The following is a 55,014-nucleotide window of genomic DNA, read 5'->3' on the forward strand; positions in this document are numbered from 1 at the left end:
AGGTGCTCCCGTACCTCCTCCAGCTGGGGGAGCCAGCCCGGGTCGAGGGTGCCGGGCCGCGGCAGCGGGAGGGTGCCCGCCCGCCAGAACTCCGTCATCAGGCCGACGACAACGCCGCCGAAGCGCCAGCTGGCCGTGTGGCAGGGGTCGCCCGGTGCACAGCCGGCATCGGGTATCGGCTTGCTGAAGATGAGCGCGAACTCCGGCTTGTGGCTCAGCGCCCAGGCCCGCAGTGCTCGTGCGGTGGCGGTGAAGCGGCCTCGCGGGGACTGCTCGGGCGCCTGGTCGCGGGCGTGTTCCAGGGCGGCGGCCAGTTCGTCGTAGAGGGAGGCGGTCAGGGCCTGGACCAGCTCGCGGTGGTCGGCGTAGTAGCGGTACAGGCCCGGGGCGGTCATCCCCATCTCGCGCGCGATGGCGCGCAGGGAGACGGCGGCCGGTCCCTCGTCCACCAGCAACCCGCGGGCATGACGAAGGATCTCGGACTTCGTCTCGGCGCGCTGACGCTCCCGCGCTTCTTCGCGGTGCCGCGCCCGTTGCGTCGACGCCGGCGCGAACTCGCTGCTCACGGCTGTCTCTCCTGCCCTCTCGCGGTACCGCCGACCGGACCGCGCTTGACAATGTTAACGCCTGTCACGTCTAGTAAACGCCGTAAGCAAACGCCGTTTACTCCACTCTGCCTTTCGGAAACGGGGGATCCTGTCGTGAAAACCACGATCATCCTGACCTACACCTTCACCCCGGCCTGGCTGGCGCTCTCCCGGCAGGAGCGGAACGCGATGGCGGGGGCCCATATCCACCCCGTGTTCGCCAAGTACGCCGACCGCGTCTCGGCTCGCTTCTTCGACGCGGAGGCGTTCACCACCGCCTTCTCCGACTTCGCCCTGCTGGAGACCGAGGACCTCAAGGCGTACTACTTCCTCATCGAGGAACTGCGCGACTCGCCGCTCATCGCGCAGGGCTACCTGGTCATGAACGACGTCTTCCTGGGTATTGAGGCGGGGTTCCAGGCGTTCGAGGCGCAGGCGTGACCGAGGTGTCGCCCTCGTCCGTCCCCTCCGCCGCGTCCGTGGAAGGGGCTCGTGCCCGGCCCCTCACCCTGCTGCGCACCACCTCGCTGCTGTTCCTCCTCGACACCCTCCTCCAGGCCGCCCTGGCCGGTCTGTTCATCACCGGTGACGTGCGCTTCCTCTCGGCTGGATCTACGCCCGGGGAGAGGTCTCCCGCGCCTCCCAGAGCGTCGAACGCGACGCCTCGATGCTCGCCGAGGTCACCGAGGAGAACATCGAGAAGGGCGACCTCGGCCAACTGTCCGATGTCGTCGGCGACTACGCCACCCGCACCGGCGGCCGTGTCGTCGTCACCGACCGGCAGGGCCTCGTCCTGGCCGACTCCGACCCGGCCAGCCGTACGGGCATCAGCATCGCCGCCCAGCCGGACATCGCCCGCGCCCTGCGCAACCGGCCGACCGTGGCCCACGGGGAAGAGGCACTGTCGGCCACCATGCCGGGCTCCTCGGGTACGACGGTCCGGGGCACGCTCCGCCTGACCTACCCCATGGCCGAGGTCAACGCCCGGGTCCACCGCATCTGGGGCGCGCTCGCCCTGGCCGGAGCCTGCGTCCTGGCCGCGGTCGCGCTGGCCGCCTTCACCCTCGCCCGTTGGATCACCCGCCCCCTGCGCACCCTGGAGGCCGCCACTGCCCAGCTGGCCGAGGGACACCTGGCCAACCCGCCCGACGCCACCACGGGCCCGCCCGAACTCCGCAGCCTCGCCGCCTCCTTCACCCAGACGGCCACCCGGCTGCAGCAACTCCTCAAGGCCCAGCGGGCGTTCGCCTCCGAAGCCTCCCACCAGCTGAAGACCCCGCTGACCGCACTGCGGCTGCGGCTGGAGAACTTCGAGCCCTACCTCGACCCCCGCGCGCACGGCAGTCTGGAGGAGGCGGTCGGCGAGGTGGAGCGCCTCGGCTGTATGGTGCAGGGCCTGCTCGCCCTGGCCCGCCGGGAGAACAGCGCCACCACACCCGAACCGGTCGACCTGGACACCGTCATCGCCGACCGCGTCGCGATGTGGGAGCCGCTGGCCGCCGAACAGTACGTCGCCCTCGCCGTCACCGGCCGCCCAGCCGGCCGTGTCTGGGCGATCCCCGGAGCGTTGGACCAGATCATCGACAACCTGATCGCGAACGCCCTGCGCGTCTCCCCGCCCGGCACCACCATCACCCTGCACCGCGTACCCGGGGCCGAACTCCACGTCATCGACCAGGGCCCGGGCATGACCGAGTCCGACCGCGCCCGCGCCTTCGACCGCTTCTGGCGCGCCTCCGACTCCCACCACGGCGGCACCGACCTCGGCCTGCCCATCGTCCGCCACCTGGTCCACGCCTCCGGCGGCGCCATCACCCTCCACCCGGCCCCGGGCACGGGCCTGGATGCCGCGGTACGCCTGCGGCCGGTGACCGACGCCTGTTCACGCGCCGGCACCGCCCGCCCCCGACCGAGACCGGCCACGGCGCCGACGCCATGACGAGATGCCCATGGATACCCTGGTTGTCGTTGACGTCTGGCACCACAGGCCCCGGACCAGGGGGGACCCCATCGTGGGCAGGGAGAAGAAGGCGGACGCGCTGTGGGGATGAAGCCGCCGGTGTCCGAGGAGCGGAGGCCGGATCGCCCGTCGGCTCGGATGGGGCCGTGGCGGTTCGTGGTCTGGTTCGGCACGGTCAGCCTGCTCGCGGACGTCGTGTATGAGGGCGCCCGCTCGATCACCGGGCCCCTGTTGGCCTCACTGGGCGCATCCTCCCTGGTCGTCGGGGTGGTGACCGGGGCCGGGGAGGCGGCGGCGCTGGGGCTGCGGCTGGTCTCGGGCCCGATGGCGGACCGGACCCGCCGCTTCTGGGGCCTGGCGATCGGCGGGTACGCCCTGACGGTCGTCTCGGTGCCGCTGCTGGGCGTGGCCGGCGTGCTGTGGGCCACGTGTGTGCTGGTGATCGCCGAGCGCGTCGGCAAGGCGGTGCGCTCGCCCGCCAAGGACACCCTGCTCTCGCACGCCACCGCCGCGACCGGGCGGGGCCGCGGCTTCGCCGTCCATGAGGCCATGGACCAGATCGGCGCCCTGGCCGGCCCGCTGCTGGTGGCGGGCGTACTCGCGCTCACCGGCGACGACTACGGCCCCGCGCTCGGCGTCCTCGCCGCCCCCGGCATCGCCGTCCTGCTGCTGCTCTTCTGGCTGCGGGCGCGAGTGCCGGACCCGGAAGCCTACGAACGCGAGGTGACAGCCGCGACGCCAGGGGGACCGGCTGGGCAGGACGGGCGTCTGCCGAGGGCGTTCTGGACCTACGCGGCCTTCACCGCGGCCACCACGACCGGGTTCGCGACGTTCGGCGTGCTCTCCTACCACCTGGTCGAGCGCCACCTGCTGACTGCCACGTGGGTGCCGGTGCTGTACGCGGCGGCGATGGCCGTGGACGCCGTCGCGGCGCTGGCCACGGGGTGGTTGTACGACCGGCACGGCCCGCGTGTGCTGGTCGTTCTGCCCGTGCTCACGGCGGGCGTGGTGATGCTGGCCTTCACCGACACGGTCGCGATCGCCGTGGCCGGGTCGCTGGTGTGGGGCGCGGCCATGGGCATCCAGGAGTCCACCCTGCGCGCGACGGTCGCGGACCTGGTGCCCAGCGGGCGGCGGGCCACCGCCTACGGCCTCTTCGCCGGCGTGGTCGGCGCGGCGAGTCTGGCCGGCGGCGCGCTGATCGGTGGGCTCTACGGCTACTCGATCCCCGTACTGATCACGGTGGTTGCCGCCATCCAGGTGCTGGCTGTGGTGTTGCTGGCCGTCACACGCGGGAGCAGGTGACGTCGCCGGCCGGTGGGCGCCCGGTCGTGAGATAGGCGTTGACCGTGGCGTCCACGCAGGAGCTGCCGAAGACGCCGTACACCGCGTGCTGGTCGGCCCCGCGCAGGGTCACCAGGCGGGAGCTGGGCCAGTTGCGGTGGACGGTTTCGGCGCCGCGGTAGGTGGTGCGCGGGTCACCGGTGGCGTTCACGAGCAGGGCCGGCAGGTCGCCGCGGATCGTCGTGGGGCGTTCGCGCGGAGGCTCCCAGAACGCGCACGGGTTGATGTCGTCGGCGACGGGAGCGAACAGCCTGTCGCGCGACCCGGCACGCCGCAGATCGCGCCAGTAGGTCTCCGGATCGCGTGGCGCGGCCACGTCGCCGCAGAGGATCGCCGTCTGAGCGCTGCCGTAGGTGGAGTCGTGCCCGGTCAGCAGGAAGTCCAGCGAGCCGGCCAGCCACGGCGACGGGGTGACGGCCCGCCCGCCTGCGGCGCGCCGCAGGTCTGCCACGGCCCGGGCGAGATCACCGTAGGCCGAGGGATTGTCCTGGGAGAGGCCGTTGAAGACGACGACGGGCAGGGCGTGCTCGTCCACCCGGTGGCCGCCGAGCCGCAGCGGCTGTCGTGCGGCGGCCGACCGAACCGCGTTCACCGTCGCCAGCACCGCGCTCCGGGTGCGACCGAGACCGTACGTCGTATCGTGCGCGGCGGCCCACTCGGCCCAGTCGCGCAGGGCGTTCCGGTTGGCCTCCTCCGTGCTCCGCAGCAGCCTCGGACCGTACCGGCCGGGATCCACCACGCCGTCCAGGACCACCCGGTCGGTGCGGCCTGGGAACATCGTCGCGTACACCTGGCCGAGGTAGGTGCCGTACGAGTAGCCGAGGTAGGAGATCCGGCGCTCGCCCAGGGCGGCGCGGATCACGTCCATGTCGCGGGCGGTGTTCCGGGTGGTGGCGTACGGCAGCAGGTCGCCCGCGTGGGTACGGCAACGGTGGGCGAGGTCCGCGGAGAAGGCCACCATGCGGTCGAAGCCGGCGCGGCCGGTGCCAGCCCCGCGGATCATGCTGCCGGTGGGCCACCGGCAGTCCAGCTCGGTGCTGCGGCCGACGAAGCGCGGGTCCACGCCCACCACGTCGTAGCGGGCGGCGGCCTCCTTCATCGCCGTACGCACCCACGGTGGATCGCCGATGGTCTGCCCGCCGGGGCCGCCGCTGTTCAGCAGCAGCGCGCCGATGCGGTGCGCGGTGTCCGTGGCCCGGATCCGGGAGATCGCGACGGTGATCGTACGGCCGTCGGGGCGCGCGTAGTCCAACGGCACGGTGACGTCGGCGCAGCGGGCGCCGGCCTGCTCCAGTTCCTTGCCGGTGGTGTCGTCGGGGCCGAGCCGGCAGCTCTTCCAGTGCAGGTGCTGGTGGTGGTAGCGGGCGAGGGGGTCGCCGGCCCCGGTGGTGGCTCGAGCGGCGGGGGCGGTGCCCAGGGTCAGCGTGCCGGCCAGACACAGGGCGGCGGCCGCGCCGATCCGCGCTGCCCAGTGGCGCGAACGGTGCCTGGCGCTGTGGGAGGTGGCGGCGGTCATGCGGGTTTCCTTTCGGACGTGTGTGCCTCGCAGAGGGCCTTGTCGACGACGTCGAGGAAGTCCCGTTCGGCCTGGAGCGTGGCCGGTACCTCGTTCAGGGCCACGGCGACGCTGCGGCCGCCGGGGCCGACGGCGACCAGTGCCCGGTGGCCGCCGGGCACGGTTCCTCCGTGGCCCCACCACGTGCCGCCGCAGGACAGGGGAGAGGAGATCAGCCCGAGCCCGTAACGGGCGCCGGGCCAGAGCCGGTCGGGGTCGGCCGCCACGGTCCGCCGCATCTGGGCGAGTTGGGCTCCGGGCAGCAGGCGGCCGCCCAAGAGGGCGGTGGCGAACCGGGTCAGGTCGGCCGGTGTGGACACCAGGGCCCCGCCGACCCCGCCGAAGGTCATGTTCCAGCTCGTGCCGTCGGTACGGCGGCCGTCGTCCCCGGTGAAGTAGCTGTGGGAATGGGGCCCGTGGAGGCGGGGGTCGTCTCCGGGCCAGTACGTGTCGCGCAGCCTGAGCGGCGCGATGACACGGCGGGTGATCTCCGACTCGGGGGAGTGGCCGGTGACCGCGTGCACGATCAGCCCGGCGACGAGGTAGTTGGTGGTCGCGTAGTGCCAGGTCTGCCGCGGACGGGGCAACCGCAGGGCGCGGGCGACGAGTTCACGCGGGTCGAAGTGGCGGTACCGCAGCCGCTCGGGGTGCTCCCATCCGGGTGCGTCGAGGTGGTCGGGGAGTCCGCTGGTGTGCTGCAGGAGCTGCCGGACGGTGATCCGACGGCCGTCGTACCCGGGACCGCGGATCAGACCGGGCAGGTAACGCTCGACGGGCGCGTCCAGGGACACCCGCCGCTCGGCCACGAGTTGGAGGATGACCGTCGCCGTGAAGGTCTTGGTGACGCTGCCGACGCGCAGCCGGTCGCTGGTGTTCATCGGGCGACCAGTGCACAGATCGGCCACTCCGCCCGTTACGGCCCAGCGCGCACAGGTGACGTCCGCACCGGTGCCGTTGACGAGGACGGCGGCCCCGGCGATCCGGTCGTGCGTGACGAGATGGTGGACGGACCGGCGTAAGGCGTCATGCGTGCCGCATGGGCGGGGCACATGGGGTGGTGTCCGTGCGGACGACACGGGCGCGGCGCCCCACACGACGGCCGTCGCCATTGCCGCGAGGGCGGTACGCCTGCGGAGTACGGAACTCAGGAGGGTGCTGACCATGGAACAGCACGCTAGGCACCGCCCGGGCCCCGATCACTCCGGCAGGCAGGCGACTCGGTGCTGGGGACAGCACCCGTGCGCCGGTGGGGTCAGCAGGGTCTGGTCGTACCTGGCACGGTCACGTTGCTCGCGCGCGCGAACGGATCGTTCTCGGACTCGGCCAGCGGACTCCAGGAGCCGGCGAGGCTGCTCGCGGTCCAGGATCGACGTGTACGTCCCGTCGCCCAGCTTTCCGGCGGCCACCGCGGTGCCGAAGTACCGTCCGTACTCGCCCACTGCGGCCCGTACGAGCCGTTCGGCGGCAGCCCGGCCTCGGCCAGGTTCTCGGCGACGATCGCACGGTAATCCGCGTCGTCCGCGCTGCCGTCCGCTGTCCTCGACGTCATGGGGTTCCCTTCACGTGTGGCAGTGCGTGCGGGGTGTCCGGGGCCGCGGCCTCCAACTCGGCGATGCTGCCCGACATGATCGTCCGCACGTGCTGGGTGATGTGCTCCGCCGGCCAGTCCCACCAGGCCACCGCCAGCAGCCGGGCGATGTCCTCGTCGCTGTAGCGGGTACGGATGAGGCGGGCCGGGCTGCCGCCGACGATTCGGCGGGTACAGGCATGGGACGTGATTCCTCATCAGTTACGGGGCCCGTTGTCCAGTCCATGATCGCGGAACCGTGCCACGCCAGGACACCGACTTACCACCCCTGCCAACACGGGTCGGGCGGTGGCCTGGCTAACGCCACTCGCCCTTTGCCAGCGGTTCTGTCGGGTGCTTATCGCGCGGCATGTGCAGGCGGCGGAAGATCTCGGCCGAGTCGGCGTCCTCGGCCTCCGCGTCGAGCCGGACGTTCAGTTCCTCCTGGACGGCGCCCGGCTCGGACGGCAGCTCGAGTTCGTATGTGAGATGCGTGTGGTCGCCGTGCCGGACCATCGCATAGCGGCCCTCTCCGGCCGGCCGCGCCTCGGGCTGCGTCCGCTTGCCACGCGTCTGCGTGTCGTACGTCCGCCGCTCCAGTTCCTCTTCGACGGCCTCCGGCCGGGGATCACGTAGAGGCGCTGGATGTCCTCGATGTCGCGGACCTGCTCCTGCTCGACTCGGGGTCGGTACGCGAAGTAGATGCCGCCTCGCTGGATGACGTCGTTCGCCATGGTCACTCGCCGCCCAAGTATGCCCGGTCCACGGGTGGTCGCCGGTCAAGTCGCCACGGCGGGGTGCGCGCGTGCCGCCTGCTCGCCGGACGTGCGGTCCATCAGTCCCAGGAGCCGGCCTTCCGGATCGGTGACGACGATGGTGTCCACTCCCGCCTTCGCCATGCGCCCCAGGAGCGGACCGAGCGGCTCGTGGGCCCGTACGGTCGCCGGTCCTGGGCGCATCACCTGCGCCACGTCGCCACCCGGATGGGCCTCGGCCTCGCGGCGCTGCAGCAGGCCGGTGACCACCTGGCTGTCGTCCACCACGACCCCTACCGGCTGCCCCGCCTCACGCATGCGGTCCAGCACCAGGCCGACCGGTGCATCGGCACGGCACGTGACGACCTCGCGCCGTGCCACGTCCCCCGCCGACGGCATCCCGGCCGCCGAGCCCTCGGCGGGCAGGCCGGCGGCCAGCCAGTCCGCCTTGCCCGGTACGTAGTCGTACACCTGGCGGAAGCCGAGCTGCTCCAAGGCCGCCGCGGCCCGTGGGCTCAGGTCGCACAGCCAGTCCCAGCAGTACACGACCACCGGCCGGCCCGGATCAAGCCGACGGGTTGCCTCACGGTCAAGATCCCGCAGCCACAGGTGCACGGCGCCGGGCAGATGCGCCTGGTCGTATTCCTCGCGCGGCAGCACCTCGACCAGCTGCGCCTGCTCCTCCTCGACGAGCCGGCGCACCTCCCGGCGGTCCATCACTCGTGTCGGCATCGCCGCCACCTCCTCGGTTCCACGGCTCCTGCCTCCGGGTTCCACCCGAGCGGCCTGCCATACCGGCACGCCTCAGGACGCCGATACCTCGCCGTCCTTCTCATGGCTGAAGCGCAGGGAGTACGTACGGCCTTCCACACCCCATTCTCCGGCGGGCGGCTTCAGCCCGGCGTCGATCGCGCGCAGGCTGGGGCGCCCGATGTGGGCATAGACCAGGCGCCGTACTCCGTGCTGCGCGGCCTGCTCACTCACGGCGAGGACGGTGGCGTGACCGCCCACACCGCGCCGAAAGCGTATGGGCCGGTTCCAGGCGGCTGCCTCGGCGAACATCAGGTCGGCCCCCGCGGCCCAGGCCGGAAACTCCCAGAACTCCGGCGCCCAGACCACCACCACGTCTCCGGCTTCGATCCGATACCCGTACGCGGGGTGTGAGGTGTGAACCACCGGACGGCAGCGCACCGCGACCTCGCCGACCTGCAGGTCGCCCGCGCACACGTGGACATCCCGCGTGGCCGCCCGCCGCCGGAGTACCGACCGCAGCTCGGAACGTTCGTCGGTGACCAGCCATGCGTCCAGCCGCCCGGGTGGCGGTTCGGCCCCGGGGCCACCGTCGAAGGCGACCCTGTGCCCCGTGCAGCGCAGCAGCAGGCCTGCCGGGGCGAATCGGGGCGAGTTCATCGCTCCCACACCGAGGAGCGTCAGCCGCAGCCAACGGAATGAGCCACCTGTAGTCACGGCATTCACTCGAGTCCCCTCCGTCTCTGTCGTCACTGCGGTGCGGGAGCACAATGGGAAGGGGATGGGATGAGGCTCATGCACGACAATCCGCTGGCGTTGGAGAACGCCGCGGCTGCTGTGGACGCGCGGGGCGTCGTAGCGGCGTGGAGCCGGGGTGCCCGACTGCTGCTCGGATATGAGGCCGCTGACGTCATCGGTCGGCCGGCGTCGGATCTTCTCGCCGTTCACCTCCCGGAGTCGGCCTGGCGGAACCTCTCGCGGCAGGAGGCGTGGACCGGACGGGTCGCCCTGCGTGACCGGGACGGGCACCGGGTGGAGACCGACGTGAGGGCTTACCCGTTGGTGGGTGCCGATGAGCACGTCGAGTGGTTCATTCACGCCACCCGGCAGGAGACCGACGGTGCGGACCTGGCCCTGCAGCGCCGCTTGTTGCAGTATCACCGGCCCGCACAGCCGGCCGTGGAGACCGCGATGCGCTATCTGCCCGCCGATCCTCAGGCCGGCGTGGGCGGCGACTGGTTCGACGTCGTTCCGCTCTCCGGCGCCCGCGTGGCTCTGGTCGTCGGCGATGTCGTCGGCCACGGCATCAACGCCTCCGCCACCATGGGCCAGCTGCGCACCGCGATGCGCACCCTGGCCGATGTCGATCTTCCGCCCGATGAACTCCTGACCCAGCTCGACGACCTCATCCTCGAAGAGATCGAAGAGGGCATCGAATCCTCCGGAGAGGTCGGCGCGACCTGCCTGTACGCGGTCTACGACCCGGTGTCCCGCCACTGCACCCTGGCCAGCGCCGGCCACCCCGCCCCGGCCGCCGTCATGCCGGACGGTTCCGTGGACTTCATCCCCGTACTCCCCGGCCCCCCTCTGGGTGTGGGCGGACTTCCCTTCGAGGCCACCGATCTCCGCCTGCCCGAAGGCAGTCTCCTCGTCCTGTACACGGACGGACTGATCGAAACCCACGACCGCGACATCGACACCGGCATGCGGGAACTCGCGCACGTCCTGGGTGAGCCCGGCCCGTCGCTGGACGACACCTGCGACAAACTCATCACGGCACTCCTGCCCGAGCGACCGGACGACGACGTCGCCCTGCTCGTGGCCCGCACCCACGCCCTGGGCCCCTCGAACGTGGCCGCCTGGGACCTGCCCGCGGTGCCCGTCATCGTCGCCGACGCGCGCCGACGGGCCGCCGACCAGCTCACGACCTGGGGCCTGCAGGACGCCGCCCCGACCACCGAGCTGATCGTCAGCGAGCTTGTCACCAACGCCATCCGGCACGCTCAACCCCCCATCCAGCTGCGCCTCATCCGCAACACCACGCTGATCTGCGAGGTCTCCGACGCCAGCAGTACCGCTCCGCACCCGCGTCGCGCCCGCGCCCTGGACGAGGGCGGCCGTGGCCTCTTCCTGGTCGGCCAGCTCGCCGAGCGCTGGGGTACCCGGCACACACCGACAGGAAAGACCATCTGGGCGGAGCAGCCCCGCCCGCACTCTCACCCGCGGTCCCGGCGTGTCCCCGACGAAAGGCCCCACACAGCGGATCACGTGGTGGAGCCACGGAAAATCGACGATGAGCGCGCCGCGCGGCCGACTGCCGGGTGCGGCCCCGCCTGCCAGGCATGCTGCGAGGAGCCGATCGTCGCGGAGCCGTGACCGCATCGCCCCACGTTGTTCAACTCTCCGCGTTCCCAGGGCCGTCAGGAGCCCTGGGACGCCGCTCACCGCCGTGGGACACCGCGCCTACAGGCCCTGGGAGAGCAGGAGTTCGTGGGCGAGTCGTGCGCCGCGTTCTGCTTCCTCCGGAGGGACGTCCTTCGACGGGATGTTCTCCAGCCCACGGGCGAGTACCCGAACCGCCTCGGCGAGGGTTGCCACCTGTGCTTCCAGTCGGCCCAGTCGGGCCTCCGGCCCGGTCGTGGCGTCGGGTTCAGGGGAACGGTTCTGCGTCATGTCGTGCTCCCATGCGTCTGTCCCGGTCAGGCAGCCGGCTGGAGGAGGAGATCTCGGATGTCGTGCGGCAGTTGGTCCAGTGCCCCCTCCAGTTGCCCGGGCGAGACGTGGTCGCGTACGACGGCCGTGACGGTGGAGGCGATCCGGGGCACGTCCTCGGCGGCGACCTTCGCTTCCTGGACGAAGCGGTTCACGTAGGCTTCACGGTCGTACTTGACAGGTACGGCACTGGGGTTCCAGCCGTCGTAGTAGGCGCCTCGCAGCAGGTCGGGGAGCTGCGCGGCGAAATGGGCGGCCACGTCGACGGTGACCCGGTCGCGGAGCGTGTGCAGCCAGGTGCGCAGCACCCGGTGGGCGAGGTGGCGGTCCTCGGTTCCCAGCGCTTCGGCCACCGCTTTCAGCCAGATGTTGGCGGTGTGGATGGCGTGCTCGAAGTCGGGTGGATGGGTGGTCGGCATCGGTTTTGCCCTTCCGGTCTTCCGTCGCGCCCTGCGCTTCCGGGACGGCCGCGCCACCGGGCGGGCGGTGTTCGGTACGGGGAACGGTCGGCTCCGTCAGGAGCGGCACGGGCGCGGACGGCACCCGCTTCTTGACCTCGGCTTCCATGCTAGGTGGGACGGAACTGATGGGCAGTGGCGCGACGATCGTGCCTTGCCGCCGTGCACGGGTACCCCAGCGGCGCCAGGCGTATCCGAGCACCTGTAGAACCTCACGGTCAGCCGCGCCCACCCCGTGCCGCCGGGCCCGCAGGATGTCCTCGTCTCCAGCGGCGCCGGCCCGTCGGTCCGTAGACCTCCTTTTCGGGCGTAGGTGCAGCGACGGCAGCCGGTCACGTGGGACAGTTCCGCGACGGTGTCGTCGGCGAGGTCCATGGCGAGGTCGAGCAGAACACGGTCGCCGGAGGACCGCAGGAGTTCGGCGACCTTCTCCGCGATCGACTTGCCTACCCCGGAGATCTCCTGGAGCCCCTTGGAGCCTTCTCGTAGGCGCGCGCCTTGTACGCGTCTCCACCGGCCACACCGGTACGGACCTGACTCGCCCGGTTCTGCGGGGACGCGCACCATGGAGAGTGACCCGTATGGCCCACTCTCGCGGAGGTGAACCGCGATGACGCTGCCTGTACGACACCGGCCCGGCAGCTTACTGGAACCGATCGCCGCGGAGTTCGAGGAACTGTTCGAGCGCATGAACCGGCTGCTGCCAGGGCAGGCCGCCGAGCCGCGGCACATCGAGATCACCGAGTCCTGACCGGCGCGGAGAGGTGCGTACACAGATGCTGATGCCCCATGTCAGGACCGTCGCCGCTGCCCTTCGCTCCTATCGGTCCGCATGGGCCGGTCTGCGGCGCGATCCGGTGAGTCCGCTCAGCTACCGCCGGCTCGACGACGCCGCCTACACACTCTGCGTCCTCATGGGACGACGCAACGCCGCCGACGCCGTGGCAGCGGCGGAGGCCCTGCTCGCCCGGGCCTCGGCCGAGCACGGCAGGCGCCGGGCCGGGCACGCGCGCACCGCCGTGCGCTGACGGTGCTGGGCGGGCGCCGCGATCGCCGCGCAGGCGCGATCGGTGCTGTGGATCTACGGTGGTCGCAGTGTCGCCGACGAGTCGAACCGACGTAACGGAGGAGGCCGCGATGGAGGATCACTTCGTCTGGGTGACGACACGCCGCATACGGCCGGACACCCAGGATGACTTCGAGCAGGCGTGGCGGCCGGCCAGCCATCCGCAGGGTATGCGCCGCGCCTTCGCGTACTGGTCCGAGGACGGACAGGAGATCACGGGCGTGTCGTTCTGGGAGTCCAAGGAGGCGTGCGACTCCTGGCGGGCCTCCGAGCCGGAGGCGGAGCGGCGTGCCGGCATGGCCCCGTTCGTCGTGGAGGAGCGGGAAGGATTCTACCGCGGCCGCGAACTCGCCATCCCCGAGGGCAGCCCCGGGTGACCGGGGCCCTGGGGAGCCGTCCCGGTCAGTGACCGTCCGCCCGGCATGAGCGGCTCGGTAAGGGGGGACTCGGGGACCATGGAAAGCGCGGCAGTGATTGTGCAGCCGCCGGCCCCTGACGGTGGCCGGCGGGTCGTGATCCATGGTGAATTCGTCGGCACCGCGTATCACCTGCTCGACGTGGTGGAGTTTCTGCGCCAGAAGGGCCTGCCCGAGACGGATACGACGGTCGACGACCCGGACCTGATCGAGTGGCGCGGCGGTGGGCCGCAAGCCTGGTCGGCGGGTGAGTGATCCCGGGTGCGCCGGCCACCGTCGCGATCCCGGCGGGGCCGGGCCAGGTCTCCAGCAGGTTGGTGAGGTCGTCGGCGTGTTCCTCTTCCTCCTCCGCGCGCGGCGGCGGCGTGTAGTCGGTGTGCGCCCGCGCGGCCAGCGTCGCCGGGTCGAAGTCCTGCCGGGTCACGTCCAGGACGAAGTCGTCGGATACGTCGGTCATGGTCAGGACTTCCTTTGTGCTCGGCCGTACCCGGCATGGGCCTTCCCAGTCGGCGTCACACGCCCGCGGGCCAGGTCTGCTCCTCCAGGTTCTCCGCGGGCAAGGGGTGCAGCGGAGTGAGCGCGTGGGTGTGATCGATGTAGCAGAAGGCGTCGTAGCGCTGGGCCAGGACGGTGGGGACGTAGTTGCCCACGGGTTCGTACTGCGGCCGGTAGACGACACCGATCGCGCGGTGACCGTGCTCCTGGTGGAACCACTCGCCCCGGCCGCTGGTCGGCGGCCGCTGCAACTGCACGTGCGGAAAGACGAACAGGGCCCGCTCGCCGGACAGCACCCGGTGCAGCAGATCCTCCAGGCTTCCGGAATGCGCGGGCGGAACCCCCATGATCCGAGGTGTCTCACCCCACTCCTCCGCGGCGACGACGGTGCCGGAGTGCGAACCGAAACCGACCAGCACCACGCCCTTGCCCATGTGCCGTTCGCGCACCAGCTGGCCGATGTTGACCTCGCCGATGTCGGCCATGTCCGTGGCGCGGGCGTCCCCGATGTGGGTGTTGTGCGCCCACACCACGGCCTTCGCGTCCGGTCCGTGGTGCTCCATCAGCCGGTCCAGGGTGTCGGCCATGTGGTGGTCGCGGATGTTCCACGACTCCGGTCCGCTGTCGAGCATGGCCCGGTAGTAGCGCTCGGCACCGGCCAGGACCTCGGCGTTCTGCCGGGCGGCGAACTCGGCGAGCGAGCCGTCGGACACCGCGGTCCGCGCCGCACGCTCCCGCAGCTCCATGAGCAGGGACACCACCTGCGGCTCACAGCCCTCGGGCAGATACCGGGTGGCCAGCGCATAGGACTGGGGGTTCTCGGCGTACGGCTCGAAGCAGCGGTACGCCTCCAGGGCGTGCTCCACCCCGTCGGGGTCGTGCTCGCGCAGATGGCCGAGCACCGCGTGCAGGGAGTCCCACAGGCTGTAGACGTCCAGCCCGAAGAAGCCGACCCGCCGCTCGGGCCGTAGCTGCTCGTTGTGCCGGCGCAGCCAGCGGGTGAAGGCCGCGACGTCGGTGTTGCCCCACATCCACGTGGGCCAGCGCCGGAAGCCCGCCAGCACCTCGTCGGGATCCTCGGGCGCGCCCGGCGCGGCGACCACGGAGCAGTGCACGGCCTGGCAGTCCGGCCAGTCTCCTTCTACGGCGACGAAGGAGAAGCCCTTCTCCTCGATGAGCCGGCGCGTCAGCACGTCACGGATCCGGTAGTACTCGGCCGTACCGTGGGACGCCTCGCCCAGCAGCACATAGCGGGCGTCGCCGATGCGTTCCATCAGTGGGTCCAGCGACGCCTCATCGGTCAGGGGCAGGGCCTCGTCCCGGATGCGGACCTGGTCGGTGTCGGGCACGACGTACTTCCCTTCCGCAGGATCCTTCCCTTCGCAGGGTCGAACACCGGGTCCCCAGGGTGCCGGACTCCGAAACGGGTATACGGGGGAAGAGCCCGAGCCTGCCTGCGGGCGGACGACGAGAAGGCGCCAGGAGGCCGGTCCCGGCGGACGTATACGGCCCGACGTAGATCCGCCCCGGCCAGAGCGAACCGTACGGCCTCCATGTCCCGCTCACTGCGTACGCCGACCACGATGCCGCCGCTCGGGCGACCGGCGGCGCCCCCATTGCGGCGCGACGCGGCACGCGCGGCGACGGTTCGGCATGGCCCTGCCGGCTGTGCGCGCCGGCGGTCTGCTTGGATCCCGGGTATGACGGACTGGTCGAAGCTCAGCGACGCGCACGGTACCGCGGAGGGTGTTCCAGCCCTGCTCGAGCGGTTCGAAGCCGACCCGGCCGGTGTCTGGTCCGAGCTGATCGACCGTCTGTGTCCCCAGCTCGACACCGCGTTCTCGGCAAGCTTCGCCGCGCTTCCCCGGCTCGCCGAGATCGCGGCAGGCCGGGAACCGGCGGAACGGCACTGGGTCCTGTTCGCCGCAGGCCCCATCGTGTCGTCGGCGCGCCGGTCGGCCGAAGGCGCCGCCGCCCGCGAGACCTACTCCTCCGCGATCGCCGACCTCGCGCGGCTCACCGGCGCATGCCTTCGTCTGCCGCTGGACAGGGAGGACTACGTCGGCCTGCTGCAGACGGCCCTGGCCTTCGAGGGCGTCGAGGTCTGGGACGAGTGCCTGGACAACCTGGCACAGGGCGAATACGAGGTCGAGTGCCCCTACTGCGGGGTCAACCTGTTCATCGTGCTCGGCGACGACGGCTTCTTCGCGTGCAGCGACGACTACGCCCTACGGGATGTCGAGAAGACGCCACTGCGACCGGCGGATCCGTCAGAACTGGCGGGCCTGGCCAGGCGGCTGCACGACCAGGCGCTCGCCGACGGCCAGCCGGTGGTGGCCCGAAGGCTGTCGTACCTGTTCGGGCACACCTCCTGCACCGACTGCGGTACGGGATTCCCGGTGGCGGACCGTGTGCTCGCCCAGGCGATGCCCACCCGGTGAAGGCCGGCGGGACAGTCGATGAGTTGGCGGCGAACCTGGCCGGTCTGGCATGGGGCTGATCCCACCAGGGGCGAACCCGCCCCTCACCCGCCGGAGACGGCGCGAACGATCAGGAAACTGCGCCGGTCGCGCACCAACCCGCACCTGTTCACCGGGTCCTGTCCGCTCATGGCCGGCTGATGGTGCAGTACTTTTGCGAGAGTCCGGACAGAAGCCCCACCTGTCGGCAGTGGCCCACAGATGCCGTCAACTGCCTCGAAATGTAACGGAGTTGGTGGCCCCTCTACGCCGAATGGTTCCTCGGGGACGCGGAGGCACTGTGAACGAGACCGAAGTACTGATCATCGGTGGTGGGCCGGTCGGTCTGGCGCTCGCCCTGGACCTGCGCTCTCGGGGAGTGGCCTGCATGGTCCTCGAGGCCACGGACGGCCGGATCCGCCACCCCAGAGTGGGCACCGTCGGCCCCCGATCCATGGAGCTGATGCGCCGCTGGGGCCTGGCGGAGCGGATTCGCAAGTCCGGCTGGCCCGGTGACCATCCGCTGGACATCGCATGGGTGACAGCGGTCGGCGGGCACGAGATCCATCGTCTGGACTTCGGCACCACCGACACCCGTACGGCCCTGCCCTACACCCCTGAACCCGAGCAAGTGTGCCCGCAGCACTGGCTGCTCCCGCTCCTCGCCGAGGCCGTAGGACCCGAGGTGCTGCGGCGCGAGTGCCGTCTGGAGTCGTTCGTCCAGGACCACGACCAGGTCCGGGCCACCGCCACCGACCTGTCGGACGGCAGCCGTCTCGACATCAGCGCCCGATACCTGGTCGGATGCGACGGTGCCGCTTCCCGCGTCCGTACCGCCCTGCGGATCGCGGCGCCGCCCCGGCGCCGGACACGGGTCTTCCGCAACATACTCTTCCGCGCCCCCCGGCTCCGCGAGCAACTCGGACCGAGGGGCGCCCTGGTGTACTTCCTGACCCAGCCCCCGGACCTGCGCTACCCGCTGCGGGCGATGGACGGCCGGGACCTGTATCGGCTGACCGTCGGGCACCACACATCATCTGACGCCATGTCGGCCATCCGGTCGGCGATCGCCCTGGACACACCCGTCGAGGTGCTCTCGGACAACGACTGGCACCTGACCCACCGAGTCGCCGAGCGCTATCGCCGAGGCCGGGTGCTCCTGGCCGGGGACGCCGCCCACACGCTGTCGCCCTCCGGCGGCTTCGGGATGAACACCGGCATCGCGGACGCGGCCGACCTCGGCTGGAAGCTGGCCGCCGAACTCGCAGGCTGGGCAGGTCCCGCGCTGCTCGATTCCTACCAGCAGGAGCGCCGCCCGGTGGCTGAACGCAGTCTGGTCGAGGCCGACGGCAACTTACGCCGCACCCTCGACCGCCGGTTGCCCACGGAGATCCTGCTCGACACCGAACCGGGCGCGGGCGCGCGGACGGAACTCGCATGTCGCATCGAACGCAGCGGAGTGCGGCGGGAGTTCGAGGCCCCCGACATGCACTTCGGCTACCGCTACACCTCCCCGGTGATCGTTCCGGACGGCGTCACCATGTACGACTGGTGCGCCGACCTCGCCTCCGGCGGCCGCGCCCCACACGTCTGGCTGGGCCCCGAAACCTCCAGCCTGGACCTGTTCGGCCCCGGCTTCCACCTGGTCGCCTCCGACGCCCGCTCCGATCTGCCTGCCCTCGACGGACTGGCCCGTGCCTTCGATGCTCGCCGGGTCCCGTTCACGCTGACCCGGGCGCCGGCCTATCGCAGCCCGTACGTCCTCGTCCGCCCCGACGGGCATGTCGCGTGGCATGGCGCGGAGTTGCCCGTCGACCCAGGTGCCCTGGTGGACATCGTGCGCGGCGGACGACGGTGATTCTCGGCCCAGCGGCACTGTCCGTCACACCCGCACCCTGGCCCTCCACGAACCGAAACCGAACCGGACCGAACCGACTTATGGCCGTCAGGAGTCGCCGCCATGCGTGTCCTTGTCACCGTCACCGGATCGCCCTCTCATGTCAACGCCGTGCTACCGCTGGTCTCGGCGCTCGCGGCAGCGGACCACCATGTGCTCGTCGTGGCACCGGCCAAACTGCTCGGGTTGTTCGACGACATGCCGGTGCGGCGGGAACCGCTCCTGACCGATCCGCTCGCCACCTTCTCACCGCAGGCCGACGGACCGCCCGAACGACGCGGGTTCGACCTGTTCGCCGGACCCCACCTCATCGACAGCTATCGCGCGCTGCTGCCCGCGGCGCGCGCTTTCGCGCCCGACCTGGTGCTCCGCGACGGCGGCGAACTCACCGGATACCTGGTGGCCGAGACGCTCGGGCTGCCGCACCTGGCCGCGCCCTCGGGGGCGGCCAACCACCTGGACCCGGTGGTCCTGCAACAGCGGCTCAACGAGCGGCGTGCCGCGCTCGGACTGCGGGCCGAGGAGGATCCGGACGCGATCCACCGGCACGGCCGGTTGGATTGCATGCCCCCCGAGTTCTCCTTCACCCGCCAGCGGGCCGGGAGGTTCTATCGCTACCGGCAACCCTCCACGATCGATCCCGCCGAGGTGCTGCCGCACTGGGTGGCCGAACTCCCCGCAGACCGGCCGCTGGTGCTCGCGTCGATCGGGTTCGTGCTGCCCTCGATCCCCGCCGAGGTGCTGGATGTGCCGGGCCTCCTCAACGCGATCGTCGCCGGCCTCGCCGAACTCGACTGCCAGGCCGTAGTGGCGACCGGAGGCGTTCCGGTGGAAGGCTCGCGGCCGACGGGCCGCGTGCACCTGGTGGACTCCGTGCCCCAGCCGATGCTCCTGCGCTGTGCCCAACTCCTGGTCACCCACGGCGGATACAACAGCATCAGGGAGGCCGTCGGGGCAGGGGTGCCGATGGCCGTGCTGCCGGGCTTCGGGGACCAGCCGGCCAACGCCGACCGGGTCCAGGAGCTCGGTCTCGGCCGGCGCATCCCGTCGCCGGATCAGGTCGCCGCCGTATGCCACCACGTACTGAACGACCCCGAGGTGACCGCACGGACCCGTCATGCCCAGCGGCGGATGCTCTGCCTGCCGCCGGTGCGGGCGGCGGTGGGCGATCTGGAGAAGGTGGCGAGTGGGGGAGCGTGACATGGGGTCGTACGACTGCGATGTCGTGATCGTCGGGGCCGGACCGACCGGCCTGGCCCTCGCGATCGGCCTGCGCCAGTACGGGCTGAGTGTGCGTGTCCTGGAGAAGGAGGACAGCGGCAAACGCGAGGCCCGCGCCGGGATCGTCTGGCACCGGGCGATGGAAGTGCTGGCCGATCTCGGCTGCGCCGATCGGTTCGTCGCGGCAGGGGTGACGCTCAACTCGACCGAGCTGATCGCTCAGGGGCGGCCGGTCGGAGTCCTCGACCTGACCGCGCGAGGCACCCGCTACCCCAACCCGCTGTCGATCGAGCAGGACACGGTGGAGCGGCTGCTGGGGGAGCGGCTGACCGAGGCGGGCGGTGCGATCGAGTGGTCGACCGAGGCGACGGCGGTCCGGGTGGCCGAGGACGGAGCCGAGGTCGAGGTCCGCGGCCCGGACGGCCGGCGGCAGACACTGCGCTGCGCCTGGGTGGTCGGCTGCGAGGGCTCACGCAGCCTGGTGCGCAACGCCGTCGGCCTGCCGTTCGACGGTGGCCCACGGCGCCACCTGCAGGTCGCGCAGATCAACGCGAAGGTGGACTGGAGCCTGCCGTACCACGGGGACCGTACCTACCTCCTGCTGGACAAGGACCTGTCGATCGGCTGCGCACCGCGCCCCGGCGGCGGTTACCGCTGCTTCGCCTTCACCCGGGAGGCGGATACGACACCCCTCGCCCCGGTGACCGAGGCGGAGATGCGCCGGCTGTTGATGCGCGCCGCACATGAGCCCGACGTGTGGCTCACACCGACGCTGCCGCTGTGGACCAACAGGGCCCGCTTCCAGGACCGGTTCGCCCGCTCGCTGCGCTCCGGACGGGCCCTGCTGGCCGGGGACAGCGCGCACCTGTGGGCGCCGATCGGCGGACGCGGACTGAACACCGGCCTGCGCGGCGCCCACAACCTGGCCTGGAAACTGGCCAGTGTGGTGCACGGCTGGGCTTCGCCCGAACTGCTGGACACCTACTCCACCGAGCAGCGGCGCACCGCCCTGCGGGTTCTGCGCCGGACCAAGCGCGACGTGCTGGAATCGCCGGGTACCTGGCAGACCCTGCTGATGATGCGGCTGTTCGGCCGTCGGGTGGTGCGCAGCCGTTGGGCGACCGACCGCATCCGCGACCGGCTCGGCGACCTGGACCTGGACCACCGGGAGAGTCCGCTCTCGGCGCACGGAGGCGGAGACCGGATGCCGGACCAGCCGGTCCGCACGGAGGGCGGCCGGCACCGCCTCCACGACCTCCTCTCCTACCAGCACTGGACCCTGCTCTCGGTCGGCCGACGCCCCGACCCCGATCCCGCGCTGGCGGCGGTGCCGGCCGCGTATGCCGTGCCGATCACCATCCGCGAGGTGTCCCCCACCGACGCCACCTCACGCCAACTGCCGGACGGCGCCCTGGTCCTGGTCCGCCCCGACCTGCACATCGGACTGCGGGCCCGGAACCCTGAGGAGGTGGCGGCCTACTTGGGACGATGGTTCACCCGGACCGGGGCAGCGCGAGACGCATGACCGCGAGGATGCCTCGCTCTGGTGAGGTCGAGGCCGCAGCGATGTCGTCGTGCTGCTCGTCGCCGGCGGACTCAGGCAGGCCCGGTGCCTGGCGGTCACGCCTCGCCGACGCCGCCGGCGCCGCGCATCGGGCGATCACCGCGGCGAGGTTCAGGCGCTCTGGCCGTCCTTCGTGGGGGCCTTGCCGCCGTGTGTGGACGCGAGGGCGACGAACAGCGGCATCTTGTGCAGCGGCGGCGGTTCTCCGGGCAGGCCGAGCCGTTGCCAGGCCAGCCGGGCCGACATCTTCAGCACCCGTCGCGCCCGCGCGATGAACAGGCCGGCGAGAGGCAGCTCGACCAGCACGGCCGAGGCGACGCTCCACCAGACCTCGTCCTTCCCCCAGTTCAGGGAGATGTCGAACCAGGCGTCGCAGACGAGGAGCGTGGCCGCCACGAACGACAGCGGGACGAGGGCCTGCCGTCGCAGCCACACCGCCACCCCCGCACCGGCCAGTGACGCGAGCAGCATGACGTCGAAGCCCACCCACACCATGGGCCAGTACCGGGCCTCGAAGTGATCCGGCAGCGACACGGCCAGGTAGACGGTCCAGGGCACGAGCGCGACCACGCACAGGCCCAGCTGCCAGAGAACCCGTCGCCGGCGGCGCTGCACGGGGTGGCTCGCCGCGACATCGCCGACCGCTATACGGGTGGGGTCGGTGCGATCGTGCTGTTCACTCATCTGTGCTCTGCCTGTTTCTGCCGACAGCCGCCGGCCCAGCTGGCCGCCGCCGGATGATGAACCGCCCCTCTGGTCGCCCCTCGCGGGACCCTCCCTCATCGTACTGAGAACGGCGGTTCACGGCGTCAGTCGACCGGCACTGCGGCGGGTGCGTTCTCCGCCGGGGAAGGATTCGTGCTGTGCGGTCGCTTTCCCTCCGCGCTCACGCCTGAGCCGCGCCGCTCCCTGGCCCCGAGGAACGTCGCGGTGAGGGAGGCGCACGCGACCGCGGCGATGCCGAGCCACTGTGGCCAGGCAAGCCGCTGCCCGAGCAGCAGGAAGCCGAACAAGGCGCCGGCGGCCGGCTCCATGCTGGTCAGCACGCCGAACACCCGGGGCGGAATCCGCCGTAGCGCCTCCAGATTGAACGAGTACGGCAGCACGCTGGCCGCGACCGCCACGCATGCGGCCACCGCCAGCACGTAGGGGTCGAGGAGCGCGCTCCCGGCGTGGGCGATGCCGTACGGTGCGCTGAGCAGTCCGGCCCACAGCACCGCCGGCGCCAGTCCCTGGCTGCCGCTGATCCGCCGTGCCATGCGGGAGGAGACGAGGATGTAGCCGGCCCAGCAGCACGCGGCCACCGCGGCCAGCGCCAGACCGACCGGGGCCAGCGGCACTCCGCCCCCGCTGAGCAGCAGCACACCACCGACCGCCAGGCACGCGGGCAGCAGGTCGACCGCCCGGCGTGATCCTGCCAGGGCGATGACGAACGGGCCGAGGAACTCGATCGTGGCCACGGCGCCCAGGGGGATGTGATTCACCGCCTCGTAGAAGGCGAGGTGGTGTCCCGCGAGCAGGGCCCCGGCACCGGTCACCGTCCCCCAGGAGCCCTTCACCGAGCCGAACGCCTCGCGGCGCCGGCAGCACAGCAGGCACAGCAGTACGCCCGCGATCAGCAGGCGGAGGAACACGACGCCCGGAGCGCCTACCTGCGGGTAGATCCGGGGCGAGAAGGCCGCACCGAACTGGATCCCGCACACGCCACCGAGGACGAGCCCGGGAGCGGGCACTGTGCCCAGGGCCCCGGTATACCGCCGGGTGGTACTGCTCTGGCTCATTTCCTCGTTCGAATCTCTGTCGTGGTGCGCGCGTGCACGCGACGTGATGGCTGTGGGGGTGCGCTCAGTCCGTCACCCGCAGCAGCAGCTTGCCGGTCGACGTACGGCCGCCCATCAGACGGTGGGCGTCCGCCGCCTCCGACAGCGCGAACTCCGCGGTGATCGGAAGGGTCACGGTGCCGTCCGTGACCCTGCGGAAGGCGCGCTCGGCCAGCGAGCGCAGAGCCTGGGGCGCCGACTGCGCGAGGGCCAGGATGGAGAATCCCACGACGGCGTGGCCCTGCCCGTAGAGCTCGGCCTGCCCCACGTGCCACGGCTCGGCCCCGCTCGCGTTGCCGAAGGACGCCAGGCGGCCGAAGACGGCCAGCGCGTCCAGGCCACGGCGCAGGGTGTCGCCGCCCACGGGGTCGAGGACGAGGTCGACGCCCCTGCCACCGGTGGCGCGGCGGACCTCTTCGGGGAAGGAGTCCGCGGTGAACACCTCGTCATAGCCGTACGTGAGGGCGTGTCCTGCCTTGGCCGCCGAGGAGACCACGCCGTACACCGCACCGGCCCCCGCCGCCCGTGCCAGCTGGCCGGCCACGGTGCCGATGCCTCCCGCGGCGCCCTGTACGAGCACGCTCTCCCCGGGGAGCAGCCGTCCCGCCTCGTGGATCAGGGCGTGAGCCGTCGGCAGCACGGTGGGGAGCGTGGCCGCGGTGCGCAGGTCCAGGCCCTCGGGGAGCGGGAAGACGGTGGCGGTGTCGGCGACCACCACCTCCGCGTAGGCGCCGCCGTTGACGAGGGCGGCGACCGGCTGCCCGGGGCTCAGCCCCTCGACGCCCTCACCGACGGCCCGGATCCGCCCGGAGACCTCCAGGCCCGGACGGAAGGGCAGCGACTCCACCCGGTACCCCTCGGAGCGTGCCTTGAGATCGGCGAAGTTGACGCCGACGTAGACCGCGTCGATGGTCACCTGGCCCGGCCCGGGCTCAGGGGTTTCGGCCTCCACGACCTTCAGCACCTCGGGAGCACCGTACTCCCGGAACTCGACTGCGCGCATGAGCGGAACGCACCCTTCGACAAGGTGTTCAACGGAAAGCGAACACTGGGACTGTAAGGCGTTCGTCGAACACTCGGCAAGTGGGCCACCCAAGGGTGGTGGCCCGGACGTGCCGCGCGGCTCCGGTGATCACGGCCGCCTGGACGTCCTTCGCCGCCACCGGCGACCCGGGCTCGCCCGCGTACGACACCGAGCGGCGCCTGACCCGGCGTCTGCCTGACGCCCTGCTCGGCTTGCGGTCGTGCCCGTTCGGTTGTCAGGAGGGAAGTGCCTGGTTCCGGGTTTCGGGGGCCAGGCGGACCAGGCACATGCCGAGGGCGAAGGCGACGGCGGTGAGGGTGAGCGGGAGGGTGAGGGAGCCGGTGGCGTGGATGCAGTAGCCGATGAGGAAGGTGCCGGCCGCGGCCACCCAGCGGGAGAAGGTCGTGGTGAGGGCGAAGGCGGGCATCCGGGTCGGGTACTGCTCGGGCAGCCAGATGGTGAACACCGCGAAGCTCGCCCCGCCGAGGCCCAGGACCGGCAGGAAGGCGAAGGTCAGCGGGATCGAGTGCAGCGGGTAGGCGACGCCGTAGGCCCCGACCGTGCCGACGATCATCAGGGCGAAGAGGACGGCCAGGGCGCCGCGGCGGCCGAGCCGTCCGGCCAGGCGCGGTACGGCGAAGCAGCCGAGGATGGTGAAGGTGGCGGAGATCTCCCTCTCCATCGCCGAGAGCCGCACCGAGTCCCTGCGCCAGCCGGGCCGCCCCGCCCGCTCCCTCGAACAGCACCGCCAGGTCGCCGAGGCGATCCGCGCGGGCGACTCCGAGGAGGCGGCGCGGGCCATGCACACGCACATCGACACGGTCGGCCGGGTCAAGCTGCTCGACTGGCAGAACGACCGCGAGGACTGACCCGGCCGGGCATCAGGCGTACGAGATCCCTGACAGGTCCGTGCTGTCACCCATGCCGGCCCGGGCGGGTGGGGCCGGGAGTGGGTGAGGTGGTGCCGCCGGTGGTACCGCTGGTGGTGCCGCCGTTGGTGGTGCCGCCGAGCAGCCCGCCGTCGCCCGCGCCGCCGGTCGTGCCGCCGGTCGTGGTGCCGCCGGTGGTGGTGCCGGAGGTGCCGGTCGGGCTTGGGGCGGCGCAGTGCTTCTTCTGGTGGGGGCACGCTCCGGTGGAGGGGCTCGGGCTGGCCGGCGCGGTCGGGGTGGCCGAGGGCGTGCTCCGGGTGGCGGAGGGGGTGGGCGACGGGGCGCCGAACTCGTCGGTGCCCTGACCCAGCTGCGGTGCCGGCGGGAACTGCCGGACGGGCTGTCCCTGAAGGGCGGCGGTCATGTAGCCGGTCCACACCTCGGTGGGCATGTCGGCGCCGAAGACCTTGGAGAAGCCGCCGACGCCCTGCATCGACTGCAGGCCGGCGTTCTTCGGGTCCTCCTTGAACATGCTGACGGACGTGACCAGTTGCGGGGTGTAGCCGATGAACCAGGCGGACTTGTAGTCGTCGGTCGTACCGGTCTTGCCGGCCACCGGGCGGCCCAGGGCCTGGGCGTTGGTGCCCGTTCCGTTCTTCACGACGCCCTGCAGGACGTCGGTGACGGTGTCGGCGGTCGAGGAGGGCATGGCCGTGGTGCCCTTGGGCGCCCCGAAGCCGGGCAGCTGCTCGCCGCCGGCGACGACCTTGGTCACCGAGTACGGCTCGTGCTGGACGCCGCCGTCGTCGAAGGTGGCGTACACGTCGGCCATGCGGATGGCCGAGGGGGTGGACGTGCCGATGTAGTAGCCGGGGGTGTCGTACTGCAGGCTCTTGCGCAGCAGGCCCGCCTTGAGGGCTTCGTTCTCCACGTTGCTGTAGCCGACGTACTCGCCGAGCTGGACGTAGGGAGTGTTGACCGACTGCTCCATGGCCTTGCGCAGGGTGAGGTAACCCCACTTCGTGGTCACGTCGTTGCGCTGGTGGAGGAGGCCCGTGGGGTCGTTCGCGTCCGGGAGTTGCTGGCCCTGCTGGTTCTTGATGGTGATGCCGTCGTCACCGTTGAACTTGGAGTCCGGGGTGATCTGCGAGGCCGGCTGGCCCGGGGAGAGTACGGCGCCGTGGTCCAGGGCGGCGGCCAGGTCGACGGGCTTGAAGGTGGAGCCGACCGGCACACCGGTGGCGTCGGCGTTGTCGGTCCAGTGGCCCTTGTTCCAGCCCGCGCCGCCGTACAGGGCCACGACCGCGCCGGTCGACGGATCGATCGAGGCCGCGCCGACCTGGACGTCCTTGTCGGCCGAGCGGTGCCCCGGGTTGAGGTGTTTCTTCTCCATCGCCGCGACGGACGCCGACAGCGCGTTCACCTTCTTCTTGTCGAAGGTGGTGTAGATCTGGTAACCGCCGTGGCCGAGCTGCTGGTCGGTGAGGGACGAGTGGGCCTCGACGTACTTCTCAGCGGTCTGTACCAGGTAGCCGGTCTGCCCGGACATCCCGGCCGACGGCGTGTAGGCCTTGGGCGTGGGGAACCCGGCCGCGAGGTACTGCTGTTCCTGCGCCTGGCTGATCTGGTGGATGGCGGCCATGCGGCTGAGGACGTACGTCCAGCGCGCCTTGGCCTGGGCCTTGGCCTGCGGGTCGGTGTCGGCGAGCATCAGCAGGCTCGGCTCGTTGACCGTGGCCGCGAGGAACGCGCCCTGGCTGACGGTCAGTTGGGAGGCGTGCACGTGGTAGTAGGTGTTGGCCGCCGCCTCGATGCCGTAGGCGCCACGCCCGTAGTAGCAGCTGTTGAGATAGCCCTGCAGGATCTGCTGCTTGGACAGCTGGTCGCCGATCTTCAGGGAGATCATGATCTCCCTGAGCTTGCGGGTGACCGACTGGCTCTGGCTGAGGTAGGTGTTCTTCACGAACTGCTGGGTGATGGTGGACCCGGACTGCACCTCACCGCCCGTGGCCATGTGGTAGACGGCGCGGAGCATGCCCTGCGTGTCGACGCCGGGGTCGGAGTAGAAGGTGGCGTTCTCCGCGGCGAGGAAGTCCCACTGCACCAGCTTCGGTATCTGGGCGAGGTCGACGTTCTGCCGGTTGGTCGACCCTTGTGTGGTCATCACCGAGCCGTCGGACCAATAGTAGGTGTTGCTCTGCTGCTGGGTGCTGGGGTTCGCGCTCGGGATCGTCGTGGTGGCGTAGGCATACCCGAACAGGCCCACCAGGCCGCCGAGGAACAGCAGGAAGGTGCCGAGCGACTGCTTCCACGACGGCAGCCACCGCCGAAGGCCCCGCTTGCCCGACCGCGGGTAGTCGATGAGGCGGCGTCGGCCGGTCTGCCCGGCCTCCGCGCGCCGTCTGTCCGCCCCGCGGCGGCCCCGTCCGGCGCCGGCCTGGGCGGCCCTGCGCGCCGCTGCCCGGCCGCCCTGCGGCATGCCGTCCGAGCCGGACGGCCCGGTCCTTCCCGACGGTCGGCGTCGGTGTTCACTCATACTCGCCACTCCTCAGCCAGGCACGGCCCTGTCCACCGCGGTGAATCCGGGCCGACCCGCCGTGGTGCGTCATGGGGGACCTGGCCTGGGGCGGACCGACACCTCCCGGCAACTCCTACAAGTTGTAAGACTAAGCCGTGCCCGGCGCGCGCCGACAACCACCCCCGGGCAAAGCCCCATGTGCGCGGGGGCGAGCAAGACGGTGAGCGGGGATCTTACAGGTCGTTCAGCAGTACGGCAGCCCCGTCGAAGCGTCCCGCCTTCAGATCGCCCAGGGCCCGCTGGGCCGCGGAGAGCGGGTAGGGATGGGTGGTGGCCCGGACGCCGTACCGGGCCGCGAGGGCGAGGAAGTCCCGGCCGTTGTCCCGGGTGTTGGAGGTGACGCTGCGCAGCTCCTTTTCGTAGAACAGCTCGCCGGCGTAGTGCAGGACGGGGATGTCGCTGAGATGGATGCCCGCGACCGCCAGGACCCCGCCCCGGTCCAGCGCCCGCAGCGCCACCGGTACGAGCTCACCGGCCGGCGCGAACAGGATCGCCCCGTCGAGCGGCTCCGGCGGCAGGTCGTACGCTCCGCGGGCCGACGCACAGCCGAGCTCGAGCGCGAGCCGTCTCGAGGCCTCCCCGCGGGTCAGGACGTGCACCGTGGCCCCCTGCGCCAGGGCGACCTGAGCGCACAGGTGCGCGCTGCCGCCGAATCCGTACAAACCGAGGCGCCCGCCCGGCGGCAGGGACGTGCGCAGCAGCGCCCGGTAGCCGATGATGCCCGCGCACAGCAACGGCGCCAGCGCGACGTCGTCCACGTCCGCCGGCAGCCGGTAGGCGAAGGCGGCCGGAACGGTCGTGTACTCGGCGTAGCCGCCGTCGGCGTCCCAGCCGGTGTACTCGGAGCCGGGGCACAGGTTCTCGTCCCCGCGCAGGCAGTACCGGCAGTTGCCGTCCGTGCGGCGCAGCCACGCCACTCCCATCCGGTCGCCGACCGCCCACCCGCTCACGCCCGCGCCGACGGCGGCGACCGTGCCGACCACCTCGTGCCCGGGCGTCACGCCCTCCCGGCGCACCGGCAGATCGCCCTCGGCGACATGCAGATCCGTACGGCACACCCCGCACGCCCGGACCCGCACCAGCAGCTCGCCGGACCCCGGCACCGGGTCGGGCCGCTCCACGAGCCGCAGCGGCTCGCTCTCGACGGGCCCCGGCCGGTCCACCACCCATGCGCGCATCGCCTGCGCCCCCTGTCCTGTCCACGACCGCCCTCATCCAGTGTGGCCGCCTCACCCGGACGGGGCACTCGGCACCACGAGCGAGCAGGTCTCCCCGGGCGCGACGGTCACCGCGCGGTCGGCGAGCACCACGCGGACCGGAGACTCCTCCGAGTCCGGCACGCTGATCTCCGGCTGATCGCCCCGGCGTCGTACACCGATGCCCGAGTGACCGCGATAGCGCAGGGTGAACGGGTACCCGGAGAGCGCCGGGAGAGGTACGGGGTCCAGCCACAGGGCGTCCTCGCGTGTCTCCAGACCCGTCAGGCCGTGCTGGACCAGGTCGAGGGTCCCGGCCATGGCACCGAGATGGATGCCCTCGCCGGTCGTACCGCCCTGGATGTCGTCGATGTCGGCCTCCAGGGCCTCATGGACGTAACTCCATGCCTCGGCCCGCCTGGCCCGGGCGAGGACCAGGCCGTGGACGAGCTCGCTCAGAGTGGAGCCGTGGCTGGTGCGCCGCAGGTAGTAGTCGACGGTTCCGCGCCAGACGCCGTCGTCCAGCTCGTAGCCGAGACGCCGGAACAGGGCCTGTAGCACCGGTGGAACGGCACGCGCAACCGACGGGACACCTCCTCCCACTCGGGCAGCTCGTCGGCGTCCAGCCGGATCCGGTCGAACAGTTCCTCGCGGCACCGGGAGGGCAGGCGCCGGACGAGCTCCAGGGTGCGGGTGAGGACCCAGGCGGCGGTGACGTTGGTGCACGCGTTGTCGTCCAGCCCGGGCCGGTCGTTGCCCGGGTAGCCGTCGTGGTACTCGTCCGGGCCCACGACACCCAGACGTTGTAGGCGACCGCCGAGCCCTTATGGTGCTGCAGCCGGGAGTGGTCCGGCAGCCAGCGGCCCGAGGCGGGATTGAGATGCCACTCCTGGGTCTCCTCGCGGCCGTCGCTGCCGCTCTGCCACGGGTACATCGCACCGGCATGCCCGGCCGCGGCCGCCGCCCGGCAGGCCCGGGGCAGGCGCCGGTGTCGGTAGTCGAGCAGCGCCCGGGACACCTCCGGGAAGTGCACGTTCAGAAAGGGCACGACGAACAGCTCGTCCCAGAAGACATGGCCCCGGTACGCCTCGCCGTGCCCCGCGGCGGCGAAGTCCTCCGCAGCGGCCGCCCGGTCGACCGCTGCGCCGAGCGGGTCGCTGATCGCCGTGTCCTGCGAGGTTGCCAGCGCCACGGTCCTGTCCACGGTGACGGGCCGGACGGAGTTCCGACGCGGCCGGAGCACGGTCGGCGGCGACCGTCGTCCGGGCCGCCAGGGCGACGCCGATGTCCGATGTGCTGGTCCGACAGCCCAGCCAGACCGTGTGGGGCTCGTGCGCGTCGGTGCGCACATGGGTCACATGGTGACGGTCGAAGGCGCGGTAACGGTGCACATTGCCGTTGATCACCTCGCCGTCCAGGGAGCTCTCGATCTCGATCTCTCCCGACCAGTCCTCGGCCGTGACGACCGTCCGCAGCGCGGCCAGGTGCGGATCCCCCATGTGCACCAGGCGGATCTGCTCGACACCGAGCACACCCGGCTCGTCGCCGCGGTGGCGGAAGGACCGGGTGAGCGTGCCCGGCGCAGATCCAGGGTGTGCCGGTGGTCCAGGAGCGTGTGCCCGCACGGGGAGAACCACGGGCCCCACGCTCCCCCGGCCCCGCGCAGACGGAACCGGAGAAGCAGCCAGTTCGGGAGGTTGACCAGGTCCTCGTTCACCACCTGCCGCCCCGCCACGGCCGACTCCAGCCGGTCGTAGCACCCGGCCGCGTAGGTGCCGGGACAGTGCACCAGGCCCGCCCGGCATTCGGGCAGCGCGCCCCGCGTGGCGAAGTAGCCGTTGCCGAGCGTGCAGAGCGACTCACGCAGACGCTCCGTGCCGGGGTCGTAGCCCGTCCACTCCCCTGTCCACTCCGACATCCGCCCGCCCTTCTCTCGCCCGGAGGACCGTGCAGGCCCGGATGGCTACGGCGGGCCTCACACCGGCTGGGGGACCACGACGACCGGGCAGGTGGAGTGGTGCAGCAGGGCGTGGGCGACCCTGCCGAGCTGCAGGCCGAAGCGGCCGTGCCGACGCTGAGCGCCGACGACGATCAGGTCGGCCCGGGCCGAGGCCTCCAGCAGGACGCGGTGCGCGGGCCCCTCGACGGCCTGGCTGCGGACATCGACCCGGGGGTGCTCCCGTACGGTCTGGCGCAGGGCGTCCGCGAGGGCGGTCGTGGCACGCTCCTCGCGCAGCCGTGCGGCGTCGTCCGCGATCAGCATGTGGTCCACGGGCTCCTGTGCGGGGGTGCGCCAGGCCCGTACGGCCATCAGGGCACAGCCGCGTGCCTCGGCCTCGCGGACGGCGAACCGTACGGCGCTCGCGGCGGTCGGGTCCCCGACCCCCACCACGACCCGGTGGAAGGTCGCCTCGCGGTTGGGTTCCGCGCCACGGACCACGATGACCGGGCACACGGCACGGGCGGCCACCGCGAGGCTGACGGACCCGAGCAGCATCCCGGCGACCTCGCCGCGCCCACGTGAGCCCGTGACCAGGGCGAACGCATCGGGTCCCGCCCGCAGCAGCACGGATACGGCGTCCTCGGCCATGGTCGTGCCCGACACCTTCACCTCGGGATCGCGCAGCCGGGCCCGATCCACGCAGGACGTGATGATGTGCTCCGCCATGACCTCCGCGGCGGGGCGGTCGGTGCCGAAGGAGGGCAGCGATTCCTCGTAGATCTCCCAGAGGGAGGCATGGACCAGGTGCAGGGGGAGTCCGTGCCGTGCCGCCTCGTCCACCGCCCAGTCCACCGCCGCCAGGCTGGAGTCCGATCCGTCGACGCCCACGACCAGGGGGAGCTCCATCGCCGTCACCGCCCTCTCCGCCATGCTGCCGGGAGTCCCCCTGAATACCGTCGCACCGCGCGCGCCGCACCGCGACACGCCACCGGGCCCCGACGGGCGGGTCCCCGGCCAGGCTTCTTCCGGCAGGCCGTGCTTGCCGGTCGTGGACGGGGCGTCGAGTGACCCGTGGCCGTCTACTGATCGGCCGGAGTGATCCGGCGGCCCGTGAGGCTCGTGGGCCGGATCGACACCCACATGTCACGTTCACCGCCCGCCCAGGGCGTGGAGTGGGCCTGCCGGGAGAGTCTGCGTACGGCCTCGGGCTCCGTCACCACGCTCGCGGGGCCCACGGCGAGCACGCTCCAGCCCTGGCTCAGCGCCTCGTCCACGTGGTCGACCTCGAAAGCCACCTCCCTCTCCGCGGCCGCGGAGACCACCGAATCGGGCGCGGTCCGGAAGGCGATGGCGTCGTCGACGACCTCGTAATTGACCGGGACGACCGCCGGGCGGCCGTCGGGGGCCGTCACCGCGACGCGTCCCACACCGTGCGTGGAGAGCAGGACGCGGCATTCCTCCGCACTGAGATCCCGCAACCGGGGGCGCAGCAGCGCGTGGCCCTGGCCCGGTGGGAGATCCACGCCTCCGCCACGCAGCGCGGCGACCGTGGTGCCCAGGGCGTCGGCCAGCCTGATGAGCGTCGCCAGGGTCGGGTCGGCGGGCCGTTCCTCCAGGTATGCCAGGTAGTCGGGCGACATCCGGGCGCGGCCGGCCGCCTCCTTCCGGCTGAGCCCCCTTCTACGCCGTTCCACCCCCACGCGTCGGCCGATGTCGCCGGGGTTGACCGCCCCGACCGGCCGGGCCGCCACGGACACGGCCTCCGCCTGACCCGTGCCGGGCTGTGCCTCGGGCATGGACACGGGCCGTCCCTGTTCGAGGTGCCGGATGTGGGCGTCGGGCCCGGGGAACACGAGCGTGACGTCGTCCGTGTCCGACCAGCGCACGTCGTAGGGGGGTGTTCCGTCCTCGTGGTGGAGTCCGACGATCTCGCCGTCGCGCCGGGCGGCGCCGGTCGTCGGACTTTCGATGACGAGCTGGTCGCCGAGGTGAGCTCGCATGATCGCCGCCCTCTCCTCACAGTGGTGCTCTCTCCAACCTGCCACGCGGGACCCACTGCCGCACGGGGCGGGCCGTGTTGCCCGGATGTGCGGCGGGGGTGACCGTGGAGGTGGGGGAGCGAGGAGTGAGTACCGTGCGAGCGCTCGTCTACCACGGCCCGGCACAGACCTCCTGGGACACCGTCCCGGACCCGGTGATCGAGGAACCCGGCGACGCGATCGTACGCATCGACGCCACCACCGTCTGCGCCACCGATCTGCACATCCGGCAGGGAGACCTCCCCGAGGTGAAGCCGGGGACGGTCGTGGGCCACGAAGCCGTCGGCGAGGTCGTGGAGGTCGGTGGCGAGGTCCATCACCTGCGCCCCGGCGACCAGGTGATCGTGTCGTCCGTGTCGGCCTGCGGCGACTGCAAGGACTGCCGCGACGCCAGGTACGGGCAGTGCCGTGGCGGCGGCGGATGGATCCTGGGCAATCTCATCAACGGCACCCAGGCCGAGCTGGTGCGGGTGCCGTTCGCCGACCACTCCACCACCCGACGCCCGTCCGGACTCCCTCTCGACGACGCGGTACTGCTCGCCGAACTCCTCCCGACCGCCTACGAGGTCGGGGTCCGCAACGGTCATGTGTGCCCGGGAGACACCGTCGTCGTGGTGGGCGCGGGACCCGTCGGGCTCGCCACGGTGCTGGTCGCGCGGCTCTACTCACCGCGCCGCGTCATCGTCGTGGACCTGGCCGGCGCCCGGCTGGAGACCGCCCTGCGGGTGGGCGCGGACGCCGCCGAGTCGCCGGGCCGGATGATCGCCGACCTGGCCGAGGGGCCGGGCGCCGACGTGGTCGTCGAGGCGTCGGGCGATCCGGACGGTTTCGTCCTGTGCACGCGTGCCATCCGTACGGGAGGACACATCGCCACCATCGGCACGCACGGCAAACCTGCGACGCTCCATCTCGAGTCCCTGTGGCGCAAGAACGTGACCATCAGCATGGGCCAGGTGGACACGTCCTCCACGCAGTGGCTGCTGGAGCTGACGAGGTGCGGACGCCTGCCCGTCTCCCGGCTCGTCACCCACACTTTCGGGCTCGACCGCATGGAGGACGCCTACGAGGTGTTCGCACACGGCACCACCACCGGAGCCCTCAAGGTCGTGCTGCACCGCGAGTGAACCCGTGCCGGCCTGGCCGTGGCCAGGAGGCGGGCCGTGGCGCGCGCGGGGTGCGGGTGGCTCATGCGGGCTGCTCCGTCCTCTGCGCGGCGGCGGTCCGCGGGGCGGAGTCCTCCAGGGTGGAGATGTCGCCCTCGGGCAGGCCCAGTTCACGGGCCCGCAACAGGCGGCGCATGATCTTGCCGCTGCGGGTGTGCGGCAGATGCGAGTCGAAGGCGATCTCACGGGGCGCCACGGCCGGGCCCAGCCGGCGCCGGGCGAAAGCCAGCAGGTCCCGCCGGGTCGTGGTGGTCGGGTCGAAGCCCGGCCGCAGCGTGACGAACGCCTTGACGATGTTTCCGGCGACCGGATCGGGCCGGCCGATGACGCCCGCCTCGGCGACCGCCGGATGTTCGATCAAGGCGCTCTCGACCTCGAACGGGCTGATGAGGTGTCCCGCCGACGTGATGGCGTCGTCGGCGCGTCCGACGAACCAGTACCAGCCGTCCGCGTCGCGCCGTACCAGGTCACCGGTGAGGTACCAGCCGTCCGCGAAGGCCGCAGCGGAGCGTGGCTCGTCGTGCAGGTAGCCGCGGAACATGGACGGCCAGCCGGGCCGGAGCGCCAGCTCACCCGCCACGCCGGGCTCCTCCAGCACGGTGACGTGCCCGCCGGTGACCTCGGCCCGGCCGTCCTCGCCGCGCCGCAGCACCGCCGCCTCCACCCCGGGCACCGGACGCCCCATCGAACCGGGACGGATCTCGCAGGCGGCGAAGTTGGCGATCATGATGGCGCCGGTCTCGGTCTGCCACCAGGTGTCGTGCACCGGCAGTCCGAGCACGTCCCGCCCCCACACCACGGCCTCGGGGTCGAGCGGTTCGTCGACCGACGCGACGAACCGCAGCGCGCTCAGGCCGAACGAGCGGGGAAGGTCGTACGGCCCGCTCCGCGGCGTCGTCCGCATCAGCATGCGCAGCGCCGTCGGCGCCGTGTACCAGACGCTCACCCGTTGCTCGGCGAGGATCCGGTACCAGCGGCGGGCGTCGTAGTCACCCTCGTCGACCACGACCGTCACACCGTGCAGGAGCGGCGCGATGATCCCGTACGACATCCCGGTGACCCAGCCCGGGTCCGCGGTGCACCAGAACACGTCGTCCGGGTGGAGGTCCAGGGCGTACAACGCCGTCACGTAGTGGGCCACGGCCGCCTCGTGCACGTGCACCGCGCCCTTGGGGATGCCCGTCGTGCCGCTCGTGAAGTGCAGCAGGGCCATGTCGTGGGGCGACGTCGGCGGGATGGTGAAGGTGTCGGCCGCGCCGGCCATCAGTGCGGAGAAGGACACGGTTCCGGGCAGCTGGTCCGCGCCCTCGCCGACGATCAGCACATGGCGTATGCCGGCGAGTCTGCCGCGCAGCCCGGCGACCTTCCTGCGGTACAGCTCGGCCGTGGTGACCAGGACCTGCGCATCGCTCAGCGTGACCCGATGGAAGACCGGATCCGGCCCGAAGGCGCAGAACAGCGGACACAGGACACTGGTGTTCTTCAGGGTGCCGAGGACCACGGTGTACAGCTCGGGGCACCGGCCCAGCAGCGTCACCACCCGGTCGCCGTGACCGATCCCGAGACCGCGGAGCACGTTCGCGAACCGTGCCGTCGAACGGGCCAGGTCGCCGTAGGTCACACAGGTGACGGAGTCGTCCCGCCCGACACAGCGCAGCGCGACCGCCGAGGCGCGCGCCGATGCCGCGTGCCGGTCCACGGCCTCGTGCGCGATGTTCAGCCCCCGCCCGCCGGGCAGGCCCTGCAGCCTGGAGCGTGCCCGGGACCACGAGAAGTCCGCACACTCCTCGTCGTAGTCGCGCAGATTCGGGGCGATCCGAAGACTGGTGTCCTTCCGGATGGTCTCCCACGGCATGCCGGCCCCCTCCTTCCTCCGGGGCTGCTACGACCGTCCCCCAGGCCCGCCCCTGCCCGCACTGGGTCGAACGGCCCCCGTACCCGGCCGGGCAGCTCAGGTCGCTCCCCGGACATGCTGATCCGACGGGCGCGGCACGGGGGCACGGGCTGAAGGACCTGGCACACGGGCCGAAGCGCCCTCGCGGCTCCGGCCACGGGGTGCGACGGTAAAAGTCACCCCCCCACGGATGTCACCCTCTGTGCCGCACGGTGCGGCGGCCTCAGGAAAGGCGGTGGGAAACATGACAATCCCCCTGGTGGTGGGCGTCGACGGATCGGACTCGTGTCTGGACGCGGTCGACTGGGCCGTGGACGAGGCCGTCCGCCACGGTCTTCCGCTCAGGCTGGTGTACGGCTCCCTCTGGGAGCGCTACGAGGGCGGCCTGCCGACCGTGGGCCACGAGCGCCCCTCGGAACAGGTGATGGCGGAGCGCATCGTGGCCTCCGCGGCCGACCGCGCCGCGCGGCGCGACACCGACGTGAAGGTCACCACCGACATCCTCCCGGAGGACGCGGCGGACGCCCTCGTACGCGAGGGCGACCATGCCTTCGCCCTGGTGACGGGATCCCGGGGCCGTGGTCTGCTCAAGGGCCTGCTGCTCGGGTCGGTGGGCCTGGCCGTGGCGGCCCGCGCGCGCTGCCCGGTGGTCGTGGTGCGGGGTGACCGGGCGGGCCTGGCGGGGACGCACGAGCGGATCCTGCTCGGCCTGGGAGACGCCGGGACGAGCGCGGAGGCCGTGCGGTTCGCCTTCCGGGAGGCCGAGGTGCGCGACTGCGTCCTGGACGTGGTGCGTGCCTGGCGCAGGCCCGCCTACGACAGGAGCGGCGATCCGGCAACGGCCACCGATGCCCACGAGGAGCGTGCCTCCGCGCTGCTCGACGCACTGCTCGAAGACGCGGTCGCCGGGTATCCGCACGTCCGGACGCGCCGGGCGACCCTTGAGGGACCGGCCGGCAAGGTCCTCGTCGACCGGTCGGCGGCCGCGGACCTCGTGATCATCGGGGCCCGGCGCAGGACGGGTCACTTCGGGCTTCAGCTCGGCCGGGTGGGCCACACCCTGCTGCACCACGCCAGGTGTCCGGTCGCGGTCGTGCCCCAGCGGCACTGACCGCTTCGGCTCGGCCCCCGCGTGTCCCGCACTCAGCCGAACAGGCTGGGCACGCGGATGGTTTCGACGCGCCGCCACGTGCCGTCGGGCAGCAGCAGGCGATCGCCGCCCGCGCTGCGGGCACGTGCACGGACCGAGCCGGCCGCCGACGCGGACCGTCGCCGTGCCCGCTTCGACGACGGCAACGGGGCACCGCAGCCGGCGGGCTCGGCTCGAGGGCCGACGTGGACGCTCTCGCTCATCGTCCCTGCGCTCCTCTCACGCCTCTTCTCCCGCTCCCGAGTCGGTCGGCGACACACCCCAGCCTCGCTCCCGAGGCATCCGCACGCCTCTTGCCCCGAGTAACCGGTCGGCATCCGGTCCAACCGGCAAGCGGCCGGCGGATACGCGTGGAGCCCGGCTGTATGACGCTACGGCCGGTGACCGGCGGCACCGTCGTCATGCCGCCGGATGCCCATCTCTGGCGGTGCGGCGATGTGTCCCGCAGCGTGGAGAGCGGGGGCGGACCGGCCGGGTGGCGCACACGCGGAACGAGAGGTGGTACGCATGGACAGGGATGTCTTCGAGCGCCGGGTCGTGGTCGGTGTCGACGGGTCGCCGTCCTCGTACGAGGCCCTGCGCTGGGCCGTGCGCTACGCCGGCCTGGTCGACGGCACCGTGGACGCCATCGCGGTGTGGGAGCTGCCGGGACTGTACGGCTGGTCGGCGCCCGCCGTGGACATGGACGTCGACGAGAACGAGGCCCGGCAGGCGATGCGGCAGGAGCTGACGGACGTGCTCGGCGCGGACGCGGCCGGCTCGGTCCGGACCCATGTGGTGCACGGCAACCCCGCCGATGTCCTGCTGCGGGCCGGCGAGGGAGCCGAGGCGGTCGTCGTCGGCAGCCGGGGGAGGGGCGGGTTCGCCCGGGCCCTGCTGGGTTCGGTCAGCCAGCATGTGTCGCAGCACGCGAGCTGCCCGGTCGTGATCGTGCGGCCCACGTCGCCGTGACGTGAGGGCCCCTCGCCCGGCGCCGTCGGGCACGGCGGGGTCACTGGAAGGGCGCGGGCTCACGCGGGTCTCCTGGCCTGCGCAGGTCGGCCGGCCGCCGGAAGACGTCGAGGAACAGGTCGTCGACGGTCACCACGCCCACCACCCGGCCCGCGGCCAGGACCGGCAGCCTGCGGACGCCTGTGCGGCGGAACGTACGGTAGGCCGCCCGGAGGTCGTCGTGGGCCTTGACCGATCGACCGCACATGCCACGCGCCGGGGAACAGCAGCCGCACGCCCTCGGCGCGGGCCGCATCGTACGCGGTAGGGCCAGCGGCTGGAGTGCCGGCGGCTCACCCGGGGGACGGGACGGCGATCACGGGGCAGCGGGCGTGGTGCAGCACACCCTCGCCGACGGAGCCCAGCAGCATGCCGGTGAACCCTCCGCGCCCCCGGGTCCCCACGACCAGACCCAACGCGTGGGCCGAGGCGTCGGTGAGTACCTGCACCGGATGTCCGATGACCAGTTCGGGACGCAGGTCCACCTCGGGGAAGCGTTCGCTGCGGCCCGCCACGATCTCGGACAGCAGCCGCCGGGCCTCCTGCCGCGGCCCGTACTCGTCGAAGATCCTCAGCGGCCCGGCCTCCCAGACGAACAGGGCCCGCAGTTCGGCGCCGCGCAGGGCCGCCTCCTCGAACGCCACGTCGACCGCGGCGGCCGAGTGCGCGCTGCCGTCGACGCCGACCACGAAGTACGCGGAGTCCTGAGTGGTGTGTTCCGGCTCGGGCACGACGACCAGGGGGCAGCACGTGTGGGTCATGACCGGCAGGGCGACCGACGTGGAGCCGAACTGTTCCCGCGTCCCGCTCAGATGCCGTGACCCCAGCACCACGGCGGTGGCGTCCCGGCTCTGCTCGCGCAGCACCCACACCGGGTCGCCCTCCGCGAGCAGGGCGTCCACCTCGAGCTGCGGGTGCCTGGCCATGACGAAGTCCGCGGCTCCCTCCAGCACCTGCCTGCCGGCCTTGTGCAGCGCCTCGTTCCACTCCTCCCAGGACGGTGGGACCTCGCGTCCCCGATAGCCCCTGGTCGGCACGCCCTCGACATGGACCACACGCAACGGCAGCCGACGGCGGGCGGCCTCGTCGGCAGCCCAGGCCAGCGCGGTGCGCCGGGCCGGATCGGGATCGACACCCGCGACGATCGGCCGAGGGTCACCGGGCCGGGACATGGTTGCCATCACCCTCGCCTCCTCCCTGCGGTGGCGACGAGTCTGCCGTACCACATCGCAGCCACCCTGCGCCTGACCTACGGCGCCGCGCCGTCGCTGTACATCAGCGCCTCAGTCCTGCGGCTCCAGGTGGGACGCGAGAACCGCCGCCTGCACCCGGCGCTGGACACCGAGCTTGGACAGCATCCGCGAGATGTGGTTCTTCACGGTCTTCTCCGACAGGTACAGCTTCTTGCCGATCTCCCGGTTGGTCAGACCGTCGCCGATCAGGGCGAGGATGTCGCGCTCCCGGGGCGACAGGCCCGCGAGCTCCGGCGGCACCGAGGGGGTCACGGCCGGATCCCGCAGGGAGTGCATCAGGCGCGCCGTGGTCGCGGGGTCCAGCATCGACTGACCCGAGGCCACGGTGCGGACTGCCGAGACCAGATCGGAGCCCTTGATCTGCTTCAGGACATAGCCGGACGCTCCGGCCATGATCGCGTCCAGCAGGGCTTCCTCGTCGTCGAAGGACGTCAGCATCAGGCACGCCAGCTCCGGCATCCGGTCGCGCAGCTCCCGGCAGACCGTGATCCCGTCGCCGTCGGGCAGCCGGACGTCCAGTACGGCGACGTCCGGGCGCAGCGCCGGACCCCGGCTGAGCGCGTGCTCGGCGGTGTCCGCGTCGCCGACGACCTGGATGTCCGGTTCGGCGTCGAGCAGATCGGTCAGTCCGCGTCGTACGACCTCGTGGTCGTCCAGCAGGAAGACGCGGATCGGGTCCTGCTCGGTGAAGGTGCGTGTGTCGGTCATGACGACCTCTCGTTCCCCGTGTCCGGACAGACTGCGGGCTGTCCACGAGGATGATCATCCACCCGTCCGCGCCATACGGACTAGGGCCGACCGGCCCCACTTACCCCGTGGTCGCGCACGAGGTCGAACCGCACGTCCACCACCCCTTCCACGGCCCGCACCAGGCGCGCGGCCACCGGGACCAGGGCGCTGTCGGGGACATGGCCCGTCAGTGTGACGACGCCGTCCTCCACCTCCACCTGGACGGTCGCGGACGACAGCGGGAAGAGATACGACACGATCTCGCGCCGGACCTCCTCGGCGATGTCCTCGTCACCACGCAGGAACACCCTGAGCAGGTCGCCACGGCTGACGATCCCCTGGAGCAGCCCGGTCTCGTCGACGACGGGCAGCCGTTTGACCCCGCCCCGCGCCATGAGCCGTGCGGCCTCGGCGATGGTCGCGTTCGCCCGGACGGTGAGGGCGGGGGACGACATCAGGTCGCCCGCGGTCATCCCCTCGGCCTTCGCCACGTCGGCCGGCCGGCGCAGCTGGAGGTAGGCCGCGCCGGGGTCGTCCCGCAGTTCCTCCTTGGGCAGCAGGTCGGCCTCGGAGACCACACCGATCACCCGGCCCTCGCCCTCGATCACCGGGAGGGCGCTGACCCGCCAGTCCTGCATCAGCTGCACGATCTCCTTGAAGGCGGCCCGCCGGCCGATGGCAGCGACGGTCTGGGTCATGACATCGCTGACGATGTGCGGGGTGCCGTACATGGTGAACTCCGTGAGATCCGCGTAGGTCCTGCCCTTACCAGCCTGTGCCGGTGCGGCAGAGGTGACCAGGGGCCACCCGGCCCCCGGACGGGCCGTCGGCCAGTGGTCGCGGCACCGGGCCCGGTACGCCGCCACCGCCGTCGGCAGGGCGGGGAAGATCCGCTCGGCGCCGCCGGACTCCGCGAGGCCGTACGCCCGAAGGTCGTCCGCAGGTCCCGCTTGACCCGGGCGAGGGCGAACACGATGCCGCGGGCCGTGAGTTCCCGGCGCAGGTCGTCCACGGCGTCGAGGGCGGTGATGTCCTCCACGTTCGCCCCGGTGTTCAGCACGAACCAGCGCACCGGTTCGCTCTGCCCGGTGACGGCGGCCAGCGCCCGGCAGCCCTGGGATCGTGCGGGCCTGCGGACAGTCGTCGACGTCGTGCATGACCTGCGGCACGAGACAGGCGGCGACCGTCACGCCCGCGACCGGATCCCCCCCCCGCAGCGAGGAGCGCCGGGAAGCGAGCAGGGGAGCGAGCCCGGGCAGCGAGAGCCGTCTCCCGGTACCCGCCCGCCCGTGCCTTCGACCATGCGCCGTCCTCCGTCAGTGGTGGACGGCTGACTTGGCGGCGACGATGATCAGGCCGAACAGGAGGTTCACCAGGCCGGAGACCGCCACGAGGCGGCGGGAGGCACCGGCTCGCACGGCGGCGACGGACGCCCATACGACCTGCTCCCCCAAGGCGACACCCAGGGCGAACCAGATCGTTCCGGGGAGTCCCAGTCCGAGCAGAGGACTGATCGCCACCGCCGCGGCCGGCGGAACGGCGGCCTGGACCATCGGCCACTCGTCGGCGGCCACCCTGCGTACTTCGCTCCATGTCAGGAGCTGTCCGTGTATCCGCTCGCCGGCCAGCCGGGAGTAGACGTGCGCGGCCCAGAACACGACGCCGGTGACGAGGAGGAGCAGTACGAGTCCGAGGCGGGGGAAGGGCCCGCCGAACGCTCCGGCGCCCGCCACCACGGAAGCGGCCAGGAGCGCACCGTAGAGCGCACCCGCGTAGTCGATCCGTGGCCGGTCCGGACGGCGTTGTGCGGTGCCGCCGCTCCGGGAGAGGTCCCGTGGCACCTCTCCAGGATTGCCGGGACCACCGGGCGGCGCACGACGAAGCAGGCCTACAGCAGTTGGCAGGGTGGAAAAGCTCTGCCTCACCGGGGCCGTTCGGCCCCGGTGAGGGACCTGCGGCCTCTGACCGCGCGGCCGTGGCGTCACCACGCTGGTATCGGATCCCTCGTCCCGGGAGGTGGACCGTGACCCGCGCCATCACCGTAGGTCTCGATGGCTCGCCCGAGAGCCGGGCCGCCGCCGAATGGGCGGCTCGTGAAGCCCACCTGAGCGGTCTGCCGCTGAAGGTCCTCCACGTCTTCGAGCCCGTGCCCGTGCCGGTGGCCCAGGCGCCGCTGCTCGGCACCGAGACCAGCCAGGACTGGGCGGAGAGGATTCCGTTCGAGGCCGCGGAGGGGCTTCGGCTGCGCCACCCGGGTGTCGAGGTGATCACCGACCGGGTCACCGGCGAACCGTCCCTGGCCCTGGCCGAGGCGGCGGACGCCGCGGAGATGCTGGTGCTGGGCTCGCGCGGCTTCGGCGGGATCGGCGGGTTCATGGTCGGCTCGGTCAGCCTGTCCGTCATCGCCCACACCGCCCATCCGGTGGTGCTGGTGCGGGCCGGAGAGCAGGCCGCCGACGAACACCGGACGGACCCCGCGGGCATCCCGTCGGCCGCGACCCCGTTCCGGCCCGTCGTCGTCGGCCTCGACACCGACGACGTCGACGACACGCTCATGGAGTTCGCCTTCGACGCCGCCGCGCGCCGCGGCGCGTCCCTGAGGATCGTGCATGGCTGGCCGGAGCCGCCCACCGCCGTCTACCGCTTCTACGGCGACGCGGAACTCTACGGCACGCTCGCACGCAAGCAGGCGACCGTCCTGAGCGAGGCGGTGCGTCCCTGGCGGCAGAAGTTCCCGAACGTCGACGTGATCGAGGCGAGCCGCTGCGGAAGTGCCGCGCAGGTCCTCGTCAACGCCGCTCGCGACGCCTCCCTGGCCGTGGTCGGCCGGCGCATCCGGACCAGCCCGCTCGGTGCCCACATCGGTCACGTCACCCACGCCGTACTGCACCACGTCGTCGCGCCCGTCGCCGTGGTCGCCCACGGCTGACCGGCGGCGAGGAGAAGGACGAGGAGAAGAAGCATGACGGACCTCCCGATCGTCGTCGGCGTGGACGGCTCGGAGCCGAGCCTGCGGGCCGTGGACTGGGCGGCGGACGAGGCCGGCCTGCGCGGGGCGCCGCTCCGGCTGGTGTACGCCTCGCTCTGGGACCGTTACGAAGGCGCCCTGATCGCGCAGGAACTCGGCAAACCGGTGGAGGAGGTGATGGCCCGGGACGTCGTCGGCACCGCCCGGGAACGGGCCGAGCGCCGTCGGCCGGGCGTCGAGGTCACCACCGACGTGCTGCCCGAGGAGCCGGAGTACGGGCTCGTGCGGGAGAGCCGGACCGCCCGCGCCGTCGTCCTGGGGTGCCGGGGCCGCAGCGGGATCACCGAGGCCCTCCTCGGTTCCGTCGGTGTCACCGTCGCCGGGCACGCGCACTGCCCGGTGATCGTGCTGCGCGGCAGCCACGACAACCAGGCCCGCACCGGGACCCGGGGCCGGATCGTCCTCGGCGTCGCGGAGAAGCCCGCGGGTACGGCCGCCGTACGGTTCGCGACCGAGGAGGCCGTGCTGCGCGGGGTGCCGCTGGAGGCCGTACGGGCCTGGCGTCGCCCCGCGCACGCGGCTCCCGGCCATCCCCTGCTCGCCGGCGAGCCGGCGCACCTCCACGAGCAGGAGGCCGCCGTGGCGGCGGAGGAAGCCCTGCGGGACGCACCGGGCGGCCTTGAAGTGCACTGCCGCACGGTCGAGGGCCATGCCCGCGACGCCCTCATCGCCGCGTCCTGCGAGGCCGACCTGCTCGTCGTCGGCGCCCGGCGCCGGCACGGCCACTTCGGACTCCAGCTCGGCCGTGTCGCCCACGGCGTACTGCACCACGCGGCGTGCCCGGTGGCCGTCGTACCCGAACTTTCCTGACACAACCGGCAAACTGACCGACGACGGACGACGAATCCGAGGTTCCCATGCCCGAGGCTGCCCAGCAGGACACCGCCGAGTTCACCGACGACGAATTGCGCACCCTGGACGCGCACTGGCGTGCCGCCAACTACCTCGCGGCAGGCCAGATCTATCTCATGGCCAACCCGCTGCTGCGCGAACCGCTCAGGACCGAGCACATCAAGCCGAGGCTGCTCGGCCACTGGGGCACCTCGCCCGGGCTGAACCTCGTGTACACCCACCTCAACCGCGTCATCAAGGCACGCGGACTCGACGCCCTGTGCGTATGGGGCCCGGGCCACGGGGGACCGGCCGTCCTCGCGGGGTCCTGGCTGGAGGGCAGCTACAGCGAGACCTACCCGGACGTGTCCCGGGACGCGGCCGGCATGGAGCGGCTGTTCCGGCAGTTCTCCTTCCCCGGCGGGGTGCCCAGCCATGTGGCGCCCGAGACCCCGGGATCGATCCACGAGGGCGGCGAACTCGGCTACTCCCTCGCACACGCCTACGGCGCGGCCTTCGACAACCCCGACCTGGTCGTGGCCTGTGTGATCGGCGACGGTGAGGCGGAGACCGGGCCGCTGGCCGCGTCCTGGCACGCGAACAAGTTCCTCGACCCGGTGCACGACGGCGCCGTCCTGCCGATCCTGCACCTCAACGGATACAAGATCGCCAACCCGACCGTGCTGTCCCGGATCCCGGAGGAGGAACTGGACGCGCTGCTGCGCGGATACGGCCACGAACCCCTCCACGTCACCGGCGACGACCCGGCCGCCGTACATCGATCCCTGGCCAGGGCCTTCGACCAGGCGCTGGACCGCATCGCCCTGATGCAGCGCACCGCACGCGAGGAGGGGGGCGACGAGCGGGCGCGCTGGCCGGTCATCGTGCTGCGCACGCCGAAGGGCTGGACCGGCCCCGCCGAGGTCGACGGCGAACCCGTCGAGGGCACCTGGCGCGCCCACCAGGTCCCGCTGTCCGCCGTCCGGGAAAACCCCGACCATCTACGGCAGTTGGAGCGGTGGCTGCGCTCGTACCGGCCCGAGGAGCTGTTCGACGCCGACGGCCGTCCGGTCGCCGACGTCCTCGCCTGTGTCCCCGAGGGGCCGAGGCGACTCGGGGCCACCCCGCACGCCAACGGCGGCCTCCTCGTCCGGGAGCTGCCCCTTGCGCCCCTCGACGGCATCGCCGTGCCCGTCGACAAGCCCGGTACGAGCCTGCACGAACCCACCCGGGTTCTCGGCACGTTCCTCGAACACGTCATGAACGACACACGGCTGCGCCGGGACTTCCGGCTCGTCGGCCCGGACGAGACCGCCTCCAACCGGCTCCAGGCCGTCTTCGACGCCAGCGGAAAGGCCTGGCAGGCCGGGATGCTGCCGGTCGACGAACACCTGGACCGGCACGGCCGGGTGCTGGAGATCCTCTCCGAACACCTCTGCCAGGGCTGGCTGGAGGGCTATCTGCTCACCGGCCGACACGGGCTGTTCTCCTGCTACGAGGCGTTCGTGCACATCGTGGACTCGATGGTCAACCAGCACATCAAGTGGCTGAAGACCGCGCGCGAGCTGCCCTGGCGGGCTCCGATCCCCTCCCTCAACTACCTGCTGACCTCGCACGTGTGGCGCCAGGACCACAACGGCTTCTCCCACCAGGACCCCGGGTTCGTGGACCACGTCCTCAACAAGAGCCCCGAGGTCGTCCGCGTCTATCTGCCGCCGGACGCCAACACCCTCCTGTCCGTCACCGACCACGTCCTGCGCAGCCGCGACTACGTCAACGTGATCGTGGCGGGCAAACAGCCCTGCTACGACTGGCTGACCATCGACCAGGCCCGTGTGCACTGCGCGCGCGGAGCCGGGATCTGGGAATGGGCCGGCACCGAGAACGGCGGCGCACCGGACGTCGTGCTGGCCTGCGCGGGGGACGTTCCCACGCAGGAGGTGCTGGCGGCAGCGCAGTTGCTGCGCCGGCATCTGCCCGCACTGGCGGTGCGCGTGGTCAACGTGGTCGACATGACCCGGCTGCTGCCGCACGAGGAACACCCGCACGGAATGACCGACTTCGAGTACGACGGCCTGTTCACTACCGACAAGCCGGTGATCTTCGCCTACCACGGTTACCCGTGGCTGATCCACCGCCTGGCCTACCGCCGCACCGGCCACAAGAACCTGCACGTACGCGGCTACAAGGAGTCGGGCACCACGACCACGCCGTTCGACATGGTCGTACGCAACGACCTCGACCGGTACCGGCTCGTCATGGACGTCATCGACCGCGTCCCCGGCCTCGCCGTCCGCTCGGCCGCCGTACGCCAGGCCATGGCCGACGCCCGCACCCGCCACCACGCGTGGATCCGCGCCCACGGCACCGACCTGCCCGAGGTCGCCGAATGGAGCTGGAACGGCTGAGCGTTCCCGCCGCAGGCCGGCCGAACTCGACCGTGACCTGCGGCGGGCCGGTCGTCGTGACGGCGGATCACGGCACAGGCCGGGGGAACTGTGTGTGCACCTCGAAGACGCCCTGCAGCCCTGTGGCGTGCAGCACCCGCAGGAAGCGCGCGTTGTCCGTGACCAGCCGCAGTCGGCCCTGCCGGGCGAGCACCCGGTTGCGCGCGCGGCACGGACGCGCAGCCCGGCGCAGTCGATGAACGTGACCGGGCGCAGGTCCAGCACCAGGTCGGGCCGCTGGTCCGCGGTGAGGGCGTCCAGCCGTGCCGACAGCGAGGGCGCCGTCAGCATGTCGATCTCGCCGAGCACGGGTACGACGGTCGCTCCGCCAGCCGACCGAGGTGCCACGTGCTCGTCGGCCACGTGCGCCGTGTGGTTCTCGACCACGGGGCGATCGAACCGGGGAAACCGGAGCGGACGGTAGGGCCGTCCGGCCCCGGTCGCCGGTCCGTCCGGGGCACCCGCGCCGCCGAGAGCGGTGTTCTCCCACCTCAGTGGTGTTCTTCGACCGCGCTGGTGAGCAGCACACCCGCGACCAGCTCGGGATGGATGCGGACCGTGTGGTCCATGCCCTGCTGCGGTGCCGACGGGGGCAGCAGAGAGCGGATGCGGGCCAGTTCGTGAGGGTCGGTGACGAGGCTCGCGTACCCCGTGACCACCACGCTCCAGCCGAGGTGGGTGACGGGGTCGATGACATCGGCCTCGTAGGCGACCACCACGCCGGTGTCGTCGGCCGGCCGGCTGTGCGAGGTGAGCGCCGCGCCCTCGTGGGTGCGGATGACGATGTCGCCGTCGTCCAGGATGTGGTGGACCGGGCGGACGACGGGCAGGGCCTGCCGGGTGAAGACGATCCTGCCCAGGGGCACACTGCCGAGCAGCCGCAGCGCCTCGGTCCGGTCGAGCTCCGTGCGGCCGCGTGTCGGATCGTTGTCCTTGATCATGGCTGGACTCCGCTCACCTGCTGTCACTGGTGTCGGTTCTGCCGAGAGTCGCCCGGCCGGCCTCCAGACGGGCCACCGGGACCCGGAACGGCGAACAGGAGACATAGTCGAGACCGACGGTGTGGAAGAAGCGGATCGACTCCGGGTCACCGCCGTGCTCGCCGCACACGCCGGTCTGCAGCTCCGGCCGGACCGCACGTCCCTCCTCGACGGCGATCCGGACCAGCCGGCCCACACCCTCGAGGTCGAGCGTCTCGAACGGCGAGGCGGCGAGAATGCCTCGGTCGAGGTAGGCGGGGAAGAAGGCGGCCTCGACGTCGTCGCGGGAGAAGCCCCAGGTGGTCTGGGTGAGATCGTTGGTGCCGAAGGAGAAGAACTCCGCTTCCTCGGCGATCCGGCCCGCCGTGAGCGCGGCCCGGGGCAGCTCGATCATCGTGCCTACGGGGCAGTGCACGGATACGCCGGTCTCCTCGCCGACCTCGGCCAGCACCCGCGCCACCTCCTCGCGGGCGGGCCGCAGCTCCTCGACCGCCCCGACGAGAGGGACCATGATCTCCGCCCGTGGCGAGCCTCCGGCGCGTACGCGCTCGGCCACCGCCTCGGCCACCGCCCGTACCTGCATCGTCACGAGCCCCGGAACCACGAGCCCGAGCCGGACGCCGCGCAGACCGAGCATCGGGTTGTCCTCGTGCATCCGGTTCACGGCGTCGAGCAACTCCACGTCGTGCGCGTCGACCTGCCTGCCCGTGGCCTCGGCGGCGGCGACGCGTACGGCGAGTTCGGTGCGGTCGGGCAGGAACTCGTGCAACGGCGGATCGAGCAGGCGGATCGTGACGGGCAGGCCGTCCATCGCCCGGAGGATGCCCGTGAAGTCCTGTCGCTGGAGCGGGAGAAGAGCCGCCAGCGCCTCGTCACGGCCCGCGTCGGTACGAGCGAGGATCATCTCCTCGACCAGCTTGCGCCGCTCGCCGAGGAACATGTGCTCGGTGCGGCACAGCCCGACGCCCTGGGCGCCGAACCGCCGGGCCCGCGCCGCGTCCTCGGGCGTGTCGGCGTTGGCCCGCACCTCCAGCCGGCGTACCGAGTCGGCGTGCTCCAGGGCACGGGCCACCGCCGCGACCACGCTGCCGGTCTGCTCGCCGGACTCCAGATACCGCATCGTGGCGGAGGCGACCAGCGGGGCCGCGCCCGCGTACACCGCACCCGTGGAGCCGTCCACCGAGAGGAGGGTGCCCTCCTCGACGACCGTGCCGTCGCGGGCGGTGAAGCACCGCGCGCCGACGTTGACGGCGATGTCCTGCGCACCGCACACGCAGACGCGGCCCATGCCGCGGGCGACGACGGCCGCGTGGCTGGTCTTGCCGCCCCGGCTGGTCAGCACCGCCTGGGCCGCGACCATGCCCGGCAGGTCGTCGGGGGTCGTCTCCTCGCGTACGAGCACCACCCGCTCACCGGAACCGGCACGCCGCACCGCCTCGGCGGAGTCGAACACGGCAGCACCGGCCGCCGCGCCGGGTGAGGCGGGCACGCCGTGGGCGATCGCCGGGCCGGCCTTGCCGGTGTCGAAACGGGGGAACATCAGCCGGCCGAGTTGTTCACCGTGCACCCGGTTCAGGCCCTCGTCGGCCGTGATGAGCCCCTCGCCGACCAGTTCCGCGGCGATGGCGAAAGCCGCCTCGGCGGTGCGTTTGCCGACCCGGGTCTGCAGCATCCACAGCGTGCCGCGCTCGATGGTGAACTCGATGTCGCACAGGTCCCGGTAGTGCCGCTCCAGCGTCTGCGCGTGGTCACGCAACCGCCGGTAGGAGTGCGGATCCAGCCGCGCCAGCTCGGCGAGGGGCACGGTGTCGCGGATGCCGGCGACCACGTCCTCGCCCTGGGCGTTCGGCAGGTAGTCGCCGTACAGGCCCGGCTGTCCGGTGGCCGGGTCGCGGGTGAAGGCGACGCCGCTGCCGGAGTCGGGGCCGAGGTTGCCGAACACCATGCGCTGCACGGTGACGGCGGTGCCCAGGTCGTCCGGGATGTGCTCGCGCCGCCGGTACAGCCGGGCACGCCCGGCGTTCCAGGACCGGAAGACCGCGAGGACCGCCAGCCGCAACTGCTCGGCGGGAGACTGCGGAAAGTCGCGTCCGCTCTCCTCGTGGACGATCCGCTTGTACGTCTCCACGAGCCGGGCGAGGTCGCAGGCGTCCAGGTGGACGTCGTCACGAGCCCCGCGGGCCTCCTTCAACAGGGTCAAGGCCTCGTCGAACAGGGCCGGGTCGACGCCCAGCACGGTGCTGCCGAACATCTGCACCAGCCGGCGGTAGGAGTCCCACGCGAAGCGCTCGTTTCCGGACGCCTTGGCGAGGCCGAGCACGGAGTCGTCGTCGAGTCCGATGTCGAGGACCGTCTCCATCATGCCGGGCATGGAGAAGCGGGCACCGGAGCGGACGGAGACCAGCAGCGGGTCGTCGGGCTGTCCCAGCAGCCGCCCGGTGGCCGTCTCCAGCGCCGACAGGTGCCGGGACACCTCCTCCGCCATGCCGTCCGGCTCCGCACCGGTGGCCAGGAAGGCGCGGCAGGCCTCGGTGGTGACGGTGAACCCCGGCGGCACCGGCAGTCCCAGCCGGGTCATCTCGGCCAGATTGGCGCCCTTGCCGCCGAGCAGGCCGGCCAGGTCCCGGCCGCCGTCCTGGAAGGCGCACACGTAACGGACCATGACGACGCTCCTCCGCCGCGCGGTCTGCGGACGATTCCAGCGTCCGCCGGGACCGGGTGGCCGGGGAGGTGCCCACGGTCCCGCAGACCGGGCCGATCGGCCCTCTGCCGGAGGGTGCCGTGCCGGGCGGTCGCGGCAGAGTGGCCGGTCGAGCTGCTCCGTATACCGCTGCCCGCACGGGCGGGCTACGGTGGAGCCGTCCGCGGATGCCGGGTCCGCGAGCCGAGCGACCGGGAGGCGCACGGTGGGAACCCCCGAGGAGCTGCGCGAACTGCTGCCGCAGCTGAAGCTCGACGAGCTGCTGGGGGAGCTGCAGACCCGGATCGACACCGTCCGCGGCACCCGGGACCGGGTGCACAGCCTGCTCGCAGCGGTCCTCTCCGTCGGCCGGGAACTGGACCTGGAACAGGCCCTGCGCTCCATCGTGGAAGCCGCCGCGACCCTGGTGGACGCCGAGTACGCGGCCCTCGGCGTCATCGGCCCCGACGGCACGACCCTGTCGGGCTTCTACACCGTGGGTGTCAACGCGCGGCAGATCGCCGAGATCGGCCCGCTGCCCGAGGGCCACGGCATCCTCGGCGAGCTGATCCGCCACCCGGAACCCCTGCGCCTGGGAAAGCTCTCCCAGCACCCCTCCTCGTACGGCTTCCCGCCGCGTCACCCGCCGATGAACACCTTCCTGGGTGTCCCGATCCGGGTCCGCGACCAGGTCTTCGGCAATCTGTACCTGACCGAGAAGCGCGGCGGGCTGGACTTCGACGAGGAGGACGAGTCGGTCCTGTCCACGCTGGCCGTCGCCGCCGGCGTCGCCATCGACAACGCCCGCCTGTACGCGGAGGCCCGGCTGCGCGAGCGCTGGCTGCGGGCGAACGCGGAGATCACTCACAGCCTGATGTCCCGCAGCGAGTTCGCCGAGGCACTGGACCTGATCGCCGAACGGGCCAGGGAGATCTCCGGCTCGGCCCTGGCCGCGGTCGCGATGCCCGTGGAGGGCAGTGGGCTGCTCAGTGTGGAGATCGCCGTCGGAGTGGATGCCGAGGCGCACCGGGGGCTGGTGCTGTCCCCGGACCGGACCCTGATGGGACTGGCGTGCTCCGCCGGCGCCCCGGTCACCAGTGACGACATCAACCACGACGAGAGGGTCGCGCCCGAACCCCCGCGCTTCGGGGGGCTCGGCCCCGCCGTGGCCGTCCCCATCGGCACCGGCGAGCACGGTGTGGGCGGGGTGGTGCTGCTGGCCCGCGAGACCGGCCGGCCGGTCTACTCCGGCAAGGAGACGCAGATGCTGCTGGGATTCGCCGCGCAAGCCGCGATCGCGATGGAGCTGGCCGAGCGCCGGCAGGACGCCCAGCGGATCGCCGTCCTGCAGGACCGCGACCGGATCGCCCGCGATCTGCACGACCTGGCCATCCAGCGGCTGTTCGCGACGGGGATGACCCTGCAGAGCGCGGGCCGCTTCATCGAACACCCGGAGGCGTCCGAGCGGGTGCTGCGGGCCGTGGACGACCTGGACGAGACCATCAAGATCATCCGTTCGGCGATCTTCGGCCTGCGGGCCCGCGAGAACGACGTCGGCAGCGGGTTGCGGGCCAGGGTCGTCCAGGTGGCCGGCGAAGCCGCGCGGGTGCTGGGCTTCGCGCCCAGCGTGCGCATGGAGGGCCTGCTCGACACCGATGTGCCGCGCGAGATCGCCGACCATGTCGTGGCCGTGCTCTCGGAGGCCCTGACCAACATCGCCCGGCACGCGCACGCCGACCGCGCCGACGTGGCGCTGACCACCGACGGCCGTGAGATACGCCTGAAGGTCGCGGACAACGGCGTCGGCATCCCGGCCGACGGCCGGCGCAGCGGGCTGCGCAACATGGCCGAGCGGGCGCAGCAGCTCGGCGGGCGGCTGGAGGTCACCGGTGCCGCGAGCGGGGGCGCCGTACTGGAGTGGCACGTTTCGCTGCCCGAGTAAGCGGCCCCGCACGGGGTGGCGGGGCCGACGGGGGTGGTGTCTCGGGCCCACTCGGCCCATGACGCCGACGGTCCGGGGACGCAGCCTGAAGGTGTCCGACGGCAGCCGAGCCCTTGGGGGACGCCATGAACGGCACTCCGATCGTCGTGAACGACGTGATGGCCCATCGGGTTGTCGCCCTGCGTACCGGCGCGGTCTTCAAGGACATAGTGAAGGCCATGGGGGAGTGGCGGGTCAGCGCCCTGCCGGTACTGGACGACGCCGGCGTGGTCGTGGGTGTGGTCTCCGAGGCCGATCTGCTGCCCAAGGAGGAGTACAGCGACGGAGGCATCGGGCGGTACGCGCAGCTGGGGCACCTGGTCGACGTACAGAAGGCGGAGGCGGTGACCGCGGGCGAGCTCATGACCGCCCCGGCCGTCACCGTGCGGCCCGACGCCACTCTCGCCCACGCCGCCCGCATCATGGCCCGCACCAGGGTCAAGCGGCTGCCGGTCGTCGGCCGCGACGGCACCCTGAAGGGCATCGTCAGCCGCTCCGACCTGCTGAAGGTCTACCTGCGCGACGACGCCGACATCGCCGAGGAGGTGCGGCGCGAGATCGTCGTACGGCTCTTCGGCCCGTACTCCGACGCGATCCGGGTCGAGGTGCACGACGGCGTCGTCGCCCTCTCCGGGCACGTCCGCGAGACCGTCCTGATCCCGCTGGCCGCCCGGCTCGCCCGGGCCGTGCCGGGCGTGGTCGACGTGGAGTGCGCCGTGACCGCCCCGCCCCGCCGGCCGAGCCTCCACCCCGCTTCACCCGGTGCCGGCCGGGCCCGAAAGGCCTGAGGGGGAACCGGATCTCATGTCTCCCCGGTCGCGGTGAGCCGGCAGTCGACGCCCACCACGCCCTCGACGCCATGTATGAGCCGGGTGGCGAGCGGTATCCGGGCGGCGTCCTTGACGCGCCCGGTCAGCGTCGCCACGCCGTCGGTGACCGTGATGTGCACGGGCTCGACCGGCGCCGGGAACAGTACGTCGACGATGTCACGCCGGATCTCGTCGGCCAGGGCGTTGTCCGAACGCAGGAACACCTTCAGCAGGTCCCCCCTGCTGACCACGCCCTCGAGCACGCCTTCGGCGTTCACCACGGGCAGCCGTTTGACGTGCCGCAGCGCCATGATGCGCGCCGCCTCGGCGAGCGTGGCGTCGGCGTGCACGGTGACGGCCGGCGTGCTCATGAGCTCCTCGGCGGTCACCGCCCCCGCCTTGGCCAGGTCGGACAGCCGGCGCTGCCGGGTGAGCCGGTCCGGATCGGTGCCCCGGAACTCCTCCTTGGGCAGCAGATCGGCCTCGGAGACGAGCCCGATCACCCGGCCGTCGCCCTCCAGCACGGGCAGGGCACTGACCTGCCACTGCTCCATACGCTCGACCATGTCCTTGAACTGAGCCCTGCGGCCCACGGCGACGGCGGCACGCGACATCACGTCACTCACTCGGTGCGGGCTGCCCTCCATGCTCTCCTCCTCACTGGGCCGCGTGGTCACACCGGACCGCCGCTGCCGTAAGGGGCGTACAGGTCGAGCAGCCGGATCCGGGAGGCGTGCAGTCGCTGGGCGACCACCTGGCCGACCCAGACCGCGATCGCCCGGCCGAACTCGGCGTCCTCGGCGCACAGACGCCGGACCGCCTCGGCATCGAACTGCCAGGCCCGCACGGGGCTCATCGTCTCGGCGCCCAGGTGCCACAGGTGCGGCGGGAAGTGCCAGGACCAGCCGATGAGTTCGCCGTTCCCGAGCGTCTCGATCACGGCGGGCCGGCGGCCGGGCACGTGCAGGTCGAGGGCGACGGTGCCGGTGCGCACGATCCAGAACCGGTCGGCGCGCCGCCCCTCCTCGAACAGGCGGGACCCGGCCTCGAAGGAGACCTCGTGGGCGAGGCACATCAGCCGTTCGCGGTGCGCGGGCTTGAGCGCCGCGCCCACGGTGGTGGTGGAGGTCATCACACCGGCTCCCTTCATGGCGTGTACCCCCAGCCTGGTCGTGTCCGCTGCCCGGCACCACGGGCCGCCAGGACCCGGCCCGGGGCCCTTCGGCCCACGTCACGGCCAGGTCGGCGGCGGCGAGGTGCTCCAGCAGCAGCGTGCCCACACCCCGGTGGTGCCGGCCGTCCGCCACGGCCGACGCGGGCGCTGTGCCGTCGGCCGGACATGGGGCCAACGGCGTGCACCGAGGCCATGCGGCCCATGACAGAGGGCGCCCCGGCGGACGAGCGTGGAAGAGCAGGGGGCGCGCTGCCGGCCCGCCGGCGACGTACGACGCGGTGCCCCCACGTGGATCACCCGACCCGGGCGCCCGGCACAAGGAGGGCAGTCGTGAACGAGCAACCCGTGGTGCGAAGTCTGATGGACGCCGCCCCGTACGCGATCAGTGAGGACGAGAGCGTGCTGATGGCCTGGGAGGTCATGGAGAGGTCCGGGCAGCGTGAACTCCCGGTGGTCCGCGGGGACGGCTGCTGCGCCGGACTCCTGGACCGCGCCGAACTCGCCGTGGTCTGCGCCGCCGCCGCCACGACACTGTCCCGTCACCGGGTGCGCGACCTCGTGCACGCCCGCCGGACCGTCACGGTCCACCCCGAGGACTCGGTGCCGCGCGCGGCGGCCATGATGACGCAGGAGCACCTCGACGCCCTGCCGGTCACGGACGCGCACGGGCGGCTGATCGGTCTGCTGACGGCCCGGGACTACGTCGCCTCCGCGGCGGGCCTGCCCAGCGGCGCCGAGCCCGCCGGCCAGGGCCCCGCACGGGCGAGCCTGCCCGGACTGCCGCCGCGCCGCGCCGCACGGAACCTCGGAATCGTGATTCCGTAGCGCTGACTCTCGCGCTCCTGGAAGAGGAGCTCAGAGATCGTTGCCGGCGTAGGACAGGTTGAAGCTCTTGTTGGTCAGCGGGAAGTCCGGGACGATCGTGTCCGCCAACGCGACCGGCAGGGCAGGCCAGTTGAAGAAGGACGGGTCGACCGGTTTGACCCGGGCCAGGGTGCCGTCGGCGGCGAGTTCGACGCGGGTGGCGATGGTGCCGCGCCATCCCTCCACCAGACCCACACCGGTACGAGGTCCCGCGCCGGGCGCCGGTGACGGCGCCGGGACGGCTCGCGGGGCGGTGAGGCCGTCGGCCAGGTGCTCGATGAGGGCGAGGGAGGTGTCGATCTCCTCGGCGCGGACCAGGAAGCGGGCCAGGACGTCACCGCCGGTGTGCACGGGAACGCCGAGCGGTGTGCCGTAGTCGGTGAACGGATGCGCGACGCGGGCATCGTGGGCGAGGCCGCTGGCGCGGGCGACGTAACCGAGGCAGCCGATCTCCCGTGCGGCGCCGGTCCGCAGGACGGCGGTGCCGGTGAAGCGGTCGCGGACGGTGGAGTGGCCGAGGGCGAGGCCGGTGATCTCGCGGATGTCCGCGCCGATCGCCTTCAGACGTCGTACATCCGGAACGGAACGGAGTACGGCGCCGCCCGGTACGACTCCGCCGCGCAGCAGGCGGTGGCCAGTGGTCTCCCGGTTGAGGCGCAGGAGTTGTTCGCGGATGCGCTGGGCGTGGGCGTTGAGGATGCCGTGGCCGGCGTCGTTGCAGAGCATGCCGAGGTCGGCCACGTGGTTGTGGATCCGCTCCAGTTCCA

General features: G+C 72.2%; 52 protein-coding genes and 7 pseudogenes (2 of these 59 running past the window's edge). 23 read left to right on the top strand and 36 right to left on the bottom strand.

Annotation, left to right across the window (positions count from 1 at the left end; translation table 11 throughout):
• Positions 1-566, bottom strand: the 5' portion of a protein-coding gene (locus ACH47Z_RS06565) for a TetR/AcrR family transcriptional regulator (protein ID WP_399071174.1). It extends 190 nt beyond the left edge of the window; the window shows 566 of its 756 coding nt (coding positions 1-566); its start codon is at positions 564-566; its stop codon lies off the left edge, out of view.
• 135 nt (positions 567-701) lie between these two features.
• Between ACH47Z_RS06565 and ACH47Z_RS06570 the strand changes: the two genes are divergently transcribed.
• The 3 genes from ACH47Z_RS06570 to ACH47Z_RS06580 all read left to right on the top strand — a co-directional run bounded on the left by ACH47Z_RS06570 (position 702) and on the right by ACH47Z_RS06580 (position 3,852).
• Complete coding sequence (locus ACH47Z_RS06570) at positions 702-1,028, top strand: darcynin family protein (RefSeq protein ID WP_399071176.1); 327 nt, start codon at positions 702-704, stop codon at positions 1,026-1,028.
• Between the two features lie 226 nt (positions 1,029-1,254).
• The gene (locus ACH47Z_RS06575) at positions 1,255-2,526 is read left to right on the top strand and encodes a sensor histidine kinase (protein ID WP_399071178.1); all 1,272 of its coding nucleotides are present in this window, start codon (positions 1,255-1,257) and stop codon (positions 2,524-2,526) included.
• A 159-nt stretch (positions 2,527-2,685) separates the two neighbouring features.
• Positions 2,686-3,852, top strand: a complete 1,167-nt coding sequence (locus tag ACH47Z_RS06580; RefSeq protein ID WP_399071180.1) for an MFS transporter — start codon at positions 2,686-2,688, stop codon at positions 3,850-3,852.
• Here the strand turns inward: ACH47Z_RS06580 and ACH47Z_RS06585 are convergent.
• The 7 genes and pseudogenes from ACH47Z_RS06585 to ACH47Z_RS06615 all read right to left on the bottom strand — a co-directional run bounded on the left by ACH47Z_RS06585 (position 3,833) and on the right by ACH47Z_RS06615 (position 9,178).
• Positions 3,833-5,407: an alpha/beta hydrolase gene (locus ACH47Z_RS06585; protein WP_399071182.1), complete on the bottom strand. Its 1,575-nt coding sequence runs from the start codon at positions 5,405-5,407 to the stop codon at positions 3,833-3,835. The two genes, ACH47Z_RS06580 and ACH47Z_RS06585, sit on opposite strands and share 20 nt — an antisense overlap.
• The gene (locus ACH47Z_RS06590) at positions 5,404-6,609 is read right to left on the bottom strand and encodes a serine hydrolase domain-containing protein (protein WP_399071185.1); all 1,206 of its coding nucleotides are present in this window, start codon (positions 6,607-6,609) and stop codon (positions 5,404-5,406) included. The genes ACH47Z_RS06585 and ACH47Z_RS06590 overlap by 4 nt, the downstream gene beginning before the upstream one ends.
• 89 nt (positions 6,610-6,698) lie before the next feature.
• Positions 6,699-6,995, bottom strand: coding sequence for a non-reducing end alpha-L-arabinofuranosidase family hydrolase (locus tag ACH47Z_RS06595; protein WP_399071404.1), 297 nt, complete (start codon positions 6,993-6,995; stop codon positions 6,699-6,701).
• Positions 6,992-7,198: pseudogene (locus ACH47Z_RS06600) on the bottom strand (hypothetical protein); the annotation flags it as partial. The pseudogene ACH47Z_RS06600 and the gene ACH47Z_RS06595, both read right to left, overlap by 4 nt.
• A 133-nt stretch (positions 7,199-7,331) precedes the next feature.
• Positions 7,332-7,529 carry a hypothetical protein gene (locus ACH47Z_RS06605; RefSeq protein ID WP_399071188.1) on the bottom strand — a complete coding sequence of 66 codons (198 nt, stop codon included), beginning with the start codon at positions 7,527-7,529 and terminating at the stop codon, positions 7,332-7,334.
• Between the two features lie 263 nt (positions 7,530-7,792).
• The gene (locus ACH47Z_RS06610; protein ID WP_399071190.1) at positions 7,793-8,500 is read right to left on the bottom strand and encodes a rhodanese-like domain-containing protein; all 708 of its coding nucleotides are present in this window, start codon (positions 8,498-8,500) and stop codon (positions 7,793-7,795) included.
• Positions 8,501-8,572: 72 nt separating this feature from the next.
• Positions 8,573-9,178: a hypothetical protein gene (locus tag ACH47Z_RS06615; protein ID WP_399071192.1), complete on the bottom strand. Its 606-nt coding sequence runs from the start codon at positions 9,176-9,178 to the stop codon at positions 8,573-8,575.
• 135 nt (positions 9,179-9,313) lie between these two features.
• On the opposite strand from ACH47Z_RS06615, the pseudogene ACH47Z_RS06620 reads away from it, so the two are divergent.
• Together ACH47Z_RS06620 and ACH47Z_RS06625 are read left to right on the top strand one after the other, a co-directional pair.
• Positions 9,314-9,595 (top strand): annotated as a pseudogene (locus tag ACH47Z_RS06620) (PAS domain-containing protein); the annotation flags it as partial.
• 51 nt (positions 9,596-9,646) lie between these two features.
• Positions 9,647-10,729, top strand: a pseudogene (locus ACH47Z_RS06625) (SpoIIE family protein phosphatase); the annotation flags it as partial.
• Positions 10,730-10,981: 252 nt separating this feature from the next.
• On the opposite strand, the gene ACH47Z_RS06630 reads toward ACH47Z_RS06625, so the two are convergent.
• Together ACH47Z_RS06630 and ACH47Z_RS06635 are read right to left on the bottom strand one after the other, a co-directional pair.
• Positions 10,982-11,191, bottom strand: coding sequence for a hypothetical protein (locus ACH47Z_RS06630; protein WP_399071194.1), 210 nt, complete (start codon positions 11,189-11,191; stop codon positions 10,982-10,984).
• A gap of 26 nt (positions 11,192-11,217) precedes the next feature.
• The gene (locus ACH47Z_RS06635) at positions 11,218-11,649 is read right to left on the bottom strand and encodes a DUF2267 domain-containing protein (RefSeq protein ID WP_399071196.1); all 432 of its coding nucleotides are present in this window, start codon (positions 11,647-11,649) and stop codon (positions 11,218-11,220) included.
• 649 nt (positions 11,650-12,298) lie between these two features.
• On the opposite strand from ACH47Z_RS06635, the gene ACH47Z_RS06640 reads away from it, so the two are divergent.
• The 4 genes from ACH47Z_RS06640 (at position 12,299) to ACH47Z_RS06655 (ending at position 13,425) form a co-directional block, all read left to right on the top strand.
• Positions 12,299-12,439: a hypothetical protein gene (locus tag ACH47Z_RS06640; protein ID WP_399071198.1), complete on the top strand. Its 141-nt coding sequence runs from the start codon at positions 12,299-12,301 to the stop codon at positions 12,437-12,439.
• 31 nt (positions 12,440-12,470) lie between these two features.
• The gene (locus ACH47Z_RS06645) at positions 12,471-12,716 is read left to right on the top strand and encodes a DUF5133 domain-containing protein (RefSeq protein WP_399071200.1); all 246 of its coding nucleotides are present in this window, start codon (positions 12,471-12,473) and stop codon (positions 12,714-12,716) included.
• 109 nt (positions 12,717-12,825) lie between these two features.
• Complete coding sequence (locus tag ACH47Z_RS06650; protein ID WP_399071202.1) at positions 12,826-13,131, top strand: hypothetical protein; 306 nt, start codon at positions 12,826-12,828, stop codon at positions 13,129-13,131.
• Positions 13,132-13,209: 78 nt separating this feature from the next.
• Entirely contained in the window at positions 13,210-13,425 is a 216-nt protein-coding gene (locus ACH47Z_RS06655; protein ID WP_399071204.1) for a hypothetical protein, read from the top strand.
• 257 nt (positions 13,426-13,682) lie between these two features.
• Here the strand turns inward: ACH47Z_RS06655 and ACH47Z_RS06660 are convergent, their stop codons facing one another.
• Positions 13,683-15,014 (bottom strand): erythromycin esterase family protein, encoded by a 1,332-nt coding sequence (locus ACH47Z_RS06660; protein WP_399071206.1) that lies wholly within the window; start codon positions 15,012-15,014, stop codon positions 13,683-13,685.
• A gap of 351 nt (positions 15,015-15,365) precedes the next feature.
• On the opposite strand from ACH47Z_RS06660, the gene ACH47Z_RS06665 reads away from it, so the two are divergent.
• The 4 genes from ACH47Z_RS06665 to ACH47Z_RS06680 all read left to right on the top strand — a co-directional run bounded on the left by ACH47Z_RS06665 (position 15,366) and on the right by ACH47Z_RS06680 (position 20,767).
• Entirely contained in the window at positions 15,366-16,106 is a 741-nt protein-coding gene (locus tag ACH47Z_RS06665; RefSeq protein WP_399071208.1) for a hypothetical protein, read from the top strand.
• 319 nt (positions 16,107-16,425) lie between these two features.
• Positions 16,426-17,982 carry an FAD-dependent monooxygenase gene (locus ACH47Z_RS06670; RefSeq protein ID WP_399071210.1) on the top strand — a complete coding sequence of 519 codons (1,557 nt, stop codon included), beginning with the start codon at positions 16,426-16,428 and terminating at the stop codon, positions 17,980-17,982.
• Between the two features lie 102 nt (positions 17,983-18,084).
• Entirely contained in the window at positions 18,085-19,221 is a 1,137-nt protein-coding gene (locus tag ACH47Z_RS06675; RefSeq protein WP_399071212.1) for a glycosyltransferase, read from the top strand.
• A 1-nt stretch (position 19,222) separates the two neighbouring features.
• A complete protein-coding gene (locus tag ACH47Z_RS06680; RefSeq protein WP_399071213.1) occupies positions 19,223-20,767 on the top strand; it encodes an FAD-dependent monooxygenase in 1,545 nt (514 codons plus the stop codon).
• A 150-nt stretch (positions 20,768-20,917) separates the two neighbouring features.
• Here the strand turns inward: ACH47Z_RS06680 and ACH47Z_RS06685 are convergent, their stop codons facing one another.
• From ACH47Z_RS06685 to ACH47Z_RS06700, 4 genes are all read right to left on the bottom strand, one after another.
• On the bottom strand, positions 20,918-21,490 hold the full coding sequence (locus ACH47Z_RS06685) for a hypothetical protein (RefSeq protein WP_399071215.1): 573 nt from the start codon (positions 21,488-21,490) through the stop codon (positions 20,918-20,920).
• Positions 21,491-21,615: 125 nt separating this feature from the next.
• Positions 21,616-22,587 carry an EamA family transporter gene (locus ACH47Z_RS06690; protein WP_399071217.1) on the bottom strand — a complete coding sequence of 324 codons (972 nt, stop codon included), beginning with the start codon at positions 22,585-22,587 and terminating at the stop codon, positions 21,616-21,618.
• A gap of 64 nt (positions 22,588-22,651) precedes the next feature.
• Positions 22,652-23,629 carry a zinc-binding alcohol dehydrogenase family protein gene (locus tag ACH47Z_RS06695; RefSeq protein WP_399071218.1) on the bottom strand — a complete coding sequence of 326 codons (978 nt, stop codon included), beginning with the start codon at positions 23,627-23,629 and terminating at the stop codon, positions 22,652-22,654.
• A gap of 256 nt (positions 23,630-23,885) precedes the next feature.
• Positions 23,886-24,332: a hypothetical protein gene (locus ACH47Z_RS06700; protein ID WP_399071220.1), complete on the bottom strand. Its 447-nt coding sequence runs from the start codon at positions 24,330-24,332 to the stop codon at positions 23,886-23,888.
• Here ACH47Z_RS06700 and ACH47Z_RS06705 point away from each other — a divergent pair.
• Entirely contained in the window at positions 24,310-24,519 is a 210-nt protein-coding gene (locus ACH47Z_RS06705; protein WP_399071222.1) for an FCD domain-containing protein, read from the top strand. The two genes, ACH47Z_RS06700 and ACH47Z_RS06705, sit on opposite strands and share 23 nt — an antisense overlap.
• Positions 24,520-24,565: 46 nt before the next feature.
• Here ACH47Z_RS06705 and ACH47Z_RS06710 read toward each other — a convergent pair whose 3' ends face one another.
• From ACH47Z_RS06710 to ACH47Z_RS06740, 7 genes and pseudogenes are all read right to left on the bottom strand, one after another.
• Positions 24,566-27,055: a transglycosylase domain-containing protein gene (locus ACH47Z_RS06710; protein ID WP_399071224.1), complete on the bottom strand. Its 2,490-nt coding sequence runs from the start codon at positions 27,053-27,055 to the stop codon at positions 24,566-24,568.
• Between the two features lie 215 nt (positions 27,056-27,270).
• Positions 27,271-28,275 carry a zinc-binding alcohol dehydrogenase family protein gene (locus ACH47Z_RS06715; protein ID WP_399071226.1) on the bottom strand — a complete coding sequence of 335 codons (1,005 nt, stop codon included), beginning with the start codon at positions 28,273-28,275 and terminating at the stop codon, positions 27,271-27,273.
• Positions 28,276-28,326: 51 nt separating this feature from the next.
• Positions 28,327-28,854 carry a glycosyl hydrolase family 65 protein gene (locus tag ACH47Z_RS06720; RefSeq protein WP_399071228.1) on the bottom strand — a complete coding sequence of 176 codons (528 nt, stop codon included), beginning with the start codon at positions 28,852-28,854 and terminating at the stop codon, positions 28,327-28,329.
• Positions 28,749-29,644, bottom strand: a pseudogene (locus ACH47Z_RS06725) (hypothetical protein). The gene ACH47Z_RS06720 and the pseudogene ACH47Z_RS06725 overlap by 106 nt, the downstream one beginning before the upstream one ends.
• Positions 29,580-30,211, bottom strand: a pseudogene (locus ACH47Z_RS06730) (glycoside hydrolase family 65 protein); the annotation flags it as partial. The pseudogenes ACH47Z_RS06725 and ACH47Z_RS06730, both read right to left, overlap by 65 nt.
• 57 nt (positions 30,212-30,268) lie before the next feature.
• Positions 30,269-31,141 carry a universal stress protein gene (locus ACH47Z_RS06735; protein ID WP_399071391.1) on the bottom strand — a complete coding sequence of 291 codons (873 nt, stop codon included), beginning with the start codon at positions 31,139-31,141 and terminating at the stop codon, positions 30,269-30,271.
• 173 nt (positions 31,142-31,314) lie between these two features.
• Entirely contained in the window at positions 31,315-32,235 is a 921-nt protein-coding gene (locus ACH47Z_RS06740; protein WP_399071229.1) for a DUF1918 domain-containing protein, read from the bottom strand.
• A 134-nt stretch (positions 32,236-32,369) separates the two neighbouring features.
• On the opposite strand from ACH47Z_RS06740, the gene ACH47Z_RS06745 reads away from it, so the two are divergent.
• Positions 32,370-33,398: an alcohol dehydrogenase catalytic domain-containing protein gene (locus tag ACH47Z_RS06745; RefSeq protein WP_399071393.1), complete on the top strand. Its 1,029-nt coding sequence runs from the start codon at positions 32,370-32,372 to the stop codon at positions 33,396-33,398.
• A 61-nt stretch (positions 33,399-33,459) separates the two neighbouring features.
• Here the strand turns inward: ACH47Z_RS06745 and acsA are convergent, their stop codons facing one another.
• Positions 33,460-35,292 carry an acetate--CoA ligase gene (gene acsA / locus ACH47Z_RS06750; RefSeq protein ID WP_399071231.1) on the bottom strand — a complete coding sequence of 611 codons (1,833 nt, stop codon included), beginning with the start codon at positions 35,290-35,292 and terminating at the stop codon, positions 33,460-33,462.
• A 283-nt stretch (positions 35,293-35,575) separates the two neighbouring features.
• On the opposite strand from acsA, the gene ACH47Z_RS06755 reads away from it, so the two are divergent.
• Positions 35,576-36,442, top strand: a complete 867-nt coding sequence (locus tag ACH47Z_RS06755; protein ID WP_399071233.1) for a universal stress protein — start codon at positions 35,576-35,578, stop codon at positions 36,440-36,442.
• Between the two features lie 32 nt (positions 36,443-36,474).
• Here ACH47Z_RS06755 and ACH47Z_RS06760 read toward each other — a convergent pair whose 3' ends face one another.
• Positions 36,475-36,684 carry a hypothetical protein gene (locus ACH47Z_RS06760; protein ID WP_399071235.1) on the bottom strand — a complete coding sequence of 70 codons (210 nt, stop codon included), beginning with the start codon at positions 36,682-36,684 and terminating at the stop codon, positions 36,475-36,477.
• A gap of 304 nt (positions 36,685-36,988) precedes the next feature.
• On the opposite strand from ACH47Z_RS06760, the gene ACH47Z_RS06765 reads away from it, so the two are divergent.
• Positions 36,989-37,432, top strand: a complete 444-nt coding sequence (locus ACH47Z_RS06765; RefSeq protein WP_399071237.1) for a universal stress protein — start codon at positions 36,989-36,991, stop codon at positions 37,430-37,432.
• A gap of 40 nt (positions 37,433-37,472) precedes the next feature.
• On the opposite strand, the gene ACH47Z_RS06770 is transcribed toward ACH47Z_RS06765, so the two are convergent.
• The 6 genes and pseudogenes from ACH47Z_RS06770 to ACH47Z_RS06795 all read right to left on the bottom strand — a co-directional run bounded on the left by ACH47Z_RS06770 (position 37,473) and on the right by ACH47Z_RS06795 (position 41,294).
• Positions 37,473-37,679 (bottom strand): CBS domain-containing protein, encoded by a 207-nt coding sequence (locus ACH47Z_RS06770; protein ID WP_399071240.1) that lies wholly within the window; start codon positions 37,677-37,679, stop codon positions 37,473-37,475.
• 85 nt (positions 37,680-37,764) lie between these two features.
• A complete protein-coding gene (locus ACH47Z_RS06775; protein WP_399071395.1) occupies positions 37,765-38,643 on the bottom strand; it encodes a universal stress protein in 879 nt (292 codons plus the stop codon).
• Positions 38,644-38,754: 111 nt separating this feature from the next.
• On the bottom strand, positions 38,755-39,432 hold the full coding sequence (locus ACH47Z_RS06780) for a response regulator (RefSeq protein WP_399071242.1): 678 nt from the start codon (positions 39,430-39,432) through the stop codon (positions 38,755-38,757).
• Positions 39,433-39,512: 80 nt separating this feature from the next.
• Positions 39,513-40,184 (bottom strand): CBS domain-containing protein, encoded by a 672-nt coding sequence (locus tag ACH47Z_RS06785; RefSeq protein WP_399071397.1) that lies wholly within the window; start codon positions 40,182-40,184, stop codon positions 39,513-39,515.
• A gap of 105 nt (positions 40,185-40,289) precedes the next feature.
• A pseudogene (locus ACH47Z_RS06790) lies at positions 40,290-40,625 on the bottom strand (sodium-independent anion transporter); the annotation flags it as partial.
• Between the two features lie 144 nt (positions 40,626-40,769).
• Positions 40,770-41,294, bottom strand: coding sequence for a hypothetical protein (locus ACH47Z_RS06795; RefSeq protein WP_399071244.1), 525 nt, complete (start codon positions 41,292-41,294; stop codon positions 40,770-40,772).
• A gap of 182 nt (positions 41,295-41,476) precedes the next feature.
• Here ACH47Z_RS06795 and ACH47Z_RS06800 point away from each other — a divergent pair, with 182 nt between their 5' ends.
• The 3 genes from ACH47Z_RS06800 to ACH47Z_RS06810 are packed head-to-tail and all read left to right on the top strand — an operon-like array spanning position 41,477 to position 45,720.
• Complete coding sequence (locus ACH47Z_RS06800) at positions 41,477-42,382, top strand: universal stress protein (protein WP_399071246.1); 906 nt, start codon at positions 41,477-41,479, stop codon at positions 42,380-42,382.
• A 33-nt stretch (positions 42,383-42,415) separates the two neighbouring features.
• On the top strand, positions 42,416-43,291 hold the full coding sequence (locus ACH47Z_RS06805; protein ID WP_399071248.1) for a universal stress protein: 876 nt from the start codon (positions 42,416-42,418) through the stop codon (positions 43,289-43,291).
• 47 nt (positions 43,292-43,338) lie between these two features.
• Positions 43,339-45,720 carry a phosphoketolase gene (locus tag ACH47Z_RS06810; protein ID WP_399071250.1) on the top strand — a complete coding sequence of 794 codons (2,382 nt, stop codon included), beginning with the start codon at positions 43,339-43,341 and terminating at the stop codon, positions 45,718-45,720.
• A gap of 273 nt (positions 45,721-45,993) precedes the next feature.
• Here ACH47Z_RS06810 and ACH47Z_RS06815 read toward each other — a convergent pair.
• The 3 genes and pseudogenes from ACH47Z_RS06815 to ppdK all read right to left on the bottom strand — a co-directional run.
• Positions 45,994-46,050, bottom strand: a pseudogene (locus ACH47Z_RS06815) (hypothetical protein); the annotation flags it as partial.
• 200 nt (positions 46,051-46,250) lie between these two features.
• A complete protein-coding gene (locus ACH47Z_RS06820) occupies positions 46,251-46,700 on the bottom strand; it encodes a pyridoxamine 5'-phosphate oxidase family protein (protein ID WP_399071252.1) in 450 nt (149 codons plus the stop codon).
• A gap of 13 nt (positions 46,701-46,713) precedes the next feature.
• Positions 46,714-49,401 carry a pyruvate, phosphate dikinase gene (ppdK, locus tag ACH47Z_RS06825; RefSeq protein ID WP_399071254.1) on the bottom strand — a complete coding sequence of 896 codons (2,688 nt, stop codon included), beginning with the start codon at positions 49,399-49,401 and terminating at the stop codon, positions 46,714-46,716.
• Between the two features lie 244 nt (positions 49,402-49,645).
• On the opposite strand from ppdK, the gene ACH47Z_RS06830 reads away from it, so the two are divergent.
• Positions 49,646-51,361, top strand: coding sequence for a GAF domain-containing protein (locus ACH47Z_RS06830; RefSeq protein ID WP_399071255.1), 1,716 nt, complete (start codon positions 49,646-49,648; stop codon positions 51,359-51,361).
• A gap of 125 nt (positions 51,362-51,486) precedes the next feature.
• Complete coding sequence (locus ACH47Z_RS06835) at positions 51,487-52,188, top strand: CBS domain-containing protein (RefSeq protein ID WP_399071257.1); 702 nt, start codon at positions 51,487-51,489, stop codon at positions 52,186-52,188.
• A gap of 14 nt (positions 52,189-52,202) precedes the next feature.
• Here the strand turns inward: ACH47Z_RS06835 and ACH47Z_RS06840 are convergent, their stop codons facing one another.
• On the bottom strand, positions 52,203-52,856 hold the full coding sequence (locus ACH47Z_RS06840) for a CBS domain-containing protein (RefSeq protein WP_399071259.1): 654 nt from the start codon (positions 52,854-52,856) through the stop codon (positions 52,203-52,205).
• A gap of 26 nt (positions 52,857-52,882) precedes the next feature.
• Positions 52,883-53,341 carry a Crp/Fnr family transcriptional regulator gene (locus tag ACH47Z_RS06845; RefSeq protein WP_399071261.1) on the bottom strand — a complete coding sequence of 153 codons (459 nt, stop codon included), beginning with the start codon at positions 53,339-53,341 and terminating at the stop codon, positions 52,883-52,885.
• A gap of 372 nt (positions 53,342-53,713) precedes the next feature.
• On the opposite strand from ACH47Z_RS06845, the gene ACH47Z_RS06850 reads away from it, so the two are divergent.
• Positions 53,714-54,208, top strand: coding sequence for an HPP family protein (locus ACH47Z_RS06850; RefSeq protein WP_399071263.1), 495 nt, complete (start codon positions 53,714-53,716; stop codon positions 54,206-54,208).
• Between the two features lie 30 nt (positions 54,209-54,238).
• Here the strand turns inward: ACH47Z_RS06850 and ACH47Z_RS06855 are convergent, their stop codons facing one another.
• A protein-coding gene (locus ACH47Z_RS06855) for an NADH-quinone oxidoreductase subunit C (protein WP_399071265.1) crosses the window boundary here: on the bottom strand, positions 54,239-55,014 show its 3' portion. 706 nt of this gene lie beyond the right edge of the window; the window shows 776 of its 1,482 coding nt (coding positions 707-1,482); its start codon lies off the right edge, out of view; it ends in the stop codon at positions 54,239-54,241.

The organism is Streptomyces sp. NPDC020192, assembly GCF_044388685.1.
In the GTDB taxonomy this organism is placed as follows: domain Bacteria; phylum Actinomycetota; class Actinomycetes; order Streptomycetales; family Streptomycetaceae; genus Streptomyces.

Coding starts and splice junctions, on each gene's coding strand:
- ACH47Z_RS06580 (WP_399071180.1), top strand. CDS start 2,686: ATGGGGCCGTGGCGGTTCGTGGTCTGGTTCGGCACGGTCAGCCTGCTC.
- ACH47Z_RS06595 (WP_399071404.1), bottom strand. CDS start 6,995: ATGACGTCGAGGACAGCGGACGGCAGCGCGGACGACGCGGATTACCGT.
- ACH47Z_RS06840 (WP_399071259.1), bottom strand. CDS start 52,856: ATGGAGGGCAGCCCGCACCGAGTGAGTGACGTGATGTCGCGTGCCGCC.
- ACH47Z_RS06700 (WP_399071220.1), bottom strand. CDS start 24,332: ATGGAGAGGGAGATCTCCGCCACCTTCACCATCCTCGGCTGCTTCGCC.
- ACH47Z_RS06735 (WP_399071391.1), bottom strand. CDS start 31,141: ATGGAGCTCCCCCTGGTCGTGGGCGTCGACGGATCGGACTCCAGCCTG.
- ACH47Z_RS06810 (WP_399071250.1), top strand. CDS start 43,339: ATGCCCGAGGCTGCCCAGCAGGACACCGCCGAGTTCACCGACGACGAA.
- ACH47Z_RS06665 (WP_399071208.1), top strand. CDS start 15,366: ATGACGGACTGGTCGAAGCTCAGCGACGCGCACGGTACCGCGGAGGGT.
- ACH47Z_RS06820 (WP_399071252.1), bottom strand. CDS start 46,700: ATGATCAAGGACAACGATCCGACACGCGGCCGCACGGAGCTCGACCGG.
- ACH47Z_RS06675 (WP_399071212.1), top strand. CDS start 18,085: ATGCGTGTCCTTGTCACCGTCACCGGATCGCCCTCTCATGTCAACGCC.
- ACH47Z_RS06695 (WP_399071218.1), bottom strand. CDS start 23,629: ATGCGCGCAGTCGAGTTCCGGGAGTACGGTGCTCCCGAGGTGCTGAAG.
- ACH47Z_RS06645 (WP_399071200.1), top strand. CDS start 12,471: ATGCCCCATGTCAGGACCGTCGCCGCTGCCCTTCGCTCCTATCGGTCC.
- acsA (WP_399071231.1), bottom strand. CDS start 35,292: ATGCCGTGGGAGACCATCCGGAAGGACACCAGTCTTCGGATCGCCCCG.
- ACH47Z_RS06635 (WP_399071196.1), bottom strand. CDS start 11,649: ATGCCGACCACCCATCCACCCGACTTCGAGCACGCCATCCACACCGCC.
- ACH47Z_RS06690 (WP_399071217.1), bottom strand. CDS start 22,587: ATGAGCCAGAGCAGTACCACCCGGCGGTATACCGGGGCCCTGGGCACA.
- ACH47Z_RS06610 (WP_399071190.1), bottom strand. CDS start 8,500: ATGCCGACACGAGTGATGGACCGCCGGGAGGTGCGCCGGCTCGTCGAG.
- ACH47Z_RS06590 (WP_399071185.1), bottom strand. CDS start 6,609: ATGGTCAGCACCCTCCTGAGTTCCGTACTCCGCAGGCGTACCGCCCTC.
- ACH47Z_RS06615 (WP_399071192.1), bottom strand. CDS start 9,178: ATGAACTCGCCCCGATTCGCCCCGGCAGGCCTGCTGCTGCGCTGCACG.
- ACH47Z_RS06760 (WP_399071235.1), bottom strand. CDS start 36,684: ATGAGCGAGAGCGTCCACGTCGGCCCTCGAGCCGAGCCCGCCGGCTGC.
- ACH47Z_RS06765 (WP_399071237.1), top strand. CDS start 36,989: ATGGACAGGGATGTCTTCGAGCGCCGGGTCGTGGTCGGTGTCGACGGG.
- ACH47Z_RS06805 (WP_399071248.1), top strand. CDS start 42,416: ATGACGGACCTCCCGATCGTCGTCGGCGTGGACGGCTCGGAGCCGAGC.
- ACH47Z_RS06770 (WP_399071240.1), bottom strand. CDS start 37,679: ATGTGCGGTCGATCGGTCAAGGCCCACGACGACCTCCGGGCGGCCTAC.
- ACH47Z_RS06785 (WP_399071397.1), bottom strand. CDS start 40,184: ATGTACGGCACCCCGCACATCGTCAGCGATGTCATGACCCAGACCGTC.
- ACH47Z_RS06755 (WP_399071233.1), top strand. CDS start 35,576: ATGACAATCCCCCTGGTGGTGGGCGTCGACGGATCGGACTCGTGTCTG.
- ACH47Z_RS06835 (WP_399071257.1), top strand. CDS start 51,487: ATGAACGGCACTCCGATCGTCGTGAACGACGTGATGGCCCATCGGGTT.
- ACH47Z_RS06650 (WP_399071202.1), top strand. CDS start 12,826: ATGGAGGATCACTTCGTCTGGGTGACGACACGCCGCATACGGCCGGAC.
- ACH47Z_RS06685 (WP_399071215.1), bottom strand. CDS start 21,490: ATGAGTGAACAGCACGATCGCACCGACCCCACCCGTATAGCGGTCGGC.
- ACH47Z_RS06575 (WP_399071178.1), top strand. CDS start 1,255: ATGCTCGCCGAGGTCACCGAGGAGAACATCGAGAAGGGCGACCTCGGC.
- ACH47Z_RS06845 (WP_399071261.1), bottom strand. CDS start 53,341: ATGACCTCCACCACCACCGTGGGCGCGGCGCTCAAGCCCGCGCACCGC.
- ACH47Z_RS06655 (WP_399071204.1), top strand. CDS start 13,210: ATGGAAAGCGCGGCAGTGATTGTGCAGCCGCCGGCCCCTGACGGTGGC.
- ACH47Z_RS06630 (WP_399071194.1), bottom strand. CDS start 11,191: ATGACGCAGAACCGTTCCCCTGAACCCGACGCCACGACCGGGCCGGAG.
- ACH47Z_RS06605 (WP_399071188.1), bottom strand. CDS start 7,529: ATGGTCCGGCACGGCGACCACACGCATCTCACATACGAACTCGAGCTG.
- ACH47Z_RS06680 (WP_399071213.1), top strand. CDS start 19,223: ATGGGGTCGTACGACTGCGATGTCGTGATCGTCGGGGCCGGACCGACC.
- ACH47Z_RS06775 (WP_399071395.1), bottom strand. CDS start 38,643: ATGTCCCGGCCCGGTGACCCTCGGCCGATCGTCGCGGGTGTCGATCCC.
- ACH47Z_RS06740 (WP_399071229.1), bottom strand. CDS start 32,235: ATGCGAGCTCACCTCGGCGACCAGCTCGTCATCGAAAGTCCGACGACC.
- ACH47Z_RS06640 (WP_399071198.1), top strand. CDS start 12,299: ATGACGCTGCCTGTACGACACCGGCCCGGCAGCTTACTGGAACCGATC.
- ACH47Z_RS06710 (WP_399071224.1), bottom strand. CDS start 27,055: ATGAGTGAACACCGACGCCGACCGTCGGGAAGGACCGGGCCGTCCGGC.
- ppdK (WP_399071254.1), bottom strand. CDS start 49,401: ATGGTCCGTTACGTGTGCGCCTTCCAGGACGGCGGCCGGGACCTGGCC.
- ACH47Z_RS06780 (WP_399071242.1), bottom strand. CDS start 39,432: ATGACCGACACACGCACCTTCACCGAGCAGGACCCGATCCGCGTCTTC.
- ACH47Z_RS06715 (WP_399071226.1), bottom strand. CDS start 28,275: ATGCGCGCATGGGTGGTGGACCGGCCGGGGCCCGTCGAGAGCGAGCCG.
- ACH47Z_RS06585 (WP_399071182.1), bottom strand. CDS start 5,407: ATGACCGCCGCCACCTCCCACAGCGCCAGGCACCGTTCGCGCCACTGG.